This window comes from Mesorhizobium sp. P2_A12, assembly GCF_056405075.1.
Map to the genome: position 1 here is coordinate 57,672 of NZ_JBFUCU010000016.1, position 57,671 is coordinate 115,342.

At 59.4% G+C, this 57,671-nt stretch carries 49 protein-coding genes and 3 pseudogenes (2 of these 52 cut by a window edge); 25 read left to right on the plus strand and 27 right to left on the minus strand.

Annotated features, from left to right (window positions below; all coding sequences use genetic code 11):
- The 3 genes from AC1DZU_RS27465 to AC1DZU_RS27475 form a co-directional block, all read right to left on the minus strand.
- Positions 1-1,035: the 5' portion of an ABC transporter substrate-binding protein gene (locus AC1DZU_RS27465; RefSeq protein ID WP_172352469.1), read on the minus strand. Its footprint begins 528 nt before the window's first position; the window shows 1,035 of its 1,563 coding nt (coding positions 1-1,035); it begins with the start codon at positions 1,033-1,035; the stop codon falls past the left edge of the window.
- A gap of 190 nt (positions 1,036-1,225) precedes the next feature.
- Positions 1,226-2,017 (minus strand): DeoR/GlpR family DNA-binding transcription regulator, encoded by a 792-nt coding sequence (locus tag AC1DZU_RS27470; protein ID WP_109671378.1) that lies wholly within the window; start codon positions 2,015-2,017, stop codon positions 1,226-1,228.
- 54 nt (positions 2,018-2,071) lie between these two features.
- Positions 2,072-3,778, minus strand: a complete 1,707-nt coding sequence (locus tag AC1DZU_RS27475) for an aminotransferase class I/II-fold pyridoxal phosphate-dependent enzyme (RefSeq protein WP_477289774.1) — start codon at positions 3,776-3,778, stop codon at positions 2,072-2,074.
- A gap of 166 nt (positions 3,779-3,944) precedes the next feature.
- Here AC1DZU_RS27475 and AC1DZU_RS27480 point away from each other — a divergent pair, with 166 nt between their 5' ends.
- Complete coding sequence (locus AC1DZU_RS27480) at positions 3,945-5,252, plus strand: alkaline phosphatase family protein (RefSeq protein ID WP_477289775.1); 1,308 nt, start codon at positions 3,945-3,947, stop codon at positions 5,250-5,252.
- 38 nt (positions 5,253-5,290) lie between these two features.
- On the opposite strand, the gene asnB is transcribed toward AC1DZU_RS27480, so the two are convergent.
- The 12 genes from asnB to AC1DZU_RS27540 form a co-directional block, all read right to left on the minus strand.
- Positions 5,291-7,183 (minus strand): asparagine synthase (glutamine-hydrolyzing), encoded by a 1,893-nt coding sequence (asnB, locus tag AC1DZU_RS27485; RefSeq protein ID WP_477289776.1) that lies wholly within the window; start codon positions 7,181-7,183, stop codon positions 5,291-5,293.
- Between the two features lie 32 nt (positions 7,184-7,215).
- Positions 7,216-8,130: a class I SAM-dependent methyltransferase gene (locus AC1DZU_RS27490; RefSeq protein WP_477289777.1), complete on the minus strand. Its 915-nt coding sequence runs from the start codon at positions 8,128-8,130 to the stop codon at positions 7,216-7,218.
- 30 nt (positions 8,131-8,160) lie between these two features.
- Positions 8,161-8,760 (minus strand): CDP-alcohol phosphatidyltransferase family protein, encoded by a 600-nt coding sequence (locus AC1DZU_RS27495; protein ID WP_136617683.1) that lies wholly within the window; start codon positions 8,758-8,760, stop codon positions 8,161-8,163.
- Complete coding sequence (locus AC1DZU_RS27500) at positions 8,757-9,575, minus strand: phosphocholine cytidylyltransferase family protein (protein WP_477289778.1); 819 nt, start codon at positions 9,573-9,575, stop codon at positions 8,757-8,759. Before AC1DZU_RS27500 ends, AC1DZU_RS27495 begins: the two co-directional genes overlap by 4 nt.
- Before the next feature lie 30 nt (positions 9,576-9,605).
- A complete protein-coding gene (locus AC1DZU_RS27505) occupies positions 9,606-10,796 on the minus strand; it encodes an aminotransferase class I/II-fold pyridoxal phosphate-dependent enzyme (RefSeq protein ID WP_477289779.1) in 1,191 nt (396 codons plus the stop codon).
- Between the two features lie 47 nt (positions 10,797-10,843).
- Positions 10,844-11,752: a phosphoenolpyruvate mutase gene (aepX, locus tag AC1DZU_RS27510; RefSeq protein ID WP_477289780.1), complete on the minus strand. Its 909-nt coding sequence runs from the start codon at positions 11,750-11,752 to the stop codon at positions 10,844-10,846.
- A gap of 514 nt (positions 11,753-12,266) precedes the next feature.
- Positions 12,267-13,310: an LLM class flavin-dependent oxidoreductase gene (locus tag AC1DZU_RS27515; protein ID WP_477289781.1), complete on the minus strand. Its 1,044-nt coding sequence runs from the start codon at positions 13,308-13,310 to the stop codon at positions 12,267-12,269.
- A gap of 250 nt (positions 13,311-13,560) precedes the next feature.
- Positions 13,561-15,201 carry an SDR family oxidoreductase gene (locus AC1DZU_RS27520; protein ID WP_477289812.1) on the minus strand — a complete coding sequence of 547 codons (1,641 nt, stop codon included), beginning with the start codon at positions 15,199-15,201 and terminating at the stop codon, positions 13,561-13,563.
- Between the two features lie 183 nt (positions 15,202-15,384).
- Positions 15,385-15,924, minus strand: coding sequence for a nuclear transport factor 2 family protein (locus tag AC1DZU_RS27525; protein WP_006333835.1), 540 nt, complete (start codon positions 15,922-15,924; stop codon positions 15,385-15,387).
- A gap of 211 nt (positions 15,925-16,135) precedes the next feature.
- Positions 16,136-16,381, minus strand: a complete 246-nt coding sequence (locus AC1DZU_RS27530; protein WP_027056547.1) for a ferredoxin — start codon at positions 16,379-16,381, stop codon at positions 16,136-16,138.
- Positions 16,382-16,419: 38 nt separating this feature from the next.
- Positions 16,420-17,637, minus strand: coding sequence for a cytochrome P450 (locus tag AC1DZU_RS27535; protein ID WP_027033184.1), 1,218 nt, complete (start codon positions 17,635-17,637; stop codon positions 16,420-16,422).
- A 1,349-nt stretch (positions 17,638-18,986) separates the two neighbouring features.
- Positions 18,987-19,148 carry a hypothetical protein gene (locus AC1DZU_RS27540; protein WP_477289782.1) on the minus strand — a complete coding sequence of 54 codons (162 nt, stop codon included), beginning with the start codon at positions 19,146-19,148 and terminating at the stop codon, positions 18,987-18,989.
- On the opposite strand from AC1DZU_RS27540, the gene AC1DZU_RS27545 reads away from it, so the two are divergent.
- Positions 19,138-19,686 (plus strand): redoxin family protein, encoded by a 549-nt coding sequence (locus AC1DZU_RS27545; protein WP_477289783.1) that lies wholly within the window; start codon positions 19,138-19,140, stop codon positions 19,684-19,686. The genes AC1DZU_RS27540 and AC1DZU_RS27545 overlap by 11 nt on opposite strands.
- 74 nt (positions 19,687-19,760) lie before the next feature.
- Positions 19,761-21,206, plus strand: a complete 1,446-nt coding sequence (gene rpoN, locus AC1DZU_RS27550) for an RNA polymerase factor sigma-54 (RefSeq protein ID WP_477289784.1) — start codon at positions 19,761-19,763, stop codon at positions 21,204-21,206.
- On the opposite strand, the gene AC1DZU_RS27555 is transcribed toward rpoN, so the two are convergent.
- The 4 genes from AC1DZU_RS27555 to AC1DZU_RS27570 all read right to left on the minus strand — a co-directional run bounded on the left by AC1DZU_RS27555 (position 21,203) and on the right by AC1DZU_RS27570 (position 24,718).
- Positions 21,203-21,856, minus strand: coding sequence for a nitrogen fixation protein NifQ (locus AC1DZU_RS27555; RefSeq protein ID WP_477289785.1), 654 nt, complete (start codon positions 21,854-21,856; stop codon positions 21,203-21,205). The two genes, rpoN and AC1DZU_RS27555, sit on opposite strands and share 4 nt — an antisense overlap.
- A complete protein-coding gene (fdxB, locus tag AC1DZU_RS27560; protein ID WP_477289786.1) occupies positions 21,853-22,170 on the minus strand; it encodes a ferredoxin III, nif-specific in 318 nt (105 codons plus the stop codon). Before fdxB ends, AC1DZU_RS27555 begins: the two co-directional genes overlap by 4 nt.
- Positions 22,167-22,370, minus strand: coding sequence for a CCE_0567 family metalloprotein (locus tag AC1DZU_RS27565; protein WP_027033180.1), 204 nt, complete (start codon positions 22,368-22,370; stop codon positions 22,167-22,169). Before AC1DZU_RS27565 ends, fdxB begins: the two co-directional genes overlap by 4 nt.
- Positions 22,371-22,822: 452 nt before the next feature.
- Positions 22,823-24,718 (minus strand): ABC transporter ATP-binding protein, encoded by a 1,896-nt coding sequence (locus AC1DZU_RS27570; protein WP_477289813.1) that lies wholly within the window; start codon positions 24,716-24,718, stop codon positions 22,823-22,825.
- Positions 24,719-24,732: 14 nt separating this feature from the next.
- Between AC1DZU_RS27570 and AC1DZU_RS27575 the strand changes: the two genes are divergently transcribed.
- The 13 genes and pseudogenes from AC1DZU_RS27575 to AC1DZU_RS27635 all read left to right on the plus strand — a co-directional run bounded on the left by AC1DZU_RS27575 (position 24,733) and on the right by AC1DZU_RS27635 (position 36,260).
- Positions 24,733-24,903 (plus strand): hypothetical protein, encoded by a 171-nt coding sequence (locus AC1DZU_RS27575; protein WP_477289787.1) that lies wholly within the window; start codon positions 24,733-24,735, stop codon positions 24,901-24,903.
- A gap of 494 nt (positions 24,904-25,397) precedes the next feature.
- Positions 25,398-26,654, plus strand: a complete 1,257-nt coding sequence (gene nifS / locus AC1DZU_RS27580) for a cysteine desulfurase NifS (RefSeq protein WP_477289788.1) — start codon at positions 25,398-25,400, stop codon at positions 26,652-26,654.
- Entirely contained in the window at positions 26,635-27,018 is a 384-nt protein-coding gene (gene nifW, locus AC1DZU_RS27585) for a nitrogenase stabilizing/protective protein NifW (RefSeq protein WP_477289789.1), read from the plus strand. The genes nifS and nifW overlap by 20 nt, the downstream gene beginning before the upstream one ends.
- 185 nt (positions 27,019-27,203) lie before the next feature.
- On the plus strand, positions 27,204-28,055 hold the full coding sequence (locus AC1DZU_RS27590) for an electron transfer flavoprotein subunit beta/FixA family protein (RefSeq protein WP_477289790.1): 852 nt from the start codon (positions 27,204-27,206) through the stop codon (positions 28,053-28,055).
- A 20-nt stretch (positions 28,056-28,075) separates the two neighbouring features.
- A complete protein-coding gene (locus AC1DZU_RS27595) occupies positions 28,076-29,179 on the plus strand; it encodes an electron transfer flavoprotein subunit alpha/FixB family protein (protein ID WP_477289791.1) in 1,104 nt (367 codons plus the stop codon).
- 11 nt (positions 29,180-29,190) lie between these two features.
- Positions 29,191-30,498: an FAD-dependent oxidoreductase gene (locus AC1DZU_RS27600; protein WP_477289792.1), complete on the plus strand. Its 1,308-nt coding sequence runs from the start codon at positions 29,191-29,193 to the stop codon at positions 30,496-30,498.
- Positions 30,499-30,510: 12 nt separating this feature from the next.
- Complete coding sequence (locus AC1DZU_RS27605; protein WP_006333856.1) at positions 30,511-30,810, plus strand: ferredoxin family protein; 300 nt, start codon at positions 30,511-30,513, stop codon at positions 30,808-30,810.
- Positions 30,811-30,966: 156 nt separating this feature from the next.
- On the plus strand, positions 30,967-32,727 hold the full coding sequence (nifA, locus tag AC1DZU_RS27610) for a nif-specific transcriptional activator NifA (protein WP_477289793.1): 1,761 nt from the start codon (positions 30,967-30,969) through the stop codon (positions 32,725-32,727).
- 250 nt (positions 32,728-32,977) lie between these two features.
- Complete coding sequence (gene nifB / locus AC1DZU_RS27615; protein WP_477289794.1) at positions 32,978-34,459, plus strand: nitrogenase cofactor biosynthesis protein NifB; 1,482 nt, start codon at positions 32,978-32,980, stop codon at positions 34,457-34,459.
- A 32-nt stretch (positions 34,460-34,491) separates the two neighbouring features.
- Complete coding sequence (locus AC1DZU_RS27620; RefSeq protein ID WP_010913566.1) at positions 34,492-34,686, plus strand: 4Fe-4S binding protein; 195 nt, start codon at positions 34,492-34,494, stop codon at positions 34,684-34,686.
- 90 nt (positions 34,687-34,776) lie between these two features.
- Positions 34,777-35,103: a nitrogen fixation protein NifZ gene (locus tag AC1DZU_RS27625; RefSeq protein ID WP_477289795.1), complete on the plus strand. Its 327-nt coding sequence runs from the start codon at positions 34,777-34,779 to the stop codon at positions 35,101-35,103.
- The gene (gene nifT, locus AC1DZU_RS27630) at positions 35,100-35,312 is read left to right on the plus strand and encodes a putative nitrogen fixation protein NifT (RefSeq protein ID WP_027033171.1); all 213 of its coding nucleotides are present in this window, start codon (positions 35,100-35,102) and stop codon (positions 35,310-35,312) included. The genes AC1DZU_RS27625 and nifT overlap by 4 nt, the downstream gene beginning before the upstream one ends.
- A gap of 41 nt (positions 35,313-35,353) precedes the next feature.
- A pseudogene (locus AC1DZU_RS27635) lies at positions 35,354-36,260 on the plus strand (SIR2 family NAD-dependent protein deacylase).
- Between the two features lie 235 nt (positions 36,261-36,495).
- Here AC1DZU_RS27635 and AC1DZU_RS27640 read toward each other — a convergent pair.
- The 4 genes from AC1DZU_RS27640 to AC1DZU_RS27655 form a co-directional block, all read right to left on the minus strand.
- Positions 36,496-36,717 (minus strand): hypothetical protein, encoded by a 222-nt coding sequence (locus tag AC1DZU_RS27640; protein WP_477289796.1) that lies wholly within the window; start codon positions 36,715-36,717, stop codon positions 36,496-36,498.
- Between the two features lie 597 nt (positions 36,718-37,314).
- Positions 37,315-38,283, minus strand: a complete 969-nt coding sequence (locus tag AC1DZU_RS27645; protein ID WP_136617701.1) for a GDP-L-fucose synthase family protein — start codon at positions 38,281-38,283, stop codon at positions 37,315-37,317.
- Positions 38,284-38,355: 72 nt separating this feature from the next.
- The gene (gene gmd / locus AC1DZU_RS27650) at positions 38,356-39,456 is read right to left on the minus strand and encodes a GDP-mannose 4,6-dehydratase (RefSeq protein ID WP_477289797.1); all 1,101 of its coding nucleotides are present in this window, start codon (positions 39,454-39,456) and stop codon (positions 38,356-38,358) included.
- A 142-nt stretch (positions 39,457-39,598) separates the two neighbouring features.
- On the minus strand, positions 39,599-40,588 hold the full coding sequence (locus tag AC1DZU_RS27655) for a nodulation protein NodZ (RefSeq protein WP_477289798.1): 990 nt from the start codon (positions 40,586-40,588) through the stop codon (positions 39,599-39,601).
- A gap of 436 nt (positions 40,589-41,024) precedes the next feature.
- On the opposite strand from AC1DZU_RS27655, the pseudogene AC1DZU_RS27660 reads away from it, so the two are divergent.
- Positions 41,025-41,421: pseudogene (locus AC1DZU_RS27660) on the plus strand (transposase family protein); the annotation flags it as partial.
- Between the two features lie 73 nt (positions 41,422-41,494).
- On the opposite strand, the gene AC1DZU_RS27665 reads toward AC1DZU_RS27660, so the two are convergent.
- Positions 41,495-42,661 carry an NAD(P)/FAD-dependent oxidoreductase gene (locus AC1DZU_RS27665; RefSeq protein WP_477289799.1) on the minus strand — a complete coding sequence of 389 codons (1,167 nt, stop codon included), beginning with the start codon at positions 42,659-42,661 and terminating at the stop codon, positions 41,495-41,497.
- 326 nt (positions 42,662-42,987) lie between these two features.
- On the opposite strand from AC1DZU_RS27665, the gene AC1DZU_RS27670 reads away from it, so the two are divergent.
- Positions 42,988-43,257 (plus strand): hypothetical protein, encoded by a 270-nt coding sequence (locus AC1DZU_RS27670; RefSeq protein WP_168991845.1) that lies wholly within the window; start codon positions 42,988-42,990, stop codon positions 43,255-43,257.
- Positions 43,258-43,481: 224 nt separating this feature from the next.
- Here AC1DZU_RS27670 and AC1DZU_RS27675 read toward each other — a convergent pair.
- From AC1DZU_RS27675 to AC1DZU_RS27685, 3 genes and pseudogenes are all read right to left on the minus strand, one after another.
- Positions 43,482-44,003, minus strand: a pseudogene (locus AC1DZU_RS27675) (IS3 family transposase); the annotation flags it as partial.
- A gap of 77 nt (positions 44,004-44,080) precedes the next feature.
- Positions 44,081-45,448: a sigma-54-dependent transcriptional regulator gene (locus tag AC1DZU_RS27680; RefSeq protein ID WP_477289800.1), complete on the minus strand. Its 1,368-nt coding sequence runs from the start codon at positions 45,446-45,448 to the stop codon at positions 44,081-44,083.
- Positions 45,445-47,298: a sensor histidine kinase gene (locus AC1DZU_RS27685; protein ID WP_477289814.1), complete on the minus strand. Its 1,854-nt coding sequence runs from the start codon at positions 47,296-47,298 to the stop codon at positions 45,445-45,447. The genes AC1DZU_RS27680 and AC1DZU_RS27685 overlap by 4 nt, the downstream gene beginning before the upstream one ends.
- A 274-nt stretch (positions 47,299-47,572) precedes the next feature.
- On the opposite strand from AC1DZU_RS27685, the gene AC1DZU_RS27690 reads away from it, so the two are divergent.
- From AC1DZU_RS27690 to nadC, 7 genes are all read left to right on the plus strand, one after another.
- Positions 47,573-49,006, plus strand: a complete 1,434-nt coding sequence (locus AC1DZU_RS27690) for a dicarboxylate/amino acid:cation symporter (protein ID WP_027033161.1) — start codon at positions 47,573-47,575, stop codon at positions 49,004-49,006.
- A gap of 315 nt (positions 49,007-49,321) precedes the next feature.
- A complete protein-coding gene (locus tag AC1DZU_RS27695; protein ID WP_010913552.1) occupies positions 49,322-50,353 on the plus strand; it encodes a LacI family DNA-binding transcriptional regulator in 1,032 nt (343 codons plus the stop codon).
- 654 nt (positions 50,354-51,007) lie between these two features.
- Positions 51,008-52,723, plus strand: coding sequence for a nif-specific transcriptional activator NifA (nifA, locus tag AC1DZU_RS27700; RefSeq protein WP_477289815.1), 1,716 nt, complete (start codon positions 51,008-51,010; stop codon positions 52,721-52,723).
- Between the two features lie 572 nt (positions 52,724-53,295).
- On the plus strand, positions 53,296-54,255 hold the full coding sequence (locus AC1DZU_RS27705) for an NUDIX hydrolase (RefSeq protein WP_477289801.1): 960 nt from the start codon (positions 53,296-53,298) through the stop codon (positions 54,253-54,255).
- Between the two features lie 64 nt (positions 54,256-54,319).
- Entirely contained in the window at positions 54,320-55,294 is a 975-nt protein-coding gene (nadA, locus tag AC1DZU_RS27710) for a quinolinate synthase NadA (protein WP_477289802.1), read from the plus strand.
- Positions 55,291-56,832 carry an L-aspartate oxidase gene (locus AC1DZU_RS27715; RefSeq protein ID WP_477289803.1) on the plus strand — a complete coding sequence of 514 codons (1,542 nt, stop codon included), beginning with the start codon at positions 55,291-55,293 and terminating at the stop codon, positions 56,830-56,832. The genes nadA and AC1DZU_RS27715 overlap by 4 nt, the downstream gene beginning before the upstream one ends.
- 1 nt (position 56,833) lies before the next feature.
- A protein-coding gene (nadC, locus tag AC1DZU_RS27720) for a carboxylating nicotinate-nucleotide diphosphorylase (RefSeq protein WP_027033156.1) crosses the window boundary here: on the plus strand, positions 56,834-57,671 show its 5' portion. The gene runs 44 nt beyond the window's last position; the window shows 838 of its 882 coding nt (coding positions 1-838); its start codon is at positions 56,834-56,836; the stop codon falls past the right edge of the window.

Genomic DNA, 57,671 nt, shown 5'->3' on the forward strand with positions numbered 1-57,671 from the left:
ATAGGACACCCCCTTGCGGTTGGGGTCGTTGATCTCGCCGAAGATCGGTAGCTGCCAGCTGGTCAGCGCTTTCGCCCGGCCGTCCCAGAGGCCGTCCGCCAGCGCACCGCGATCGATAGCGAGAGCGAGCGCGCGACGCAGATCGACATCTTTCAGGATGGGAGTCCTGAGCGGAGCAAATGTGAGAAAGCGGAACCACATGGCTTCGCCACCAACGATCGAGAGGCCGTTGACACCCTCAATTTCGGCAATGTGGTCCGGAGTGATGTCTGTGACGATATCGTAATCGCCCGACTTCAGTCCGGCGATGCGCGCGGCGATTTCCGGCAGCCGCTTGAAGCGGATCGAGGCAAATGGCGGCTGGCCTCCCCAATATTCGTCGTGCGCCACCAGTGTGATCTCGTCCCCATTGCGGACCTCGCCGATCTTGTAAGGGCCGGTCCCGATCGGCTTCGCCGCCCAGGCGTCATAGCTGCTGGCGCCAGCCCGTGCTCTGGCGCTGATGATCTGCGTGCCCCACGCGCCGAGCCGCTGGGCAAAGACCGGATCCTCTGTCCTGGTGATCAAACGGACAGTGCGATCATTGATCTTCTGCACATCGGCAAGCGAGGAGAGGAAGTTGGCAAACACGGCCGCGCCCGGCGCATTTTCGCCGCGCAGTCGATCCGGCCCGAGCGAGAAGACAACGTCATCCGCCGTCATTGTGGAACCGTCATGAAACTTCACATTGTCGCGCAACCTGATCTCATGGATCGTGGCGTCAATTTGCTTCAATGATGTCGCGAGCGCGAAATTCAGGCGAAAATTGTCGTTGTAGTCGGTCCGTAAAAGCTGATCGAAAATGCTGTATTGCACCCGCCAGGAAACGTTGGCGATGGAGGAGCCGTCCACCGGTTCCAGAATTGTGCGCAGGTCCTGAACGGCAATATTGAGGTTCGGCCGCCGGCCGGTTGCCGCCATGATCGTGTTCGGCAATGCTATTGCGCCAGCCGCCATGGCGGTCATGCCGAGAAATCTGCGACGTGTCGTTTGCATATCAAAATCCCCTCTCTTTCAGTCGGGATGACAATCGGAGCGAATGAAATCCGCTCCCGAGACGGGCTGAGACATAGCGCGGTTATGTGACGGTTTTTTGCAGGTTTGAGACGGATTGTGTTGGTTATTGAAATCAAAAGGAAAAAAATGTTTCACAATTGGGGCAGCCGTGAGGGCTGAAAGAAGAGGATCAAGTAGAGACCAGTGCGGGGTTGTGACGGTTTTGCGGATATAGAACTTCAACACCGGCGGCTTCGATCTTGTCCAGCATGTCCGATGCAGGCCTCCGGTCGGTGATGATCGCGGTAATCGCCGAATGGGGCAGGATGCGGTAACGCGCCGACAAGCCGAATTTGCTGTGATCGGCGAGAATGACAATTTTCCGTGCTTGCTCGCAGAGCGTCGCAGCAAGCTCCTGTCCGACCTGTTCATGGTCGAAGACGCCATTCGGATGCACCGCATTGACGCCGATAAATGCGACGTCGATCTGCTGTTCGCGGAGTGTACGCAAGGCGGTGAATCCGGTTACGGTCCGGAAATCGACATTGAAATCGCCCCCCAGCATGACAACGCGATGCCGATAGCCTTCGGCCGCGGCGATGGCAGTATCGACCATGTTGGTGACGACGCGCATTTCCGGGAGGGCCGATATGCGGCTGGCCAACGACAGAATGGTGCTGCCGCCCCCGAAGAAGAGATTCTGACCGGGCTTCAGAAGACCCAGGGCGATCTCAGCGATGGTGCTTTTTTCCGCGCGCTCGGAAACAGCTCGCGATGAGATGGCCAGCAGCTTTGGCTGTTGCGTTGCGACCGCGCCACCATGGACCCGTGCGACCAAGCCATCCTGCTCGAGCCGTTTGATATCCCGCCGCGCAGTCTCTTCTGAAATATTGAACCGCTGCATCAAATCTCGGATGCGCACTTCGCCATTCGCCTGGATGATTTCAACGAGCCTTTTATGACGATTGTAACTTAGCGACATGCTTCTCTCTCTCGCGGCATTCGAAAAAAGACTATTCAGTTCGCTGCGCAAATGTCACGTCAGGGCGTCACTCTCAGAGGCCGTTGAGCGGCTTAAGGTGCGCCGCAGAGCTTTTGCCAGCCTTTCGTTTTCCGTCCGACTTCGAACCGTCAGGCGCAGATATCGATCTGCGTCGTTCATGGCTTGATATCCGCATTCTCTTACGAGGACGGATTCGAACAGAACGAGGCGGCGCTTGAGCTCGGCAGCGGATACCGCATTTTCAGGCAGCCGGCACAAGATGAAATTCGTTTGCGAAGGTACGACGTCGAGGCCCGGTACCGTCCGCAGCTCCTCGATGAACAGCTCTCTATCTTCTCGCAACATCTCTAGACTGTGTTTCAGTTCCTCTGCGAATTCGGGAAGCAGGAACAGTGTGTATTCCGCAATACCGTTAATGTTCCACAGCGGCAGTTTCCGGCGCACAGCGGCAACGAGCGCGGGATCGCCAGCCATGAGGTAGGCGAGCCGGATTCCTCCAAGTCCGAAGACCTTTCCAAGGCTCTTCACCACGATCAAATTGGCACAGGACGGCACCAGAGTCTCAACGCTGTTTGATCGGCCATCAGCGGGGAAATCAATGAACGATTCATCCACGATCAGCCGCCGCCCTCGAGATCCTAGGGCCTCCGCCAGCCATGCCACGTCAGCATGATCAACAAGTCGACCGGTCGGATTGTTTGGATTTACAACGATTGCCGTATCCGCGCCTGTCGCCAGTACGAATTCCAGGAAAGCTCGAACGTCGAGATCGAAATAGGGCGGGGTGAGGACGAAGTTGTTCTTTTGTTCGTCATCGAGTGGTGTTTGAAAGCCGGCGAACGTCGGCACGGGAATCGCGATTGTGGGGTTCAGCGTTGAATAGAGCGCCTGGATGAGATCGGTCACCCCGTTTCCGACTGCAATAAAGTCCGGCTGCTGCGAGGTCATCGTGCCAACAACTGAAGCGATATCGATCTGCTGAGAAGGATAGCATGTCAACACGCCTTCGAGCCTCGCCGCCAGCCGATCGTAAAAAGTCTTGGGAGGGAAGCGGGTATTGCAAAGAAGCATGTGCTCGGCGATTGGCTTGCGCCAATAACCTCCGACGCTCGTTTCCAGACGCCGCAGCACGTTCTCCTTGTCACACCGAAATTCCGCGATGGATGCGTCGACACCGTCGCAAATATCGAGCAGCTTGGAGCCAACATTCAGCACATTGTCAGGCAACGCTACGTCCAGCTGGGACAGGCCCGCGACCAACGTGCTCAAGGCCTGATGCAGAGATGCCGCGGCGCGGCTTTCGGCCAGAAGATTGCGTAGAACATCAGCACTCAATCGATAAATCCCGGTCGGCGCGTCGGGCCGCCAAGCGGAGCCGCGCAAACCTTTGTTGACATCGATACCGTCAAGAACCTCACTGTCGAAAAGCGGCGTTCCCCATATCAGGAGGGTATCGCCATCATGTTGGCGGAACTTCTCAATGAGATCGCCGTCATGCGCGTCGTGCCACGAAAGCGTATTTGTACTGTCCTGCAGGCGGAACCCATCGAATGTGCCGCTGCTCAAGTTTTCAACGACGGTGACATCTTCAATGCCGTTTTCGACACAGGCGTTGACGAGACGGTCCAAGAGCGGCTGACCGTTGATAGGAACCAACGGTGCATCGTAGCTGCCACTCCACAGATGTATTTTTGGCCCTGCGAAATCGAGGATAAAAATAGCACGGGTCGTATCGGCCACCTCGGACTCCTTTCTTCTGAAGGAAGCAAAAAGCGCGCGTAGAAGCGCCCATCCCCAAAATCAAAACGACTTACGGGCGCTCGAAGTATCCCGTGATGCGTTCATATCGGCGTCATCCGAAGCCTATAGGGGACTTCGGTTTCGATCGGTCTCTTCGAGGTGCAATATGACCCACACCAATCCATCCAAGCCTACCGCTCGTTTTCAGACGCCTGCCTCGATAAAGCCGCGCGCTCCTACGAAAGCGATTCTGATCCTCATGGACGGCGTAAGCGCGGACTATTTCGAAAAGCACAAACATCGGTTGCCGACGCTTCTTCGTTTGGCAGGAGACGGTCTTTCCATTACTCGCCTGCGCTCAACGGTGCCGGGAACGTCGATGCCGGGGCGCGCAAGCATGCTAACCGGCGCGGCGCCTCAAGCGAACGGGATCTACGGAAACCACATTGTGCGAGATGGCTCGTTTGTCTGCGCCGACGCGTCTGATCTGCGGGTTCCGACCATTGCAAAGCTTGCCAAAAATAGCGGGCTTGATGTCGCGTCCATCGGTGCTGGGTTGATCGACCCAGCCGATTGCGATGTCTTCGTGCCGGCCTGGTGGGAACGAGGGTTTCTCCAGGGAAGCCGGTCATTTAAGAGCCTGCCCGAAAACCGCATCGCTCGCTCGCGCATGATCAAAGATCCAAATGGGCGGTTGCGAGCCGCCGGCGTGTTCGATCTCTTCGGCTTCCCGTCCAGTAGTGACACCGTTGCGAGCACTGCTCTCGTTGCGGGCCTGGCCGCGGATCATCTCATGATGGGGGCTGCAGGAGCGCTGGCTTGCTCGGAGAACCCGCCTGATCTCATTTTGACCGAGATCGACATGACGGATTCGATTCAGCATCAGTTCGGATACGAAAGCGAGGCGGCACATTGGTCTATCGCCGCGGCCGACATGATGATTGGCGCTCTCATCGAAGGACTGAGGCGAGTCGGGCGGGAAGACGATTACGCGATCGTCGTCGCAAGTGACCATGGACATAGCGCCGTCCACACAACCATTTATCCGGATGCGATCATCCCTGACTTGCTTTGGGAAAGTGAAGGAGCGACGCTCCATGTCCTGGTTGACGGAGCTCATGACCGCAGAATCGCAGACGGACTGTTGGCGCGCTTCCAAGTGGAGCCGTGGTCGAGCGACCATGTTCCGGTAAATGAACGCGATTGCATTGCGACCTATCTCGCACCCCCTGGACACTCCTTCGAGGAGACCGTTGGAGACACGCAAGAAGCTGGCCCGACGGGCAGACCTCGATACTTGTCCACCCACGGTTTTCGACCGGGCAGCGCGGAGGACGATCGGATATGCCTGTTGAGCATCCCTGGAATGCAACCTTGCAATATTGCCTGGGGCTCCGCTGAAGAGTTCACGCCAACCATTGCTCAGATCTTGGGATTGTCCGACGCCCCGTTTTCGGCAAAGGGTCTTCTGTAAGATGCCCGCAAGCGACCGCCTGCGGGCTCGCATATTCGTCATGAGAATACCTCTTTGAAAAATATCCCAAGGTTGGCCAACAGCCAGAACTTCCGACCAAACGAGTCTGAAGGATTTCGTCGTCCGGCCTCGAACCAACGCCACAAAGCAGCAGGATCGAACAAATCTCCCAGTGGAGAGTCCTTATCAAACAGCAGCCTTCGATATTCCGTTGCTCCCTCGCCAACGGCCCACTGACCCAGTGGCAGCGGAAATCCCATCTTTTTGCGAGATAGAACAGATCTGGGCAAGACGCTCCGGTATTCCCTTCTTAAGGGGAATTTTGAGACATCGAGACGTTCGCTGAAGGAAGCAACCGGATGCCACAGTGCCTGGACCGAAGCGATTGGAGACCTCCGCCTCAACCGCTGTGAGCCGGGCATCGCCATTGCGGCGGTAACGAGCTGGTGATCGGTATAAGGAACGCGAGCTTCAAGCCCAGCCGCCATTGTGGTGTTGTCAACCATTTCCAGCAATGCGGGCAAATGCGTAGAGACGAGAACATATGAGATCTTGCTAAAGAAATCTCCGCCGGCCTCTGCAAATTGAGTCGAGAAGTGATCGAACAGAGCCATCTCGTGCTCCCTTCGTATCCGCCCATCGATGGCAAGCGAGCGGATTTCATCGGTCGGGAAGTAGCTGTAACGCGTCAGGAAGAACTGCAATTGAGAGCAATGGACGCCGAGTCCAAGGCGTCGGCGTGCGACCTGGGCAAGAGCACGTGGTAATGTGGCGATGATCTTGCTTCGATTGTAATCATACGGCGTACGGAACAATCGGCTGTAGCCAGCAAAAATCTCATCGGCACCCTCGCCCGTAAGTACGACTTTGTGCTCCTTCGAAATCGCCTTTGCGAGCGTAAACATGGCGGTTTCGTTATGCATTCCAAGCGGATGTCCGCGCAGGCGAACCAGCTCTGCTACAACGTTGATATCGGATGGTTCTCCAATCGGGACGACCCGGTGAGTGAGCCCGAATTCTGCTGCGACCTCCATCGCATAGGCCGTCTCGTCATAATCGGCGGGCTCGACCTTGCCGGTATAGCAGATCGGACGGATTTGTGAGCGAGCTGATGCCTCATAGGCCAGGATGCTCGAGTCAAGTCCACCGGACAACAATGCGGCGACCGGTTCGTCAGACACCAGCTGACGTTCGACGGCGCTTCCAAATAGTCTCCTTATGTCGGAATAGTCCGGCTTCGATCGCGAAATGCGCTCTGACAGATTCCACCAACGTTCGGACGTGTGTCGCCCATTTCTTATTTCGAGGAGATGGCCGGGCTCTAACTTGGAGATCCCGGCGAACAGCGTTCTGGCGCCGACAACCGCGCGATAGGATAGAAAGCTGAGCGCGCCGATCATGTCGGGTCCGCGCATGACGCCCGGCCAGCGAATGAGAGCGTTCGGCTGCGACGCAAACAGAAGCCCAACGTCGCAGATCGTGTAGTAAAGGGGTTTTACCCCCAAACGATCTCGGGCGATGAGAACAAGCGAGTTCCGCGGGTCGAAAAGCGCGAAGGCAAATATCCCGTCAAGACGATTTAAGAATGACTTTCCCCAAGCAATATAGCTAAGAATTAGAACCTCGGTGTCGGACACCGTCGAGAAGGAAAAACCCATATCCCTCAATTCAGCTCTAATTTCCCGATAGTTGAATATCTCGCCGTTGTACGTCACCACCACTCCGGTATTGTCATCGCGATAGGGCTGATTGGCGCGAGAATGAGCGTCGACAATCGATAGCCGTCGATGCGCGAATGCGACCGATTGATCAATGTATAGGCCGCTGGCATCAGGCCCGCGATGAGCGAGAGCCTCAGCGCAACGCTCAACGGCCTCAGCACAAACGGGTGTTCCCTCGTTTTTGAGGACTATCCCAAAGATTCCGCACATTGGGGTCGCTCTCTTGGCACGAAAAACGCCAACTACGTGCTCGGCTTTTCGCCGATCATCTGGATGCAGCCATCGCCGAACCAGAAGCGGGCCAGCGGGTGGTCATAATGACGGTACATCGGAGCGAGAAAGCGTCGAAGATTATGGAAATTTTTTGTATACCTTGAGATCCTGCGGATCTTCTCGAAGCCGCACTCGCCATACCAGCCTCGGATTTGCACCTCTGTGAATGCGAACCCGTGATAGGTCGGCGCCTGGAAACGATCCCGGATCGTCACGAACAAATCATCATCAAAAAGACTCCGAAAGAATTCGTTTTCGCCAGGTATATATTCTTTCCCTTCGCCGTCCTTTATTCGCAACAGCCAGTTGATGGCTTCGCGTGCGGTGGATGCATCCAGATTGTCAATGGAACTGCGGAATTGTTCGTCGCTTTGGTAGAGTTCTCGCAAGTGATTGATGCATCGGTAAATGACGCCGTTGGCGGTACCCATAATCGTCAAAAAGAAGCTGCCGCCGGGGCGGGTTACACGGGCAAGCTCTTCAAAGCCTTTTTTCGGATTGCTGGTGTGCGGCAAAACCCCTGCGCAATGGACAAAATCGAAACTGAAGTCGTCAAAAGGCAGATCGAGCACACTGCCAGCGACCAGTTCCGAGCGCGGCCCAAATCGGCTGAGCCGTTTGCGCGCGCAATCCATCCAATCATTGCTCAATTCAAGCGAAACAACGTTTCGTGCCCCCTTGTCGAGAAACGCATAGGACGCATTCGCGTTGGAGCCGCAGCCCGCGTCCAGGACATCAAGACCGCGGAAGCTACCGGTAGGCAGGCCGAAATATTCCTCCTCGATTAGAGAGACCAACCTGTCGAATATGTGGTCGTCATTCACCTGCTGGCGCTGGTAGCGATCAAAGACGGTGCGAGTTTCGGCCTCGAAGGAGTTTTCCATGTATTCTCTTCTCTATAGCTGCAAACTGATTCACTTTGTGAGTAAGGCGACAGATCCGGCTGCGGCGAGTGTAAGATTACCCAAGCGCAACGCACTGCCCGTACCTGGAAATTTGAAGTTTGAAAGATGCAGGACCGACAGCACAAATCCTGCACCGATCAATAGGTTGCCCAGGCCTTGCACCGGCAAGTGATGGTCGGCGACGAAGAGGAACGCCAACACGAAGAGATTATTGTTCAACGGCAATCCTCTGCCGAATCCGTCAGCGTCCAGTCCGAACGTCGAAAAATAGCTGAGGCGCAGAGCCCCTGACAGGATGAGGCAGTTGGCAGCCAACAATGCGGGAACGGAGAACGCGTTGAAGGACAAAATCAGAACCGCTGGAAAGACGGCTGCGTAGACCAAATCAAGCAGCCCGTCCAACGCGCCACCCAGCTGTGCCATCAAAGCGGACCGGTTCGGGGAACTCTTCGCGACCATGCCGTCGGCATCATCTGCCAAAAGAGCCCACAAGCCGAAACAGATGCCAATCTCGAAGCGCCCGATCAAAGCAAAGTAGATCGCCGTGGTGGCCAAGATCAGCCCAAGGGCCGTAATGGCATTTGCAGCGTCGAACAGATAGCGGATCATCCTCCTACCCCCGCCACGGCGGCCCGCGCGTCGGCACTATGTCTGTGAGGTCGCTCGAAGGCGAAAATCCTTTCCGCTACCCGCAGGTCCTGTTCACTGTCGATCTCGTACCATCGCAAATCGTCACATCGCGCCGCGGCGAGTTGCAGTCCGCGCTGCTCGATGAGATGCGCGAGCAGCTCCTCGGTATAGGCTTTGATTGCGCCCGAGCCGATCAGGTCGTGGAGGACCGGGACGATCACCGTTTGGAGTTCGGCGCCAGAGAACCGGGTGAGGTTCATCATCTTGAAGAGCACCGGGGTGCCTGATGCCAGATTTGCCGCCGTCTGCTTCAACCGGACTTCGGATATGAAGCCGTCGCTGGAAAGGACGGCCGCGGATCCTTCCATGGATGGATCGAAGGGCGCGACCGCAGCGGCATTGGGCGCCTCGACCCTGATCAAGTGGCGCAGTGCATCTTCTTCGAAGAAGACGTCACCTTCGAGGAGATAACAGTCGCCGGAAAGAAGCGTGTCGCGTGCCAGCCAGAGCGAGTACGCGCTCCCTGTCTTGCCGAAGACCGAGGACTCGACATAGTTGATGTCAAGTCTGCCGAAGCGTTCGCCACAGGCATGGCGAATGGCATCCTTGCGATAGCCGACAACAATCGTCACCTCTTCAACTCCCACCGACTGAAGGTTCCACAGTGCATTGTGAAGTATCGGTGTGCCGTTGACTTCGACGAGGGGCTTGGGACACAGATCGGTCAGCGGACGCAGGCGGGAGCCGAAGCCGGCAGCGAGAATGACGGCTTTCCTGGGAGCAGCGGGAGGCATCTCATTCACCTCTTTCGTTTTGTTGCGGTGTCATTTCCAGGCGTTGAGGAATTCGACGAGCCGGGCCAGGCCGGTCGCGAGTTTTTCAGGTGGAATTCCATAGGACAGGCGCAGGCCGGCGGGGTCACCGAACGCGGTGCCCGACACAGCTGCGACGCCAGCTTCGGCAAGCAGAGCCGTCACGATATCGTCGGCTGTCGTTGAGCTGCCGTCTTCCGATCCCGGTCGCAGCAGACGGGAAAGGTCGAGATAGAAATAGAAGCCGCCTTGCGCCCTGGCGACCGGGACACGCGTCAACGAAGCAAGCACGTCAAGACCCACCCGTCTGGCGCTTGTCAGGCGTGAACGCAGCTTGCCTTCATAGTCCGATCCATCCCTTTGCAAATGGGCGAGCACCGCGTGCTGGGCAATTACGTTTGGATTCGAAGTGGTGTGCGATTGCAGGGCCTTGACGGCATTGATCACCTCTTTTGGACCCGCCAGATAACCGATGCGCCAGCCGGTCAATGCCAGCGATTTGCTGAAGGAGCTGACGATCAGCGCGCGTGCTCGAATTTCGGGAGCGACCGAGACGATCGGATGGTGGGTATGATCCTCATGCACGAAGGCGCCATAGCACTCGTCGAAAATGATCCACAGGTTGTGGCTGACCGCTAGTTGAGCGATGGCCATCAGGGTCTCAACATCGTAGACCGCACCGGCCGGATTGCTGGGCGTGTTGACGACGATCGCCCGCGTTCGTTCGGTGACCGCCTCCTTGATGTGCTCGGGGCGCGGGACGTAACCGTTGGATCTGGTGTCGACGAAGACCGGTGTGCCGCCGGCGATTAGCACCTGGGCCGGAAACGTTGTCCAGTAAGGCGCCGGGATGATGATCTCGTCGCCCGGGTTCAGCAGCACCATTGCGGCATTGAACAAGGCCTGCTTCGCTCCGGACGTCACGGCAACTTCCTCGGCCTTCCAGATCTGTCCGGTATCGAGGGAGATCTTCCGCGCCAGTGCCTCGCGCAGCTCCACCATGCCAACCGTATCGGTATAGCGATTGACGCCCTTATTGATGGCGTCGATCGCGCCGTCGCGAATCGTGGGAGCAAGCTCGCTCCAGATCTCGCCGGCGGTCAGATCGATGATCTCCTTGCCAGCATCGGCCGCCGCTTTTGCGGCAGCGCGCGCCGCGGCGGTACCCGATGTGCCAAACAGGTTTGTCCGATGCGCAAGCATGTGCGCTCCCGTTTTCGTTTTGCTTTTCAAAAGACGGGCTGGGCCTGCTACCGGACGCCGGTCGCCGTCTGCGGCAGATATTTCTCTTCCGCCGCTGAGAGTTCCTGGTAATTGAGCAGATCGAAGAGTTCGTCGAGCGTCGCCACCTCGTCCTCGATACCGGCGGTACTTTCTTCGCGGAGGATGCGGTCGCAGACCTGGCGCATGGCCGATATCGCCGCGCGCATGTTGTGGTTCGCCCAGATGACCGTGGAGATTCCGGCCGCCCGATACGCGGAGACCGGTGTGCGGTAATATTTCGTAGGCACGATCACGACCGGAAGGCGGTCCTGCCAGGCGCGCGTGAAGGCGAAAATCTGCTCAGCGTTGGATTTGCGGGAATGAATCAGAATAGCATCGGCGCCGGCCTCAGCGTAGGCTTGTGCTCGCGCCAGCGCCTCATCCTCTCCGCGGCCGGCGATGAGCGCCTCGATCCGGGCGACCAGAACGAACTCCGCATCCGGCACTTGGTCCTTCACCGCCTTAAGCCGGCCGCAGAACTCGGGAATATCGGCCAACGGGTGCCGATCACCGATGAACGAGTTCATTTTCGGGAACGCCGTGTCCTCGAGACATATGCCGCTCGCGCCATGTTGGCTCAGCTTGCGGGCGACCAAACGGGCATTGTTGAAGTTCCCGAACCCGCTGTCCCCGTCGACGAGGACTGGAATGTCCACCGTGTCGGAAATTCGCTCAACGACGTCGACGAGTTGGGACCAGGAAGCTTCGTTAGCATCTCGATATCCGAGGCTGGATGAAATCGAGAGGCCGGACGCCCAGAGCGCCTTGAAGCCAGCGCGCTCGGCAATCGCCGCCGAAAGGCCGTCATGAGCCTCCATTGCGAAGGCGAGTTCACTGGACGCGATCATTCGGCGCAAGCTCTCGCGCGTCTGCGCACCAGACTGCCTCTCCACCATGCGGTCTCACCTCCACCAACGCTATCCAGCCGACAAGCCTGTCATCGCTGCCGCACGAAGTACTTTCAGTGACGCACGCTCTGCCCACCGATTGGCGATCCGCCACTGTCGTGCACCCATACAGAATCAATGAAGCAAGGCGCGTGCCGAATTGGCGAACCACCTGCGCCGCACCAGTTCTCCATACCGGCGGGCCAGGTCCCCTCTCGACCCTTGGTCGGGCTTGCGACATCCTCGTCCAACTTCGGACACAAGAGGGGCCGTGGGAGTGGCTATTCGTCTGCGCAGTGGCGGCCGTCCCGTCAGGCTGCCGATCAACGATCGCAAGCGAGATGGCCCAGAGAGCGGAAGACCGGTGGTCCGTGCAGGCAAGGTGACGGACGGCGTTGGTCTTCGATCCCGGCAATCATCAGGCGGCTTGACTATATATCCATGCCGCATGGACGAAGTGTCGGGCATCGGCATGCGAGATTTCAACACCCCCAGGGGCCCGCCCCGAGCTTCAGGCCTTGACCTAACCAAGCGACTTGTTGATCGCAGGAATGATCTTGTCTCCCCAGAGCTCAATCTGGCGTAGCATCGTCTTTTGGTCGAAATCTCCCAATTGGGTCTGAATTGCGATCTGGTCCGGCTTCAGGATACTTATCTCTTCCAGCAGGCGATCGATGACGCGACTTACGCTGCCGATCGGCAGGTTCTGGCGCATGGTCTCGAACGACAGATCCTGCTGCGTCGGTGTTTCCTGCAGCAGATAGCCGTCCCGGCTCTGCTGGCGGCGCTGATGAAGTGCTTCAGATAGCCGGCGCTGGAAGCGGGCGTTGTCGAGATAGCTGTCGATCTCCGCCTGATCGTCGCTGGCATAGCAGCAGCGCAGAAGCCCTATCTTGGCGGCGGTGACATCCTTACCCCGCGAGGCCGCTGCTGCCTCGATGGTCTCACGCAGCGTTCTCACGTTTTCCAAGCCGTTGTGGAACGCCGTGACGAAAAGATTGTGGCCCTCACGATAGGCCCGGCACATGCTTCGCGCGGACCCGCAGGCGATCCAGATCGGTGGGGCTGGCCTTTGGATGGTGCGCAGCGAAATCGCCGTTAAAGGTATCTTCTCATACTGGCCATTGTGCTCGAAGACCTTCTGGTTAAGGCCCTTGAGAAGGATATCCAGGTATTCCGCAAACACGGCCGGCGCCTGATCGACATCGACGCCGAAGCGCTCGAACTCGAACTGCTGGTATCCCGAGCCGACGCCGAGTTCGAGGCGGCCGTTCGAAACGATATCGGCAAAGCCGATCTCGGAGAGCAGGCGCTGCGGTTGATATAGCGGCAGCACACACACACCGGTGCCAAGGCGAATGGTGCTCGTAAGGCCAGCACAGTGCGCCACCATCATCAAGGGCGAGGGAACCAGGCTGTAATTGTTGAAGTGGTGCTCGGCGAACCAAGCGGTGTTGAAGCCAGCCTGCTCCGAAGCGATTGTCTGTTCTATGGAGTTACCGATGACGCTGTCGCACGATTGATGATAGCCTCGCTGGGCCGCCAAGCTGAACGTCGCGAATTCCATGGCGTGTCCCTCGTTTACACAAAGTGGCCAATCAAGCCTTCGACTTGTGCCGATTGCGGGTGGGCCGCGGTATCGATCCGGCCTGGCGGCGACGTAGTCGACGATCTTGCGCAAAGCCGCTTATCGTTCGGCGGCCGCAGGCAAGCGCCAAAACCTGGCTAGTGATTCGACCCTGATGACGAGTTTTCCGTCACCGATGAAGACGATCACTTGGCAAGCCGCGCTTGGCACGTGCCATGCAGCCGCAGTCTCAATCCTCGAACCTCGTCGGCTTCGACGAACCGCAACCCGTCGCCGGCGAACATCCCGTTGGATTTTCTTGATCGGTTGGCTGGGCGTTTCGCGCGTCAGCCAACGAGGTCAAGCCGCCGTCCACGTAGAGGGTCGAGCCGTTTACGTATGAGGCATCAGGCGAGGCCAGAAAGAACACTGCCTCGGCGACGTCTTCGGGCTCTCCCATCCGCCCCATCGGGATGCGCCGTTTGATCGCTGCGGAATCGATGCAGCCGGACTCGACCAGCTGAGCAATGTCAGGCGTACGGATATAGCCAAGAGCGACGGTGGCCGTTCGGATGCCGACCGACCCGAGTTCGGCCGCCATGCACCGGGTCAGAATGTTCATACCCGCCCTGGACGCCCCGTAGGCATGGCGCGGCACGAAGGGCAGGAAACTATTGATCGATCCAAGATTGAGGATTACGCCGCCGGCGTCCATCGACTTGATCGCCTCGCGCGCGCAGGTGAAGGTGCCGGTGAGATTGACGTCCAGTACTCGCTCGATCTGTCGCGGGATTTCGATCCCTCGCACAAACGTATCGGCAATAGCAGCACAGTTGACGAGGATCTCGATGCGACCGAAGCGCCCCCGTATTTCCTCGAACAGGGCCACCACCTCGCTCTCGACCGCCAAGTCGACGGATTTCGCCACGTGCCTGCCGCCCAGCAAACCAGCGAGTTCTGCCGCCCCAGCACCATCTTTATCAGCAATCACGACTGTGTCGGAGTTCGCGGCAAAGCGGCGAACGACGGCGGCGCCTATACTGTTCGCACCGCCCGTCACGACCACTGTGCGCGCGCCAGTTCGTTCGGCCGGCCGGAAGAGTTCGGCTCGAGGCGTCTCGTCGACCGGCGGGTGCGCGTCGCCCGGCTGGTTGAACGACATCCAACCGCCGTCGACCGTCAGCACCGATCCTGTGATGTAGCCCGTCTGTGCGCTGGCCAAAAAACGCACGGCCCGAGCGATCTCGTCGGGGCGCGCCATTCGCCCTATGGGCACGCGGCGGCGCACGGCCGCGAGGTCCATCTTGCCCGCACGTTCCAGTTCCGCCGCCATCGGCGTGCGCACGTATCCTGGCGCTACCGCCGTTACGCGGATGCCGCGCGAGGCCCACTCGCATGCAAGCGATCTCGTGAGAGCGATCAAGCCTGCCTTCGAGCTGGCATAGGCGTTGCGCTTGGGATTGCCCAGCACGCCCGCCAGCGAAGCGACGTTGACAATGGCAGCGCCGGGCTGCATGCGCCTCGCCGCTTCGCCGGCCATGATGAAAGGCCCGATCAGATTTGTTGCCAGCACGCGTCGGAAGGCCTCGAAACCGGTGTCGATAGTCGCAGCCATGGCGGGTCCTATCGCCGCGTTGTTGACGAGAACATCGATTTTCGCGAACTGCCCTTCGATGCGGCCGTATAGGGCGACAATGTCCTCTTCTCGTGAGACATCGCATTCGAGGCCCAGATGCGGATGGCCGAGACCGCCGGCCAGTTCAAGAACGCCGCTGCCAGGAAGGTCCACCGCAACGACGATGTCTCCATCGGCGGCAACGATCTCGACCAGCGCACGGCCGATTCCGCCTGCCGCTCCCGTTATGATGACGACCCGTCCTGCCTGCTTCATATGAACCTCTCCGCAGCCAGCGTCAGAGATATCGACGCGAGTCAGCCGCAAGACCGGTCGCGGACGTCCTGGTGACGGCGAGTTTCCATACCGGGTAGACGTGTTGCGTTCCGCGACCGCTCCCGCGACGCGGCTCCGCAATTGGGAGCCTTGGAAAGGATTGTGGTGACGTGCATGGCATTTTCATTTTGATGACGAGCTGCGGCGCTTCCTGAGCGCGTAAACCGGGTCATTGGGATGCGCTGCTCCGATCGGTTGCCGCAAGCCGAACCGTTCTGCCTCGGGGACCGCTGGTGGGGTCTGCTCTTCGATCCAATCGTAAACGACGGTCCGTTCGGCAATGCGCCACGCCCCTTCCCTCTTCTGAAAAAGATCGCAGTAACGGCCGCAGAGAAGCACCTGGCGTGCTTCTCCGTCATTGTCTGGTCCGCGTTGCAGCGCGGTGAAATAGCTTTCGACCACGGCCTCCGACGGGTCGATGAATTCGATCAAGACGTTCGTGATCTGGTGGATTAAGCGCGGTCCGGTTTTGAAGAGACCAAGCGCAAACTCAAAGAAGCCCTCGGCTGAGCCGCGATAGGCACCGTGATTGTCATGCGCATCGGGCCAATATGCACTGCGCAGCGCAGCCTCATCCGCGCGGTCTATGCCGCGGCAGTACCGATAAAGGCAGTCGCGGATCGCCTCGCGGTCGCGCAGTTCGGTGATTTTTGCCTGGCCCATCGCTCTGTCGCAAATTTGAGATTGGAAGAGGCGTTTCGTGCCTCTAGGTGCGTGCAAGGTCGAACCGATCGGCAACTGAAGAAGCCAGAACGGAGGCGAACTTCACGTGTCGCGTGCGTGTCATTGAGGTCTCGATGCCGGAGAGGAGGTAGGCAGGGAAGCGGCCGGACATCTTGCTTTGCGGTGTGGGGCCACCTCTCGTCGGTTCCACCTAAGCTTCCCCAGTTCTTGGTTGCATGGCGGCTGGTTCGAACCGCGCTGCCGATGTGCGATCGACTTCCAGCGCACGTTCGGGGCAGGATCGCGCGCCTTGTGACGCAAGCAGTTGCTCCCCCTCCGCAACCTGAATGTCACCGGGCAGGATGTAGCCATCGTCATCAAGCTTGAAGATGTCCGGCGCTTGCGCCCAGCATCGCGCGTGACCCTGGCATTTGGCATTGTGGACGATAATGCGCATAGCGCTGCCTCCATTGTCTTGGCATGGCTCGGCGATGGTCATGACCAGTCCAGGATCAGATTTTCGATCCCGAACACATGGCCGCCACAGGTGATGGGCGCTGTACCCTCCTTGATCCGGAAGGTCGGTATGCGCGCCAGCCACTCCTCCAGGCCAATGACAATCTCGCGCCGGGCAAGGTGTGAGCCAAGGCAACGGTGGGGACCATAGCCAAAGGCGGCGTGGCGGTTGTGCTCTCGCGCCAGATCGACCGTGTTGGGGGATTCGAATTCCTCCGGGTCGCGATTTGCAATCATCGTGGCGCACGAAACATAGTCCCCCTTTCGGATCGGCGCGCCTTCGAAGTCGATATCTTTCGTAGCCACGCGGATCAACTGAATGGGCGGATAGGCCCGCAGCAACTCTTCGGTTGCGAGCAGGATGCGATCCGGTTCGCTGCGCAGCAGTTCCTGATCCTTGAGGTTGCGCGCTAGATAAGCCAGGTCAAAGCCAATGGCTGCTGCGACAGTGTCAAGTCCCGCGACGAACACAAGCACGCCGATGCCACGAATCTCCCCGTCGGTTAGCCGGCGGCCCTCGATCTGTGCCTGCACGATGAAGGTCATCAGATCGTCGACCGGATCCTTGCGGCGATTGGTTGCAAGTTCATCGATGAAAGCCACAATCTTGCGGGCAGCCACAGGTCGTTCCACATCGTCGCCGTGGAGCAGATCTTTCGCCCAGCCGACAAATGTATCGAGTCCCTGATCCGGCAACCCCAGAAAGCGAAGGAAGATGCTGACAGTGAACGGAAAGGCAAAATCCTTCATGACGTCGCAGCTCGTGGCCGATGCGGTGATCCGGTCGATCAGGGCGATCGCTCGCTCACGGACAGCCGGTTCCAGTGCCGTCACCCGCTTGGGCGAAAGCAGCGGACTGAGCAGTGAGCGAAATGCGCCATGGGCCGGTGGATCGAGCTCAAGCGGGATCGTCGGCCAGGTTTCGCCCAGTATGGAGGAGAAGATGCTGCGATGGCTGGAAAAAGTTTCAGTGTCCTGCAGCACCTTACGCTGGTCTGCGGCGCGGGTGATGACCCAGGTGCCCCGGCCATCTTGCGTGTTGTAGGGGGAATAGAAGATCGGAGGCCCGTCATGGGCGCAAGCGACGGCTGCGTGTGGATCCCCGTTGGGCGTTGGTGGCATGCCTGGCGATGTGAACAGGCTGAAGTCTCTCACCATTTCGGGCGGGACATGATCTGGAACCGGGTTGATCGCCATTGCATTTCTCCTGCCGTCTAACCACTAACCAGGCCGCGCACCATGGCATCTTGGCCATCCAGCAAGCTTGTTGCCCTCTTGGCCAGACCGCTGCCTGCCCGCCAAAGAGCCGACGAGCGAAATCGTCGGAGACCCCGCATTTTCCAGCTTCGAACGGCGAACCGGAATGAAGCTCTTGCTCCACAGCGGTTCGGGGTCGATCATCTCTTCGAGGATATCCGCAGCGCGGCACGCGAAAGACCGGTTGGCCGCCGAAGTGCTCGCCGGTCTCCTCAAGCGCCGGCGAGAGGACAGGAGCAAGCACATTCTGGTCGAACCGTATCTGCAGGTCGATCGGTGGCCATTGGCCGGTGCCGGGCGGTTGTGACGGTGACGCCAGTCACGCCGGTCGATATTGCATTCCGCGGGCAATGCCCGTTTCGGATAGAATCTGAACTGACGCTGACCTGACATGTCGTCTTCCTTCATTGCATTGAGCACGATATCACTCACGAATGGACGCCAGTCGGTATCTCCTGCCGTCTCACATGAGAGCTTCAAAAGTCGTGCCAACGGCGCGGAAAGAGCCCTGCAGGAGATTTTCTACATATCATTCAACAGCTTGAACGAATGCGCAGCCGCAAGCCTGGCGGAGCAAAGCCGTGTCCCGGAAATGACAAACCCGACAGCAAAGTCGCGGCAGCTTCAAAATGCTCCGAGAGCACCAGGCGGCTTTTTTCCGTCACCTCGGGACCGTGCCCGGCTCACGCAAGCGCGGTTCAGAAAGATCACATGGCCAGCTTGCTGATGGACGTGCTGGCTTCTTGTACCCATTTCCGATTTCGAAGCTGTCTCGCGAGCGTCCGTAGGGCGAAGCGCGTAGGCCCTTCAGCCGTCTCAATCCTGAGAACGGAGGCCATAGGGACCTCGTCAGGTTAACCCCGATCGACTCCTGTGCCTCGTTCCGAGTTTGAGCCCAGATTTTCGCTTCGAATACGAGCCATCTGTTCTCCGCGCCGGCGACCTGGCGACCCTACGGTCCGACTTCCGACATTTTTGTCCAGCTTCGGACAAAGAGGGTCGCGGCTTGATACCCATAAAGGGGGATCCCCTCCTCCCAGAGCCCACGATCAGGTGATTATGGGCGCGCTCGCTCTCGGCGAAGGCATGGTTCTGGCCGCTCAAGGCAAAGAGTGTCGCTGCAAAAAACAGTGTGAACCCCAGCCTGAAAATCAAATGGCATGGCGCTTGCGTTGTACCCGGCAGAACCCATCACAAGGTGGCCAGGAGTAAGACCATTGCTGACATCGCGACGCCCCGTACAAGCGCGTACCGTTCTCGTTGCCGCCGCAAATCGAGACCTCGTTTCTTCAGACGCTCGTGCTTGCGAGCGGTTTTGCCATGGCTGATCCAAGGCCGACACAAAACGCGCGGCGCTCGGCCGAATTGCCGGCCGAGGTCGATGCCGTGTCAGTTTCAACCGAAAAAGCAGCGCACCAGTTTTCCTCAAGGAGCACATTGATGACGGTCAAAAAAAAGGTTCCTTTAGTCACCTTTCGCACGCGTGTTCGCGATGAGTCCATCGAGGGGCCAAACCCGTACCGCTGGGAAGACAAGACATCCGACGACTGTTTCAGCGGCAAGCGCATCATCCTGTTCTCGCTGCCCGGTGCCTTCACCCCGACCTGCTCGACCTTGCAGTTGCCCGATTTCGAAATGCTCTACGACGAGTTCGAGAAGGTGGGAATTGACGCGATCTACTGCGTTTCCGTCAACGATGCCTTCGTCATGAATGCCTGGGGCAAGGCCCTGGGGCTGCAGAAAGTCCAGCTCATCCCAGACGGCTCGGGCGAGTTCACCCGCAAGATGGGCATGCTGGTTGCCAAGGACAATCTCGGCTTCGGCATGCGCTCCTGGCGCTACGCTGCCGTGATCAACAATGGCGTAGTGGAGCAGTGCTTCGAGGAGAACGGTTTCTGCGACAACTGCGAGGCCGACCCCTATGGCGTATCGTCGCCGCAGAACGTCCTTGAAACGCTGAGAGCCGCCAAAGCCGTGACGGCTGCATGATCTAGACGAGTCAACGTCTCGAAAATCCCCTTGCACAAGGCGAAGGGTCGCTCGGTAGGAGTTTCACGCTAACGATGGAGTCCTCAGCAAGCCTGCTTCAGCGTCAGAAGCAATCGTTGGTTTTGACGCCGCAAATGATGGAATCCATTCGCCTGTTGCAACTGGCGCATCCCGAACTGCATCAGTTCGTCGAGCAGGAAATCGAGAAGAACCCCTTTCTGGAACGGGCCTCAAACCGGGCGCCGAAGGACACGATTTCGGCCGGGAGCCCGCGCATCGGGCCGACCACGGGCGGAATATCGGATCGGGCCTCGCAGTGGAAATCAATCCGCGGCAAAAACAATGTCCAACCGGGGGGAAACCATGCGTTCGAAGATTCCTGGACGTCCATCGAAACATTGCACGACCATGTCGCTCGTCAGATCGCTCTCAGCGCATTCGCGCCGCTGGAGCGGCGAATAGCTGGCGAGCTTGCCGGTCATCTGGAAGACACCGGATACCTTCCGGTGAACCTCTCGGAACTGGCCCGCAGCCTGAATGTCCGGGAGGCTGTTGTGGAACGGGTTCTCGGAACCTTGCAGCAGTTCGATCCACCGGGTATTTTTGCGCGAACTCTCAGCGAATGCCTTGAGATACAATTGCGGCAGCTAGACAGGTTCGACCCGGCAATGGCAGCGCTGGTCGCCAATCTTGAAGCGCTGGCGCGACGCGATTTTCAAACATTGAAGCGCCATTGCGGTGTCGATGAAGACGACCTTCTCGACATGTTGCACGAAATCCGCGCGCTCGATCCCAAGCCCGGAAACCGATTCCAATCCGGAGGGCCTGAATCGATCATTCCCGACGTCTTGGTCCAGCCCTCTCCCGGAGGTGGGTGGCAAATCGAACTCAATCCAGACACGCTGCCCAGGCTGCTGATGAACCAAAACTATTTTGCCCAGGTCTCCCGCCTAAGCGCTCAAAATTCGAAAGATCAGTCATTTCTCAACGAATGCCTCCAAAACGCGAACTGGCTAATCCGCAGCCTTGATCAGCGCGCCAAGACGATCCTCAAGGTAGCGGCTGAAATCATCCGCCAGCAGGACGCCTTTTTTGAACATGGGGTCGCCCACCTGCGGCCTCTCAATCTCAGGACTGTCGCGGATGCGATCAACGTGCACCAGTCGACGGTAAGCCGGGTAACGTCGAACAAGTACATGCTGACCCCGCGCGGCGTGTTCGAACTGAAGTATTTTTTCACTGTCGCGATCGGCTCCTCCGAAGGCGGCGACGCGTACTCCGCCGAAGCTGTCCGCCATCAAATCAAGGCGATGGTTGCCGTGGAATCGCCCAACGAAGTGCTTTCCGACGACGACATCGCCACCCGGCTCAAGGAAACCGGGATCGACATTGCTCGCCGCACCGTTGCGAAATATCGTGAGGCGCTGAACATCCCGTCCTCCGCGCGACGTCGCCGGGAAAAGCGCGTGCGTCTTCGATGCCAATCAAGCCCGGGCGGCGGCGACGAAAGCGGCTCTTAATCCAAAGCGAACCCGTTCTTGATCCGTGCCAAGTGGCTTTCGCCTTCCTCCGGGCCAAAACAGCTTTCGAAATGGCCGCATTCCTGACAACTGGGCGCGGTGCATAGCGAAAAGCCTTCAGCCTCGCAGAGCTTACGATAGAAATACTTCTTCCATTTCATGTTTTTGGTGTTGCCGGCCGCCAGCGCCGGGAAATGCCTGGCGATCAAGCGGCTGAGCTCGGCCCGATTAAAAAGGCCAAGGTCCTGCCACAGATGGTCATTGCGCAAACTACGCCTGGCGATGATCTTGGCGAAGAGGGTGCTGGCCGGATCGCCTGGCCTGGCATGCCCAATGAGCAGGCCGCGCAGAAGCCCTTCCTCCATATCCGGCTCGGGATCGGTCAGCTTTTCCAGCGCGAAGGCATTGACCGGCACAGCCGGGAAATAGCGTGTCATGACATCTCGCAGGTCGGCACGCGAAAGGCCGGTTGCTTCGGTCGCGGTCGCTTTGCCGGCCTCGACCTCCTCGAACGCGAGGTAGACAACACAGGCAAGCACATGCCGGTCGAACGCCGTCGCCAGATCGGTCGGCGACCATTGGCTGGTGCTGAAACAGCCATCGTGATGGGCGAATGTGGCGCCGTTCTCCTGGTCTTGTCCCAAGCTCATGCAGCAAGCTTGTCGGCCGCAAGGTGGGTCTGGCAGTTCTTCGGGCAGACGCGGCCGCAGGCGCCGCAGCCGATGCAGCGGCCGGCCTGGTCGACGATCATGACCATGCGGTTGAGCTCGCCGTCGAAGTCGTCATCCTCGCCCGCGCAGATGCCGAGGATTTCGCCTGCGTCATCGACGCCATGAAGGTGCATGACCTCGCGCGAGCAGACCTTGAAGCAGCGGCCGCAGCCAATGCAGGTCGCGCCATCGATCGCCGTCAGATAGTGCGGCGTCCAGGGAGAGCCGTCGCGGGTGACAAAAGCGCCCGTCATTGTGAATTCTCCAACGCCGCGAGTTCTTCCTTTGCCGCATCCAACTCGGCAAAAACCTCGAAGGCTTTCCAGGCGACCGCCTCGATCTCGGTCCAGTTGACCGGAAGGTCCTCGGCAAGGTCGTGCAATTCCATCTTGGCGGCTCCCGCGCGCGACTGCAGCTTGCGGACCTTCTTCTGCAACAGCGCAAGGTCTGACATGATCAGGTCCGTATCCTGCACCATCGAGTTCGGCATAAGAGCGGTTTGGAGCACCCGACAATCAAGATCTTGTTCCCGACGTCGACGCGGGCGGTGAGCGCATATTGTGAGGGTGTCGATTTGGCGACATCTCTATGCCAGAGAAGGCGGATCTCGCGTGGACCCGGCGTGTTGCTTTCCTTCGCTCCATTGATCGCATCAACCAGGATCTAAATGATCGCGCGGCGGCCGCCGCCTCAGGATGAAGCCTCAAGCGCCGTCCCGCAAACGCAGGACGCAGCTCATAAAAAGTTGTCTGCATCCCATTCATCGGTTTACCGGCGAGCGCGACAGGAAGACAGGCCGGCACCAGGCGTGTCGTGGATTGGACAAGCCCGACGACAGGTTGCGGCCGCCTTTTCAGGAACGGCCCGACAGGATTGCTGGGGAGGCAAGCTGAATTCAAGCCGCGTTCAACCGTGTTGCACATTGGTCTCATCCCATCCCTTTGTCAGTTCCAAGGCCTGCCGCTCGAACAGGCGGCGGTACATGCCGTCGCGACGGATCAGCGCGGCATGGTCGCCCTGCTCGGTGATGCAACCACGGTCGAAGACAAGCAGCCGGTCGAGTGCCCGCACCGTCGAGAGCCGGTGCGCAATGACGAGCGTGGTGCGCCCGACCATGAGCCGCTCCATCGCCTTCTGGATCAGCACCTCCGATTCCGAATCGAGGCTCGATGTCGCCTCGTCCAGAATGAGGATCGGGGCATCGGCGAGGAAGGCGCGCGCAATCGCCACACGCTGGCGCTCGCCGCCTGAAAGCTTCACGCCGCGTTCGCCGACCAGCGTACCATAGCCGTTCGGCAGGCGCGCAATGAAGTCATGCGCGCTGGCGAGCCGCGCCGCCTGCTCAATGTCGGACCGAGAAGCACCCGGCCGCCCATAGGCTATGTTCTCGGCCAGCGAGCGGTGGAACAGGAGGGGCTCCTGCTGTACGATCGCGATCTGCGAGCGCAGCGAGCCCTGCGTCACCCGCGAAATGTCCTGCCCATCGATCAAGATTCGTCCAGCATCCAGGTCGTAAAGCCGCTGGATGAGCTTGACGAAGGTGGTCTTGCCGGAGCCAGAGGGGCCGACCAGACCGACCCGTGCGCCGGCCTCAATCGAAATCGACAAGTCGCTGTAAAAGGGCGACCAATGATTGCCGTAGTGGAAATGGACGCTCTCAAAATCGATGTGACCCTTCGTGATCCGGATCGGCTTGGCGCCCGGAACATCCGCCACGTCGGGCGGCTGGCTGTAGGTTTTGACCAGTTCCTCCATCTCATTTACAGAGCGCTGGATGTCGCGCACGTGCATGGAAACATCACGCAAGTAGCCATACAGGACGGTGAAAGACGCGAGCACCAAGGCGATGTCGCCTGGGGTAGCCTGGCCGCGCGACCACGAAAATAAAGCATAGCCGATCAAAGCCGCTCTCATCGCAAGAAGCATGATCCCCTGGAATGCAGCACTGACCGTCCCGCGCACCCAGGTCCGACGGGTGCGGTGCCGCCACTTGGAGATGACTTTCGCGAGGCGATAATCTTCCCGCGCCTCGGCGCCGAAGCCTTTGACAACCGCGTTACAGCTGATCGCGTCCGCAAGCGAGCCGCCAAGCCTCGTATCCCAGTTGTTGGCAAGGCTTGCCGCTGGCGCCACATAGCCGAGCGACAGGATAATGATCAGCGCCACATAGCCAACCGAGCCGCAGGCGATGATCAGCCCCATCATCGGCCAATACCAGCCGAGCAGAACGCTCGACCCGACGAGCATGATGAGCGACGGGAACAACGCGAAAAGGATCGTGTCGTTGAGGAGGCAGAGCGCCCACATGCCGCGCGTGATCTTGCGCACCGTCGAGCCGGCGAAGGTTTTCGCATGCCAATCGGTCGAAAAGCGCTGGACGCGATGGAACGCGTCGCTGGCGATGTCCGACATCATCTTCAGAATGAAGTCATTGTAGGCAACGAAGGCGATGTTGCGCAGGACGACGGCGCCGAGTGCGAGCGCAATCAACATTGAAAAGGCCGCAAGTGCTGCATCCCACACGACGGCGTCGGCTGTCGCTGCCTGGGCGACCGCGTCCACGAGCCGTCCGGAATAAAACGGAGTCAGGACGTCAAGGAGCGTGGCGACAAGCATCGCGATCATGATGATCGCGAGCCGGACCGGCTGCCTGCTCCAGTGGCGTGTGGTGAAGTTGAAAACGTCGCGAAAGGCGGCGCCGCGCAGATCGATGTGAAAACGATGCCTGGCTTTGTACGAGCGCAGCAGGCCGCTCGGTCTCAAGAAACCCGAAATGGAAGGTCTGCGTGAGGACGAAAACATCGCTCGGAATGCGGGTGGCTGATCTGGACCTGACATGCTCTTTCCTTCGTTCCATCGATCGCGATGTCACCCGCGAGATGAATATCGGCTGCGGGCACGCGCTGCCCTACGAGGAGAGAACCGCAAAAGCCGCGCCAAAGGCTCAGAAAGAAGCTCAGAAGAATTTTCTGCATATTCTACAATGACAAACGAGATCTCAGCAGGGCAAACGGGGGCGTAACAGTGCCGTGTCGCGCACTCGACAAACCCGACAGGACGCCTCGGTCGCGCGGGCATCCTTGGCGAACGGCCCGACAGGATTGCTCCTCACGCGAAGCGGAATTCACGCCGATTTAACGGCGTTCCGCGTTGAACAATTCCCTCCGATGTCGGACATGCTTCATAGCCGTGTTGGAGCCATCATGTTGTTTTGAAATGATCCCCTCCTTTGGCACGGTCCATGCGTAGCTGTTCGAGAACGCGTCCCGGCCTGAAGGAGAAACAGTCCATGATCCAGCACACCGAAACGCCCTGGCCTAAAGACGGCGCTTTCCCGAGCCGGCGCAAGGCTGGCGCATCAAGTCGAGGCGAGCGGCCGCGCCGGCTCCAAGAAGCGCGCGGCAACTCCTTCGGCTAGCCATCATCATGACAGACCGGAAGTGCGCTTTGCGTGATTGCGCTCAGGAGAAGGATCACATCCATGAGACCTGTTTATCTGGACAACAACGCAACGACACGGGTCGATCCTGAAGTCGTTCAAGCGATGCTGCCGTTTTTTACCGACCAATTCGGCAACCCTTCGTCGAGCCACGATTTTGGCACTTTCGCCGGGGCGGCGGTGAGAAAGACGCGCCTGCAGGTGCAAACGCTCATCGGGGCGGAGTTCGACGACGAGATTACCTTCAACTCGGGCGGGACGGAAAGCGACAACGCCGCGATCCTTTCTGCGCTCGAGGTGATGCCTGAGCGCACAGAGATCGTGACTTCCGCAGTCGAGCATTCGGCCGTGCTGACGCTTTGCGCCCACCTGGAGAAGACGCGCGCCATCAAGGTGCATAGGATCCCGGTGGATCGCCACGGCCGGCTCGACCTCGACACTTATAAGGCCGCCCTCACCCCGCGCGTGGCGATCGTCTCGATCATGTCGGCGAACAACGAGACCGGAACGATCTTCCCGGTGGTCGAGCTTGCTGAGTTGGCCAAGGAAGTCGGCGCCCTTTTTCATACCGACGCGGTGCAAGCGGTCGGCAAGCTTGCGATCGACTTGAAATCGACGGCAATCGATATGCTGTCTCTCTCTGGTCACAAATTACACGGACCGAAAGGGGTCGGCGCACTTTATGTAAAGCGCGGCGTGCGCTTCTGTCCGCTGATCAAGGGGGGAGGCCAGGAGGGCAACCGCCGCGCCGGCACGGAAAATACGCCAGGCATCGTCGGTCTCGGCGTGGCAGCCGATCTTGCCTTGAAATTCATGGACGACGCGAACATACGGGTAAAGGCGTTGCGCGACCGCCTGGAGAAGGAACTTCTCCAGCGCATCCCACACGCCTTCGTCGCCGGCGATTTGCTAAAGCGGTTGCCGAACACCGCAAACATCGCCTTTGGAGATATCGAAGGTGAGGGCATACTGCATTTCCTCAATCGCGAGGGCATTGCCTGCTCCTCCGGCTCTGCTTGCGCCTGCGGCTCGCTGGAGCCGAGCCACGTCTTGGTGGCGATGAATATCCCCAATAACGCGGCACACGGCGCAATCCGTTTCTCCTTTTCGCGCAACAACGGCGAGGAGGACGTCGACCGGGTGCTCGAGGTCATGCCCGGGATCGTTAAGAAGCTGCGTGAGCTTTCCCCATCTGCCAGCCAGGCGAGAGGACTTCAATCGACTCCAGGCCTGGGCGACAAGGCGAACCCGACAACCGTTTCCGGCCCAGGAGAATGCAATGCGCAGTTGTTTCGCTGAAAGCCGCGCCATCAATGTCACCGACATCCTCGCCCGGCTGAAGAGCCTGTCGGCTGCGGAGGAGTTCTTCGCAGTCCTTGGCATCTCTTATGATCCGAAGGTGCTCAATGTCTCACGGCTGCATATCCTGAAGCGCATGGGCCAATATCTCGCTGAAGAGGATTTCGCCGGTCTTCCCGACGGGGTGATCGCCGCGCGGGCGCGTGCGACGTTGGAACGCGCCTATGAGGATTTCGCGACATCCTCGCCACTCACCCACCGGGTCTTCAAGGTGCTCAAAGAGCACGATCCGGACAAACCGGCCACTCGGGACCACACCTTTGTCCCGTTCGAGTCGATCCTGAGGCGGTTCGGGACAGAATGAACGCGACACTAGGTGCGACGCGACAATGTCGAAAAGCCGACAAACCCGGTCATCACGACGGCACCTTCGGAAGAAAACAACCCCATCTCAAAGGGAACAGAGCAACGCAAAATGGTTGGCACGAATGATGCTGCGAAGGAGATGAACGCCAGGGCCGCTTGCGGATTGGAGCAGAGAAAGACGCAATGCACATTGTAATCTGTATCAAGCAGGTGCCGGACTCCGCGCAGATACGTGTCCACCCGGTAACGAACACGATTATGCGCCAGGGCGTGCCGACCATCATCAACCCTTACGACCTGTTCGCCCTCGAAGAGGCACTGAGATTGCGCGGCGCCCATGGCGGCGAGGTCACCGTGCTTACGATGGGTCCGCCGATGGCAGAAGATGCGCTGCGCAAGGCGCTCACCTATGGCGCCGACCGCGCGGTACTCTTGACCGACCGCTGTTTTGCCGGCTCTGACACGCTGGCGACCTCCTTCGCGCTTTCTCGGGCAATCGTGAGAATTGGCGAGACCTTCGGCGCGCCGGACATCGTCTTCGCCGGCAAGCAGACGATTGACGGCGATACCGCCCAGGTCGGGCCCGGCATCGCCAAGCGCCTCGGCCTCCTGCAGTTCACCTATGTGGCGAAGATCGACTCTATCGATCTCGATGCGCGCGAGATCACCGTCAAGCGCCGTTCGGAAGGCGGTACGCAGATGCTGAAAAGCAGGCTGCCTTGCCTCATCACAATGCTGGAAGGCACCAACGAAATCCGCAGGGGCTCGCTCGACGACGCCATGCGCGCCGCGCGCAGCCAGATCGTGAAATGGAGCGCGGCCGAAGCTGGCATTGAGGACCTCAACAAATGCGGCCTGCGCGGCTCGCCGACGGTCGTCAAGCGCGTTTTCGCCCCAACCACGAGGGCGGAAAAGGCGACGCGGATCGACATGACCGACAAGACGCAGCACGACCTCGCTGACGAACTGATCGGCGCAATCTTTACCCGCCAGCCAGCGCTGGAACACGAACTCGCCTTCGACGGCGGCCAGTGACGGGACGGCAAGGAGAGATGATGTCGAACGCGAACCGCGAAGCCCCTCCTTCCGCCGGCCGTGCCGGCATCAAGAGGGAATTGCCTGAGCACTTTAGGGACTATCGGCACGTCTGGGTTTTCATCGAACTGGAACGCGGCGAGGTCCATCCCGTGTCCTTCGAACTGCTTGGCGAAGGCCGCAAGCTAGCCGACAAGCTAGGCATCCAGCTTGCGGGGATCGTGCTCGGACCGCCAGCTGAGGCCACGCAGCATGCCGTTGCCGAGGCCTTCGCTTACGGCGCCGAGCTTGTCTACCTGGTCGAGGCACCGCTGCTTGCCGACTATCGCAACGAGCCTTTCACCAAGGCGATGACGGATCTGGTCAATACCCACAAACCGGAGATCCTGCTTCTTGGTGCCACCACGCTCGGCAGGGATCTCGCTGGCTCGGTAGCGACGACCTTGCTGACAGGGCTCACTGCCGACTGTACCGAACTCGATGTGGTCGACGGTTCGCTCGCCGCGACCCGTCCGACTTTCGGCGGTTCCTTGCTATGCACGATCTATACGCTCAACTACCGGCCGCAGATGGCCACCGTACGACCGAGGGTTATGGCCATGCCACCGCGGACGGATAAGCCGGTCGGGCGTGTCATCCGGCATAAGCTGTCAATGTCCGAGGAAGAGATCATCACTAAAGTCCTTGGCTTCAACCTCGATCGCCAATCGGCAAAGGCAAATCTCGCCTACGCCGACATCGTGGTTGCCGGAGGCCTCGGTCTCGGCTCAGCGGAGAATTTGCAGCTTGTGAAGAATCTAGCGCGGGCAATCGGCGCCGAATATGGCTGTTCGCGCCCGTTGGTCCAGAAGGGCTGGATGCCGGCCGATCGGCAGGTTGGCCAAACCGGCAAGACCATCCGGCCAAAGCTTTACATAGCGGCCGGGATTTCCGGCGCCATTCAGCATCGGGTTGGCGTGGAGGGGGCTGATTTGATCGTGGCAATCAACACCGACCCGAACGCCCCGATCTTCGACTTTGCCCACCTCGGCATCGTCACCGATGCAATCCGTTTCCTGCCGGCATTGACGGAAGCTTTCACCCGGCGGCTGTCGCCGCACAGCCACGACAAGCTTGCGAGCTAAGGGAGAGGGCCATGATCGAGGAAGAATTCGACGCCATCGTCGTCGGGGCCGGTATGTCCGGAAACGCGGCCGCCTACACCATGGCAAGCCAGGGCCTGACGGTGCTGCAGTTGGAGCGCGGCGAGTATCCGGGCTCCAAGAATGTCCAGGGCGCCATCATGTACGCCGACATGTTGGAGCAAATCATTCCGGATTTCCGGGATGATGCGCCTCTCGAGCGGCATCTGGTCGAGCAGCGATTCTGGGTGATGGACGACACCTCCCACACCGGGATGCAGTATCGATCGGACGATTTCAACGAGGCGAAGCCCAATCGCTACACGATCATCCGCGCCCAATTCGACAAGTGGTTTTCGCGCAAGGTGCGCCAGGCCGGCGCGACGGTGCTGTGCGAGACGACGGTGACCGAACTTGTCCGCAGTGCCAGCGGCAAGGTGATCGGCGTGCGCACCGACCGGGCTGGCGGGCCGATCTACGCGGACGTCGTCGTGCTCGCAGAAGGTGTCAACGGGCTGCTCGGTACACGGGCCGGCCTGCGCAAGATGCCGAAGCCAGAAAGCGTGGCCCTCGCTGTCAAGGAAATGCATTTCCTACCCGATGAGGTCATTGAGCAGCGGTTCGGCCTCCAGGGCGACGAAGGCTGCGTGATCGAAGCGGCGGGCACGATTTCCCGCAGCATGGCCGGACTGGCCTTCCTCTACACCAACAAGGAGTCGATCTCTCTCGGCATCGGCTGCCTCGTCTCCGATTTCGCCCAGACAATGGAGAGCCCTTACGTCCTCCTCGACAACTTCAAAAACCATCCTTCGATCCGGCCGCTGATCGCGGGCTCGGAAGTCAAGGAGTATTCCGCGCATCTCATTCCCGAAGGTGGCTACAAGGCAATTCCGCAACTCTTCGGCGACGGCTGGGTGGCGGTCGGTGATGCCGCCCAACTGAACAACGCTATCCACCGCGAGGGTTCGAACCTCGCCATGACTTCCGGCCGCATCGCGGGCGAGGCAATCATTGAGATCAAGGGCCGCAACCAGCCGATGATCAGGAGGAACCTCGCCCTCTACAAGACCATGCTGGACAAGTCCTTCGTAGTCAAAGACCTGATGAAATATAAGGACATGCCGGCCCTGATACACACCAATTCCCGCAATTTCTTCATGACTTACCCGCAGTTGATGTCGCAGGCCGCGCAGAACTTCATGCGGGTCGACGGCACCCCAAAAATCGAGAAGGAAAAGGCGACCACTGCTGCCTTCATCAGGGCGCGTTCGCGCTGGGGGCTGATCAGCGATGTGGTCCGCCTGGCACTCGCGTGGCGCTGAAGGAGAAACAGGATGACGATGGCCGTGACGAAGTTACGTGTCGAGGAGAAGCTTTATCAGAACCGCTATCTGGTCGATCCGGGCCGCCCGCATATCAAAGTGCGACCGCACGAGAGGCCGAGCGCGAACCTGCTCGCGCTGACACACATCTGCCCGGCTAAGTGCTATGAGTTGAACGACAAGGGACAGGTGGAGACCACTTCCGACGGCTGCATGGAATGCGGCACCTGTCGCGTGCTGTGCGAGGCCAGCGGTGAGATCGTGTGGAATTATCCGCGCGGCGGCTTCGGCGTTCTCTTCAAGTTCGGATGACTGGCGCAAAGAGCGGGAAACGAGAGGCGCGCAATGCGGTCAAGACCGCCAATATTGTTCACAATTGCCGAAAGGCTGAAAATACTATGTTTCTGGAACTCAAAATACAAAAAAGGGCCTGGGAGGAGCACCTTGGACAACCCTTGAGGTGTTTGCATGGCTCACATGCTTCCAGATCAGGTCGGTGAAATTGTATCTCGGAACACCCCGCCTGAACCTGCGGTCGGAGCGGCGCGCAATGCGGACAGCTTGCTCGGGGGAATCTACGAGATATCGAAGATTCTGACTGCCCCGACCCGGCTGGAGATTACGCTTGCCAATGTCGCGAATATCCTCTCCTCGTTTGTGCAAATGCGTCATGGCGCAATTGTCGTCCTGGACGCTGAAGGAGAGCCGCAGATTAGCGCAACTACCGCCGGCGCTGTGCCTCAGTCAGCCATCGGCAGTGTCATACCCCAGGCCGTAATAGACAAAATCGTCGCTACTGGAGTGCCGATCGTCATACAAGACACAAGCACGTCGGAGCTGTTTCAGGCTGATCCTCAATCGACCAGCGGCACGATCGCAACTGCGTTTATCGGTGTCCCGCTAAAGGCTGAGGAAAAGATCTTCGGGACGCTGTCGATCGACCGGGTCAGGAACGGTACCACCAGGTTCCGTTACGAGGAGGACTTACGTTTCCTGGCCATGGTCGCCAATCTGGTCGGCCGGACCATCCGCCTGCATCGCACTTTGAGCACGGCTGGTCAGCGACTTATCGAGAAGCAACCGAGACCAGAGCAATCGCTCGACGAGGACAGGACCCATCCGGCCCGACATCCGCATGTCAAGATCGACGGAATCATCGGAGAAAGTCCCGCACTCAAGCAAGTGCTGGAGATCGTCTCGGTCGTGGCCAGGACCAATTCCACCGTGCTTCTGCGAGGCGAAAGCGGTACCGGCAAGGAGTTCTTTGCACAGGCCATCCATAAGCTTTCGCATCGGAGGGAGAAATCCTTCGTCAAATTGAACTGCGCCGCATTGCCCGAAAGCGTCTTGGAATCGGAGCTCTTTGGCCACGAGAAGGGCGCCTTCACCGGGGCTATCCTGCAGCGCGCCGGCCGGTTCGAATTGGCGAATGGCGGAACCCTGCTGCTTGATGAAATCGGCGAGATTTCGCCTGCCTTTCAAGCCAAGCTGTTGCGCGTCTTGCAGGAAGGAGAACTGGAGCGAGTGGGCGGCACCAGGACCCTAAAAGTTGACGTGCGGCTCATATGCGCCACCAACAAGGACCTCGAGACGGCTGTCCGGAATGGAGAGTTCAGGGCCGACCTTTATTACCGCATCAATGTGGTGCCAATAGTCCTGCCTCCCCTGAGAGAACGACCGGGCGATATTCCACGCCTTGCGAACGCTCTCCTCGACCGATTCAACAAGGAGAACCATCGCGATCTTGGCTTCACGCCGTCGGCGCTTGACCTGATGTCGCAATGCTATTTCCCTGGCAACGTGCGTGAGTTGGAGAATTGTGTGAGACGGACGGCCACACTTGCGCGTTCAACGACAATAACTGCGTCGGATTTCGCCTGCAAGAACAGCCAGTGCCTGTCTTCGCTTCTGTGGAAAGGAGTCGGCCGTTCGCACGGCGCCTATGCCGTCGACGAGTTCGCGCGTGGCAATATGATGCCGGTTGGATCGCCGCTGCCTGCCATGCGAGTCGGCCCCTCACAGAATGAGGCATCGCCCGGCGAGACCTGCGACCCCCACCATCCCGTTTGCCCTGCAATGAACCCGCGTCTGACGGAACGCGACCGGCTGATTGATGCGATGGAGAAAGCCGGCTGGGTTCAGGCCAAGGCGGCTCGTGTTCTTGGTCTCACGCCGCGGCAGGTCGGCTATGCTTTGCGCCGGCATCGTATCGGAGTGAAGAAGTTCTAAACGTCCCTGATGACATCAAACGTGGGGGCGCGGTTGCTGCCCGCACCGGGCGTAACTGAGACAAGACGTCACTTTTCGCGTTGCTTTTGACCGTTGTCGGCGACCTGACAAAACCGTGTCGCAGGAAACGGACACAATTGGACACAAAAGGCCGACGTAAAAGCCAACATGACGGATAAGACCGCTTTTGGGGTTGGCATATCTCTTGCGCTCTGAAGTGCGATGTTCACACCACGCACGGAGCCGCTCCATGTCCGCACCGATGATTTCGCTACAGGGCCTTTCCGGCACGACAGTCTTCTCTCAGTCGCCGGCGAGAGCGAAACCCGGTGGCTGCGCATCTTCATCCTGCGGCTCCTCCGCGAAGCCGCACGAGATGGACCCGGCCGTCTGGGAGAAGATCAAGGATCATCCCTGCTTTTCAGAGGAAGCGCACCACTATTTCGCGCGCATGCATGTGGCGGTCGCCCCAGCCTGCAATATTCAATGCAACTACTGCAATCGCAAATATGACTGCGCCAACGAAAGCCGGCCTGGGGTCGTTTCGGAAAGGCTGACGCCCGACCAGGCGCTGCGCAAGGTGATCGGGGTTGCCAACGAAGTGCCGCAGCTTTCCGTGCTTGGCATCGCCGGACCGGGCGATGCCTGTTACGACTGGAAGAACACAAAGGCGACATTCCAACGGGTCGCCAAGGAAATCGCCGACATCAAGCTGTGCATCTCAACCAACGGGCTCGCGCTGCCAGACCGCGTCGCCGAGCTTGCTGAAATGAATGTCGATCACGTGACGATCACCATCAACATGGTCGACCCGCGGATCGGTGCCAAGATCTATCCGTGGATCTTCTATGACAACCGCCGTTATACCGGCGTTGAGGCAGCCACGATCCTGCACGAACGACAGATGTCGGGGCTGGAGATGCTGACGGCGCGCGGCATCCTCACCAAGATCAATTCGGTAATGATCCCCGGCGTAAACGATGAGCACCTGATCGAGGTGAATAAATGGGTCAAGGAGCGCGGCGCGTTCCTGCACAATGTCATGCCGCTGATTTCCGACCCGGCGCACGGTACGCATTACGGCCTGAGTGGGCAGCGCGGCCCCAAGGCAATGGAGCTGAAGGCCCTTCAGGATCGTCTCGAAGGCGGCGCCAAGTTGATGCGCCACTGCCGGCAGTGCCGGGCCGATGCTGTCGGCCTGCTCGGCGAGGATCGTGGCCAGGAATTCACGCTCGACCGGCTTCCCGACAAGGTCACGTACGACGCCAGCAAGCGCGAGACATATCGGGCAGTGGTCGCGCGCGAGCGGGGCGATCGCCTGGCGGCCAAGAGCGAGGCGCTCGGGATGGTCAAGACCGCAGGCTCCGGCAAATCGCTTCTGGTAGCGGTGGCGACCAAGGGTGGCGGCCGCATCAACGAGCATTTCGGCCATGCGAAGGAATTCCAGGTTTATGAGGCCTCTCCGAAAGGGATCAGTTTCGTCGGTCATCGCAAGGTCGAACAGTATTGCCTCGGCGGCCGGGCCGAGGACAAGAGCCTCGACGGCGTCATCTCTACGCTCGAAGGCGTAGACATCGTGCTGTGCGCGAGAATTGGAAATTGCCCCGAGGATCGTCTCAAGGAAGGTGGGATCCGAGCAACGGAGGCTTACGGGTATGACTACATCGAGACCGCGATCGGCGCGCTTTACGCCGCCGAGTTTGGGAGTGAGCCACTGGCTGCGACGGCCTGAGCCGCCTCATTCTAACCGAACCGGAGTTGAAAATGGCCTTTAAGATCATCGCTTCCCAATGCACCCAGTGCGGTGCCTGTGAGTTTGAATGCCCTTCGGGCGCGATTAAGTTCAAGGGCGAGACCTACGTGATCGATCCGAAAAAGTGCACCGAATGCGAGGGGACCTTCGAAACGCAGCAATGCGCCTCGGTATGTCCGGTGTCGAAGACTTGCGTCCCCGCCTGAGCTCCATTTCGGCTACCGACACGGTCGAGGCGCCTCCGCAGGACCATTGACCTCCTGTTGGAAAGCTGCAGCCGAGAGAAAGGAACGGCCATGAGCCTCGGACGCGAACAGGACATCGAAATCCGTACACCCCCGCGATTCATGCCGGGTGAGCGGGTCCGCGCCACACGCCACATAAAAAATGACGGCACCTATCCGGGCAAGGAGATCGGTGAAAATCTGGTGCGCAAAGGCGACGAGGGCTATGTGCGCGACATCGGCACCTTTCTCCAGCAGTTCTACATCTATGCGGTCGAATGGGTCGATCGCGGCACCGTCGTCGGCATGCGTGCGCGTGAACTCATGAGCCTTGAGACGGCCCGGACTCCTTCCAGTGCCGAAATCGGTGCTGGCTTTAGCAAAGGAACGGCCCGATGAGGGTGATGATCCGCAGGACCGGTGCTGGCTTGTCGGCATATATTCCCAAAAAGGATCTCGAAGAGCCGATCATCAAGGTCGACAACGAACACTTATGGGGCGGGGCTGTGACGCTGAAGAACGGCTGGCGGTTAGTTCTGCCCGACCTTCCGTGGGACACGCCTTTGCCGATTACCGTCGAGGCAAGGAAGATTTCCGGCGAGGACTGACCTTCGGGTTGACACAAAGAGAGCGGCAAAGGGATACGAGCATGAACACAATGACCTCGGGCCATCTCGTCGTCATTCGGGACAGTTTTGCCGAAAGGCAGCTTGACCTTTTGAAGAAAGCGCTCGCGGCCGATCAGGTCATTCCCTATCTCGGCCCGGGCTTGCTTGAGATCCGCTCCGCGGGACCGCCCGTACCGCATACCCCCGAAGCCGTTGCCGCAGCGCAAGCGCACGCCAGCCCCTTCGAAGATCCGCACCAACATGTGGTCGGTAGCGCAGTATATCGAACAGCGCCGGCACCGCCGGACGCTTCAAGTTTGGATGGCCGAAATATTCGCGGCCCCGGTGGTGCCGACCATCTTGCATGCCTGGCTTGCAACGCTGCCGCTCTCCGTGATCGTCGACAGCTGGTACGACGGTGCCATGCGCGCGGCTCTAATACAGACCCGGCGAACGGACGTCGTCGAAATACAGGGCGTAACACGGGCGCACGAGATCGGTGACATTTGGACGAAAGCCTACGATCTGTCCGGGATATTACTCGAATCCGCACCAGCGGCGAAGACGGTTCTCTACGCCCCTCACGGCGGTGCCAGGCCGGCCGCAAACTTCCTCGTCGCAGATTCCGACTACGTTGAAGTGCTGAGCGAAATCGACATCCAGACGCCGATCCCTGACCTGGTGAAGGAACGGCGAGCTAGCCGTGGTCTTTTCTTCATCGGCTGCCGCTTCAACGATCAGATGCTGCGCACCTATGCCCGGCAGATCATGAAGCGCTCCAATGGCCCACATTTTGCGGCAATCGATACAGCGACGCTGACCAAGAACGAGCGTCGTTTCCTTGCGGCAAGCGCAATCACGGTCATTGACATGCCGACGGGTCAGGCTGCAGCCCGTCTCGTCGGACTGGGCGAGACATTGCATGAAGCCAAACGGGGTATCGTTTGAGCCATTCTCAGACGCCTCAACATTGCCGAAAAGGTAAAACGGGCAATTGACTTCCGGGTTTTTCAACAACTCCGAGAGGCGCTCTGAAAAGCTACGACGGTTATTGCATTCGAGGCTGCAGCGGATATGGCATTCGATGCTGCGGATGAACACAGCCGCGACGGGCTCGAACCAGCCGAGCAGAGCATAGTCTGGCGCCAGGGTTGTCGCGGCGAGCGGTCGCAGCTGATCGGCTTCACTTGGCGGTAAAAGCTGTGGCACGGCGCGATGACCAGGGCCGGTTGGGGTCGAGGCCAATCGAGCTAAGGCCAAGCGTGCTCACCGCATAGGCGGTCACCTGCCACTGCCATCCCAGAGCGTCAGGATGATCGCGTTGCGCGGCAGCTTGGCGCGCCGCAGACGCGAGCGATTGGTTCAGGGCAGCCCGCTTCGCCATCAACGAGACCCGCTGCTGCATGAGTTGTAAACGCCCGCACCACGGCGCCGCGAATCCGCGCTTGTGGCGCCATGACCTTGAGGCGGAGTCCGGCGCTAACAACGCAGACTGAACCAATCCGATCAGCCCGGCCCATGCCGGAGAGCACGGCGACCAATGCCGCCAGCTCCACCACGCAGGGGGACACGATCCCGCCTGCGGCTAAGCGCGAGTTGAAAAGCAAACGTCGACGCCCGCCATTTCCGCATGCACCGCCTTGGATAAGGCCTGCCTCGAGGCATGATGCGGGCCTGGTTGGCTTTCCTGTCGATGCCAGCTTCGTAAGCAGCGGCTCCCGCGAGGTCGAGCAGTTCTAACTGGCGGCTTGAGTTGACGGCGCTCACGCACAGCCGTTCCAGGTGCGGCCCGTTATGCGGCCTTCCCCTTCCCATTTGGCTTGGGCAAGCTTTAGGGTGATCCTCTGCATCGCCGGTCGCAGAGAGGTCCGGTCTGCAACGTCAGCACAGGCCACTATTGCGGCCGCCTCGGGATGTATGCGTCCCTCTCATCTGTTTGGCCGGTCTGGGCGAGCTTGCACCCGGTCGGACATGCAGTCCAACCTGGATGCGCGCTTCCACATCAAGCCGCATGAAGGCGAAGAAAATCGTCATACGTCGCTTGCAACCCGGCACCAAGAGACGTTTTGGCTTTCCAGCCAAGGTTACGCAAGCGCGTTACGTCCAGTAGCTTGCGCGGAGTACCGTCTGGCTTCGTCGTGTCGAACACCAAATTGCCCTCCCAGCAGACCGCCGCCTTGACGAGTTCCGCCACCTCGCGAATTGTGACGTCCTCACCAACGCCAACATTAATCAGGGGCGCAGTGTCGGGGGCTGTCAAGGCGTCAAAATCCGAATCTGGCAGGCCAAGCAGGAACGCAATGGCATCGCCTACATCCGACGAATACATAAACTCTCGCCGAGGATTTCCGGATCCCCAGACCCCCACCGAGGAGTCGCCGTTCATTTTAGCTTGATGAAAGCGGCGTATCAGAGCAGGCAGAACGTGACAATTTTCGGGGTGATAATTATCGCCGGGACCATATAAATTGGTCGGCATCAACGCGAGATAGCGCGCCTTGTACTGCCGGTTGAAAGACCAGCACGATTCGACACCTGCGATTTTTGCCAAAGCGTAGGGACGATTCGTCGCTTCAAGCGGACCGGTGAGAAGGTATTCCTCCCGTATCGGCTGCGGACAGTCGCGTGGATAGATACACGAGGAGCCAAGAAAAATCATCCGTTCGACGCCGGAAGCGTAAGCGGCATCAAAAACACTGACTTGAATCGCGAGGTTGTTATGAAGGAAATCGACAGGGGAGCTAGCGTTCGCCAGTATACCACCAACCTTTGCGGCGCACATAACGACGTAATCTGGCCGCTGCGACATGAAGAACCTGCGCGTCTCGCTCCGGTCAAATAGATCCAGTTCGTCGTGAGTACGTGTTATTATCTCATAGGATCCTAACGCCTCGAGGGCTCTCATTGTGGCGGATCCAACAAGGCCGCGATGGCCTGCCACATAGACTTTCTTCATCTTTTTGTTTTCCATTGTTAACGCTCTGGGCGCTCCTTAAGAAGGCCACCATAGCACTGACAACAACCCAGCATGGCGCCGCCGTTGTCAGCATAACTCTCGTGGACTGTGTGAATAAAAACCCTGCTTCATCAGCACTGCCTCACGCTCTGCCATGCGCAAATCTTCCAGAACCATCTCCCTAACCAATTCGATGAAGGAGATTTTGGGCTCCCACCCAAGTTTTTCTTTCGCCTTGCGGGCATCGCCGAGAAGTGTCTCGACTTCTGCAGGACGAAAATAACGGGGATCTACCTTTACGATCAGAGCTCCCGTCTTTGCATCGTATCCCTCTTCGTCGACCCCTTCCCCCACCCAACGAACATCGATGCCGAGTTCAGCGGCCGCGACGGTGACGAATTCGCGCACCGAATGTTGCTCACCGCTAGCGATCACAAAGTCTTCAGGTTGCTCCTGCTGCAGCATCAACCACTGCATCTGGACGTAGTCTCGAGCGTGCCCCCAATCGCGACGCGCATTAAGGTTGCCCAGGAATAGAGTCCGCTGCATTCCAAGCTTAATCCGAGTCAAGGCGCGCGTGATTTTGCGAGTTACAAATGTTTCTCCGCGCGCAGGTGACTCATGATTAAATAAAATGCCGTTACATGCATACAAATTGTAAGATTCTCGATAATTTACGGTGATCCAGTGAGCATACAATTTGGCAACAGCGTAGGGGGACCGGGGGTAGAACGGTGTCGTCTCGGTCTGTGGCGTTTCCCGCACCAGCCCGTAGAGCTCAGACGTCGAGGCTTGGTAGTAGCGCGTATGCTTGACGAGCCCCAGGATCCGAATTGCCTCGAGGATACGCAGCGCACCCAAGGCATCGGAGTTCGCGGTGTATTCTGGTTCTTCAAAGGAGACTGCAACGTGGCTCTGAGCTGCCAAATTGTAAATTTCGTCCGGCTGAACCAGTTGGATGACGCGCGTAAGGCTCGACGAGTCTGTCAAGTCCCCGTGGTGAAGTGTAAGATCAACGCCACTTTCATGAGGGTCATGATAGAGATGGTCTATTCGGCCCGTATTAAAAAGAGACGATCGTCTCTTTATCCCATGCACAGAATAGCCCTTTTCTAAAAGCAATTCTGCGAGGTAGGAACCGTCTTGCCCCGTAACCCCGGTGATTAAAGCTACTTTTCTCTTTGACAAGCTTGAATCCTTTTGATTTTGACGCGCCCATGAAAACGCTCGCCTGCGGCGGGATTGCGTGGCGAGAAAGGGGCGTATTGGGCAGGGCGAACGGGGGCCTCTGCGCGAAGGCAAGGGAGAGTTCGAGCGGGATGCCAGCCTTTCATGGAGCCGGGGAACGTTCGAAAGAGTTGTCGATCAAGATCAAACGACGCGGGTCATTCAAATCGAATTCGACAATTCGTGGCACGAAGAGGCGGGCATAGCGGGTGAAGGCGCTAGTCGGAGGAAAGCGAATAACAGTGTCGCATCGACCGAGGAGATACATCTCAACGAGCGCGGAAAACCCCCCGTCGGTGCCCAGTGCTGCACTGTGTAAGGGGCCGGCCTGATCCGCCTGGAAGCGTTTTGGAACGGTGAAAAGTTCGGGAAATACGCCCGACAGGTGATCAACAACCTTGGCGCTGTCTGTACACAAGAACACCCTTACAGGTCTTGAATGCGGTTGCGCCTTGGCCATACGAATGGCAGTGCATACCTGCTCTAAGGCAACCTTCGGATCAGCCCAGTAAGGTGCGTGATCCATAATATCTTCGCCGTTGCCGTGGCGGACATGGACTCCAATTATGCTGTGCCCGTCAAAATATTCCTGGTAGAGCGCTTCAATGCGATCCTCAATTTCGACCCTCGGTGTGATGCTCCTAAATATGGTTCGCTCGGCCTTTTCATCGCAGCGCCACATCAAGCAAGCATCACACACTACCGTGTTGGCTTCACAATCATCTTGGGCCTGGAAAAGATCGTTAAGCTCGTCACGTTCATGGAAAATCTGTTCATCCGGACGGTACACGCAGTCGATGGATGGCTTGTTCCACCACGACGGGAAGAACGGACCAGGGAATGAGACGTGGTTGATCTGGTCATCGCAAATGACCCGTACACCACCGATATCCTCAATTGGCTTGAAGAAAGCTGGAAAGGCATTCGCAAACGGGTTGTCAAGGTAACAAGAGCCGCGCCAATCTATTGCTAAAGCTCGTCCCGTCCGATGTGCGTAGTCCCAAGCCGACGCGAGAGACCACAGGCAATCACCGAGACCCGTGCGCCGTCGAGAAACAACGAACCGATCGTTCCTTGAGCGATCAACAAGCATCTAAATTGCCTCTCTCCAGAACACCACAAGCCTCAGCTTTGCTGCTGCCTTTGAGGCAAGCGCTTGCGCAATTCGGGATGTAGCTCGCGTCTATCGCGGAAGTGCCTGGCCGCGATGGACTCGCGCCTGGGCTGGTCTTCCGCGCAGACCAGAAAATGCTCTTCGGAGCCAACGCAAACATCAACCACTTTCCTTAAGGCTGCTACATTCTTGAATTCTTTCTATGCCTCGTGCCGTAACATCGGTAAAATCGTCTGTTTCGATGAAACGCATCCACGCCATGGATGGCTAGCGACATGGGTTCCAGAGCGTTGGCTGTGAACCCGCTCGCTGTGCTCGACGCACCGCTAACCCCAGCGGAACCTCACGGTGACAGCACGCAGCATCGACCTAAGTGAGCCGGCCATGAGCGCGGGCCGCTGCCACGAAGCTTCGACTGGGCCAGGTTCTGCATGGGAGCGCCACAAAGAAAGAGGCGATGCGTCGAGCTGTAAGCGAGCCTGAGCTCGCTTTCGAAGCGCTATGCCATCAACCCCAAGACGGTCGCGAAGTGGAGGAGCGGAGTTCGACCGCCGATCTGCCCACCGGCCCCAGGGAGCCGAGATCGAAGGTTCTGTCTGCCGTAGAAGAGGACCGTGTGTTGTGGCCTTCCGCCGCAACACACTGCTGCCGCTGGACGATTGCCTCTACGGCCTTGCAGCCGACGATCCCGCATCTGACGCGCTCTTCATTGCACCGATGTCTGCAGCGCAAGCATCGGCTTCTTCCACATTGATATTGCGGAGATCCCAACCGAACAGGGCAAGCTAAACATCAAGGCCTTTGTACCGCGGCACCGCCTGTCGCGAACCTTCGCGCCCCTCTGTCCCGCCGGCACCAAAGGAGACCGTCGCGGCGCCGTTGTTGCTAGATCACATTCAATTCCCTAAACGCCCGCCCTTCGGCGACACGGATGTACCCAAACGCGGAGCAATCGACCGTGCGGTAGCCGCCATGCACGAGAAGCTCGGCCAGCGCCTTGCCGACCGCCGGGGCCTGCTGCAGACCGTGGCCTGAAAATCCGTTGGCGAAGAGGAAATTTTTCACCTTGGGGTGCGGCCCGATCACCGCGTTCTGGTCGAGCGTGTTGTAGTCGTAATGGCCGGCCCAGGCGCGGGTCGCCTTGATCGCCTCGAAGGCCGGAATGCGGGTTGCCAGCAACGGCCAAATCACCTCTTCGAACAGCGGCCAGTCGACCTCGAAATCCTGGGGATCGGCCGGGCCGTCGCCCTCTTCCGGCTCGGCGCCGCCGGTGAGATAGACCGAGCCTTCCGGCCTGACATAGATGCCGGAGGGATCGACCAGCAGCGGCATGTCGGCATATTTTTCGCGCGCCTCGAAGACGAAGACATTGCGCTTGCGCGGCTCGACCGGCAGCGCCAGCCCGGCGAGAGCGGCGACCTTGCCGGCATTCGGCCCGGCGGCATTGAGGACGGTGCCGGCTTCGATCGTCTCGCCATTGTCGAGCCTGACGCTGGTGACACGGTGGCCCTGCCGCTCGATGCCGATGACCGAGGCGGTCATAAAGTCCACGTTCTTGCCGCGCAGCGCCTTGCGGAACAGCGTCAGCATCGCATGCGCGTCGAACCAGCCTTCGCCGCTGCGGCCATAGGCGCCGGCGGATATACCTTCGGTCGACAGCCAAGGGAAGCGGCGCGTCAGCTGATCCGCGTCCTCGAGCACGATGTCGGCCCCCTCGGCGACCTGCGCTTCGTGATTGGCATTCAGGATCGGCAGCCCGTTCTCGCTAGCGAGAATGAGAAAGCCGCCCTCGCGAAAACCGATGTCGGCGTCCGCGCCGAATTCTTCCTTCAGCCGCCGGAACAGTTTCATGGTGAACTGCGACAGGCGGATGTTCTGCGGGATCGAGAATTGCTGGCGAATGGAGGCGCAGGACAACGTCGTTGCCGCGTGCGCGAACTGCGGATCGCGCTCGATCAGCGCGATCGAGCCGGAAAACCCTTCCTCGCGCAGATAGTAGGCGATCGAGGAGCCGACGATGGCTCCTCCGATGATAACGATGTCGTAACGCACTTTTTTGTCGCCTTTCCGGTAACCGCCCGTGTCGATCACACAGCCGTCAGCATGATGTCGAAGCGCGTGCCGCGGCGGGCGCGGGCTAGCGAGTTGAAAAGGGTTGCCGCATGCGCTTGATCCAGCGGCGCTCACGCAGCTGCCGGTCCTGCCTCACGCAGCAAGTCGTCGGCTCTGTCCGTCTTCTCCCAGGTGAACTCAGGCTCTTCACGGCCGAAGTGTCCGTATTGCGGTATATCGGGCGTACGAGATCAAGCATCTTGATGATGCCTTTCGGTCGGAGATCGAAAACATGCGAATCCAAACATGAGGCCCTGATCCCGCCCTTGCTCGAGATCCTGCCATCGTCCTTCATCAACGCCCTGGCTGATGTCGGGCGACTGCCCGGTGAGAGCCAGAACGACGGCGCAATTTCGACCATCAAAGCCGATGGCATCGTCGTAGCCAATATCGAGTATCGTATCGCGGGCGACTTGGGTGTAATCGATGTGCGCATGGCTGGTACCCTCGTCCTGCTGGCTTTGTCATTTCGCGCTCTTCGCAAATGCTGTTTGGCGGCGGAACATAAAACGACACCAGATTTCTGCCGCCACTGATCTCGAAAGTTGTGATGAGCGTACCATTGACAGCGATTTGCGCTCGCAACGATTCCATGAATTTCTTTGAAGGATCTGTTGCAACGCTAAACAACAACGCAACGAGATTGGCGGGGGCCTGGGTAAGACGGCAAGCTGGAACTGGTTGGCCAAGAGAGAGGCGATCGGCGCACCTTTCCCCAGGCGACGTGCTAACTTGCATCGTGCACCTCATCCGCCATTTGCTAAATGTTTAGTCCCGGCATTTGCTGGAGCGGATTGAAAGTGAACGCTCGGGCTGGGAAGCCCATGCCTTCCAGATGAACTCGCAGGGCGTGAGGCCCTTGAGGGTCTTCAGCTTGCGGCCGAAATTGTAGGCCGCGACGAAGTCGGCAAGATGCCGACGCAGTTGGTCGCGATCGTCGTAGTGGAAGCGCTTGACGGTTGCGTCTTGATGGTCCGGTTCATTCTCTCGACTCTTCTCGCCGGCCTGTCGCCGTCGACATCTGGCAATCGGCCGATGCTTGCCTGCAGACAGCGGTGGGAGTGCGTCAGATGCGGGACGTCGGCTGCAACGCGTAGAGGCAATCGTCGAGCGGCAGCAGCCTGTTGCGGCGGAAGGCCACAACAACGGTTTTCCTCGACAGACAGAACTGTCGACTCCCTGGAGCCGGTGGACAGATCGGCGGTCGAATTCCGCTTCTCCACTTCGCGACCGTCTTGGGGTTGATGCCATAGCGCTCCGAAAGCGACCTCAGGCTCGCTTCACCTAGCCCATAGTGCATCCTTTGAGTCGGACGAGAATGGCGAAATTTCTTTTCCGCGACATGCAAGCAAGAAGGCTTCAGCCAATGGCGGTTTTTCGATAATCGGCCGTGTCTATCCCATGTCGTTTCAGCTTGTCGTAGAAGGTCTTGCGGGGAACTCCCAGGACTTCGATCGTGCGCCTCACGTCGCCGCCGCATTCCTGCAAGGCATCGCGGATGACAGTCGCCTCATAAAGGCTGACCTTCTCGGACAAGGGGAGGCTTGATACCGCTTGTTCCTTTCGACCTGATGCAATGGGCGTGCCTATCCTTTCAAGTCCCAATGCAACGCGATCGGCGAAATGCACGAGTTCACGGACATTGCCGGGCCAATTGTGGCTCACGAGGCGATCGCGCACGCCAGCGCTTATGTCCGGAACTGGCCTGCTGAAGCGTTTGGAGGCGCGTTCCAGGAAATGCCCAAAGAGCATCGGGATGTCTTCGCGCCTTTCGCGAAGCGGCGGGATGCGGAGCGTCACCACATTCAGCCGGAAATAAAGGTCTTCCCGGAAATCTCCGCGGGCGGCCGGATCGCCGAGATCGGCCTTGGTAGCCGACACGACACGAAGGTCGATGCTGCGGGTTTCGTTCGTGCCAAGCGGCGTGATCTGCCGGGTCTCAAGCACCCTCAGAAGCTTCACCTGGAGTGCTGGCGGCATCGATTCGATTTCGTCGAGGAAGAGCGTCCCTCCGTTCGAATGCTCGATGCGACCGGTCCTGCGCCTCTGCGCGCCAGTAAAGGCGCCCGCCTCGTGCCCGAAAAGTTCGCTATCGATGACGCTTTCGGGCAGCGCTCCACAATTCAGGGCAACGAAGGGCTTCGTGCGTCGTCTGCTCCAGCGGTGAAGCAGATCCGCGACCACCTCCTTGCCCGTGCCCGTCTCGCCTTCCACAAGGACATCCACATCGGTATCGGCGATCTGGCGGAGAGTTTCGCGCAATCGAATCATGGTCGGGGCCTCCCCGATCAGCGGGATATCGCCCGCAGATCGGACAACCGCATCCCTAAGACGTCTGTTTTCCAGGACCAGGCGCCGTTTTTCCGAAGCGCGATGCAGCGTCACGAGAAGCCGGTCGTTCGCATATGGCTTCGAGATGAAATCGTAGGCGCCATCCTTGATGGCGGCAACGGCCAGCTCGACGTCGGCATGCCCGGTGATCAGGACAACCGGAATTTCCGGGTCGATCGCCTTCACTCGCTCGAAGAGCTGAAGTCCGTTCAGCCCGGGCATACGGATGTCACTCACGACAGGGCCATCGAAGTTCCCGTCGATTCTGGCGAGTGCGGCCTCGGCCGAACCGAACACGCTCGGTGAGAACGAGGCAAGCTTCAGCATCTGCGTGGCTGCGCGAAGCACATCCTCGTCATCGTCGATAAAAATGACCGGTCCTGATTCAGCACTCATGCCGCTCGCCTCAGCTCGACCGTGAAGGAAGTCCCTCTCCCGTGGCCGGCATCATCATGCCGCAACGAGCCGCCGAGCTCACGTGCGATCTCTTGCGAAATGACCAGGCCAAGACCGAGACCCTTTTCCTTGTTAGTAACGAACGGCATGAAGAGGCTCCTGCGAATGTCGGGGGCAAGGCCGGGGCCGTTGTCCCGAAGGGAAATAGCGACCATTTCCCCGTTTTCGGCGAGCGCTATCTCGACGCGGGGCTCCGGTTGATCCTTCAGAGCGTCAAGCGCGTTCTGGAGAAGGTTGACGAGTATCTGCTCCAGTCGCATGCGGCTTGCCATGACAATTGGAGACGGATCGATCCGCTTCCGTCCAATCGTCACCCCGGAATCGCGAATTCGGCCTGAAAGAAGCGACAGAGCGCCGTCGATCGCGTCGTCCGCCAGTATCGGTCCCATCGATCCGCTGGCGCGGCGGGAAAAGGACCTTAGCGTTTCAGTGATCGTGCCGATCCTGCCGGTCATGGCGACGATCGAGGTCAGATTCTCGGCGGTGTCTTGCGACCGGCCGATCCCTAGAAGACGCGCGGCATTTTCAGCATAGGTGCGGATTGCGGCGACCGGCTGGTTGATCTCGTGGGCGACCCCGGCAGTTATCTGTCCCAGGATTGACAAGCGGTTCGCCTGGGCGAGTTCGTCGCGCAGGCGACGCACTCTTGCTTCAGCGTTCTCTCGCTCGGCGATCTCACCGGCGAGCGCTGCGTTCGAGCTCTGGAGCTCCGCCGTCCGCAGTTCGACGCGATGCTCCAGTTCCGCATTCAGCAACACAAGCACTTCTTGCCGCTGCCGGGCCGCCCGCCGCCGTCGAACAATGATGAAAATGACGAATCCAACGAGAACGAGGGCAAGCAGCGTTGTCACGCGGGCTGTCATGACCGCCGAGGAGATCTCGGTGTCGGCGGGGATGAGCAACGACATGCGCCAGCCCGGAACTGCTTTGCCGAGATCCTGCGAAACCGCGACGAAACCGGCTGATCGACTCTCAGGAGTTGCGGTGACCAGGTTGCCGCCGCGGCGGGAAAGCGGCACCGGCTCGAAAGTCACGCCCGGTAGCTGCAGACGATCGCGAGCGGTTTGCTTCTCCTTTACGGAAAGCGGTGAGAGAGCGCCAAAACGCCATTGGGGCACGCTCGTGGCAAGAACCACGCCTCGCTCATCGGTCGTGAAGACCACGAAGCCGCTCTCCAGCCAACGCGACTCGACGCGGTCGAGCTCCACCTTCACCACAACCACACCGAGCGGTCCCTCCGGCCCATCGACCCGGCTCGACAGATAGAGACCAGGGCGCGCGCTAACCGTGCCGAGCGCATATTGCATAGCCGCGCCATCCGCCATCGCCTCGGTGAAGTAGTGGCGAAAGCGGTAATCGCTGCCGACGAAACTGGTCGGCTCGCCGGCGTTGCTCGCAGCGACCGCAACGCCCTCAGGATTAATGATGTAGAGTATAGAAGAGCCGGCGTCGCGCGCGATGGCGCGAAGCTTCTCATCAAGCGCGGCTTCGTTGGCAGTGCTCGGACTGCGAAGCATCTCCTGAACGGCACCGTCGCGTGCCAGAACCAGCGGAATCATTCGCTGCTTCTCGATCTCTCCTTTCAAACTGTCGGCTGCAAGCGGGAACGCGGCAAGAGCACGGTCGCGTAGGGCATACTCTGCTCTGGTGCCGGCGATGCGTCCCGTTGCAAAGACGACGAAACAGAGCGCCGCACCAAGAATTGCAAGCAAAACCACAAGCCAGAGAGATCGACCGCCGGATCTACCAGGGAAGACCAATGGGGCGCGCTGGAAGGCGCCATTACCCATGTCTTCTTCTTCTGCCATCGTATTCTTAAAACCGATCATTGACGAACCATAGTGCGGGGTTCCGCCAAAAGGGAAGGCGATCCGTGCGGAAAACCGCACAATCTTGCTGCGCGATTTGTTGAAGATACCTGAGGCTCCGGCGATTTCCGCGCTCTCTTGGCTTGGCACGGCTATTGCGGTCAACAACGCAGCAGCGTTCGACCGGGGCGCCGCGATGGGAGAAGCCGCGGGGAGGAACAGCCCGCCCCAAACCGGTCAGGGAGAGAAAACTTACATGTTGACCCCACTGGCTCCAAGCGTAAAGCGCGCACCCCGCAAGACCCTTTTTGCCAAGCCTTACGTGCAGGTGCTTGTCGCAATCCTGCTCGGAGTCGCGGTTGGCCATTTTTATCCGCAAATCGGAGAAAACCTGAAGCCGCTCGGCGATGCCTTCATCAAGCTCGTCAAGATGATTATCGCGCCCGTTATCTTTCTGACCGTGTCGACTGGAATTGCCGGCATGAGCGATCTTCAGAAGGTCGGCCGTGTTGCCGGCAAGGCGATGGTCTATTTCTTCACCTTCTCGACGCTCGCGCTTATCGTCGGCCTCATCGTCGGCAATGTCATTCAGCCTGGCGCCGGCCTCAACATCGATCTGACCTCGCTCGACGTCCAAGCCGTCAATGGCTATGCCTCAAAGGCCCATGAGCAGTCCGTGACCGGCTTCCTCATGAACATGATCCCGACCACGATTGTCGGCGCCTTTGTGGAAGGCGACATTCTACAGGTGTTGTTCTTCTCCGTCCTCTTCGGCATCGCGCTGGCGATGGTCGGAGAATCGGGCAAATCGGTTCTTTCCTTCCTTCAGGACCTCACTGCACCCGTTTTCAAATTGGTCGGCATCCTGATGAAAGCCGCGCCGATCGGTGCTTTCGGAGCAATGGCCTTCACGATTGGCAAATATGGCATCGGTTCGGTAGCCAACCTTGCCATGCTGGTCGGGACCTTCTATCTCACGGCCTTCCTCTTCGTATTCGGGGTTCTCGGTGCAGTCTGTCGCTACAATGGCTTCTCGATCTTTTCTCTTATCCGCTACATAAAGGAAGAGCTGCTGCTGGTCCTCGGAACGTCCTCCTCCGAGGCTGCGCTGCCCTCTCTCATGGAGAAAATGGAAAAGGCCGGCGCCAAGCGCTCGGTCGTGGGCCTGGTTATCCCGACCGGATATTCCTTCAATCTGGATGGCACCAATATCTACATGACCCTCGCGGCCCTTTTCATCGCGCAGGCGACGAATACGGATTTGTCAGTTGGCGATCAGGTCCTGCTGCTGCTCGTCGCGATGCTTTCCTCCAAGGGTGCAGCAGGTGTCACAGGTGCCGGCTTCGTCACGTTGGCCGCTACGCTCTCCGTAGTGCCGGCAGTTCCTGTTGCTGGAATGGCGCTGATCCTTGGCGTCGATCGCTTCATGTCGGAATGCAGGGCACTGACGAATTTGGTCGGTAACGCGGTGGCATCGCTCGTCGTCGCCCGCTGGGAAGGCGAACTGGATCAGGCGCAATTGAAAGCTGCATTCTGCGGCCACCAGCCTGCCGAGACATCAACCGGCCAGCCACTGAGAACGCCCGCGCCGAGCAACTCGGCAGCATCGCTGCCAGTTGAATCGCCTGGCTGGTCCCAAACGCCGGACGATCGGGCCGCGGGTTCCAAACAAACTCTCGCGGGCCGATGAAATCAAGAATCCCGAAATGCAGTGGGTGCAAAATCATCTGCGCCTTGCGAAGGTCTTGCACCGGTCACGACACACAAGCCATCGATGATGCGCTTAATGCCTCCGAAGTTTGCGACGGTTCGTGGAACCGGGCGTGGAGCTCGATCGGAGCCGTCGGCACGGCTGAACAATTCGCCCACGCTCTACGTCTCGGCTTCTACCTCGCACCATGCCACGACAAGAATTCGGTAGCGAACAGGATCAATGCACGAATGACAGATTTTACTGAATCGACCTTTGCCGGGACCCTTGATGTCGTTTAATCAGACTCGAACAATGGCGAAGCGACCCATAATTGCTGATATCGCCCGGGAAGCCGGGGTTAGTGTTGCCACCGTTGACCGAGTTCTGAATGCCCGTCATCCGGTGCGGAAGGAGACTGCGCAGCGGGTCTTAGCGGCGGCACAGGCCATCGGATATCACGCCGCAGGTCTTATCAAGCAGCGCCTGCAGCCGGACTTGCCGCAATATCGGCTTGGCTTCATCTTGAGAAAACCGACTCACCACTTCTACCAGGGCTTCGCGCGTGAGGTCGAAGCGGCGGTCAACGCGGCGAAGTGCTTCCATGGCACTTCGCTCATCGAATTCGCGCCGTCGCACATGCCATGCGACCTTATCCCATTGCTCAAGGAATTCGGAGCGCGCTGCCACGCGATCGCCATGGTGGCGCCGGACCATCCGGCGATCACGGCAGCCGTCCAAGAACTCAAGGCAAAAGGCATCCCCGTTTTCTCGCTGCTTTCCGATTTCGCCGAAGGTGTTCGTGAGGGTTATATCGGCCTCGACAACCGCAAAGTCGGGAGGACGACAGCGTGGATGCTTTCAAAGGTCGCAAGACGGCCGGGCAAGGTGGCGGTTTTTGTCGGCAGCCACCGTTTTCAGGGGCAGGAGCTGCGGGAGGTCGGCTTTCGCTCCTATTTCCGTGAGAATGCACCGGCATTCGAGCTGCTCGATCCGCTCGTGAACCTTGAGGCACGGCAGATTACCTACGAGGCCACGCTGGATCTCATGCAACGGGAACCCGAACTCACCGGCTTCTATGTGGCCGGCGGAGGTATGGAGGGAGCGATCTCCGCGCTCCGTGAAGAAGGCGAAAGCCGGGGTCTCGTCGCGATCGTTAACGAGATCACGCCGGAGTCACGGGCTGCACTCGCAGATGGCATGATCACGATGTCGGTCGCCACGCCCCAGCGCCTGCTTTGCCAGGAACTGATGACGCTGATGGCCCAGGCCATCAAGGTCGGCACTTCGGAGACGCTTGGGCAGACTTTTCTGCCGTTTGAGATCTATCTGCCGGAAAACATCTGAAAAACTGATAAAATACTATCATGAGAGCCTAATTTCCTTTCATTCATGAAAGAAAAACAGCGGGAGTTTGATTGACTCACCTGCCTCATTCCGGTCTCGTTTAACAACGAATGATTGCTGCGCGGCGGAAGCCAGTCAGCCGAGAACGACGACCCGCACTTCATGAAGAGAGAGGAAAGCTATGCGTCAAGCATCGCTCCGCTTTGCGATCGACCGCATGACGCCGCCCCATCTTGCCAGGGCCGCACTTGCTCGCGGCCCGGGCCTGACTGGCATCGACATTAGCTATCATCTCAATGGCAATTTCATTGCGCGCGAAAAGCCGGCTGCAGACGCCCGTCTTGCTGACGGATCAATCGTCACGACTATCTTCATCAACGCCTTTTCGTGTTTCAATGAATCCCCGCGTGCAAGGGCGAGGCGAGCAAACTCGTCGATTGTGCAGCGGCCTGTTGAGCGAAGACGCCGACGAATGCGATTCGCCAAGGACATCCACGCGCTGGACAATAGGCGCACTTGCCTCGGGCAGCGATTTCATGGCGCGAGATGGATGATCACATGCAAGATACTCGCAACTCCGAGCAAAGTGCCAGGCAGATCTCGTCACGCTGCATATCGCTTCCAAAAATGAAAAGCCCTAATTCAAAGTCCGAGATGAATAACGTGGTCCCTATTGTGCCGTTGCACGAGAGGGCGCCGGACATCTTTGAAACGTCGACAGCGCTCACCGCTCCCTCTGGGCTGGAAGCCACGTTGGCCAACGTCGTCGACCTCCTGCCATCGTTGGTGCAGGTGCGGCACGGCATCATCTCGCTCTGCGACGGTGCCGGCATACCGGACATGACCGTCGGCGCCGGCTGGAGCGAAGGCAGCGATGAGCGCTACCGCAAGCATCTGCCACGGGCGGCGATCGACCAGATCATAACGACGGGCATGGCGCTCGTCGCCGAGAACATAGCGCTGGATCCGGCTTTCAACGCCGCCGACAAGGAGGTGCTCGGGGCGTCCGACAACATGAAAGTGTCGTTCATCGGCGTACCCATTCGCGTCGATGCGAACGTCGTGGGCACGCTGACCATCGACCGCATCCTGGACAACAAATCAGGCTCCCTCCTCGATTACGACCTGCGCCTCCTTACCACAATCGCTAATCTGGTTGGACAGACAGTGAAGCTGCATCGCCTGTTCGCGTCCGACCGCGAGCGACTGATGGCCGAAAAAATCCGGATGCAAAAGCAATTCGGCGAACTCAAGCAGCCTGGGCATGAGGGCAAAAGGGCTCATGTCAAGGGGATCATTGGCGACAGCCCGGCGCTGCGCGGGCTGCTTGAGAAGGTCGCGTTAGTAGCCAGGTCCAACAGCACCGTGTTGCTGCGCGGGGAATCGGGGACCGGCAAGGAGCTGGTCGCCAAGGCCGTTCACGAGATGTCGGGACGCGCCAAGCGGCCGTTCATCAAGCTCAATTGCGCAGCGCTCCCTGAGACAGTCCTGGAATCCGAACTGTTCGGTCACGAAAAGGGTGCCTTTACCAGTGCATTCAACTCGCGCAAGGGGCGCTTTGAGCTCGCCGACAAGGGAACGTTGTTTCTGGACGAGATCGGTGAGATTTCGGCCTCGTTCCAGGCAAAGCTGCTGCGCGTGCTGCAGGAGCAGGAGTTCGAGCGCGTCGGCAGCAACCAGACGATTAAGGTCGACGTTCGCGTGATTGCCGCCACGAACAGGAACCTGGAAGACGCGGTTGCAAGGAATGAGTTTCGCGCCGACCTTTATTATCGCATCAGCGTTGTTCCCTTGCTGGTGCCGCCATTGCGCGAAAGGCGCGGTGATATTCCGCTCCTTGCCGCTGAGTTTCTCAAGAATTTCAACAGCGAGAACGGCCGTACGATGGTCTTCGATGCGAGTGCGACTGAAGTGCTGATGAACTGTGCTTTTCCCGGAAATGTCCGCGAGCTTGAAAATTGCGTGCAGCGCACAGCGACCCTGGCAGCGGGAGCGTCAATCGGCAGAAACGACTTTGACTGCTGCCACGGCCGATGCCTTTCCGCGATGCTATGGAAGCACGCATCGAAGGAGACTGCGCCGAAATCGGAGCCGATCGCACCATCGTCACTGAACCCGGCCATGCAATCGTCTGGTGCTTTTGCTTCGGCCGCCTTTGGGGGCCCGCCCGCTGACAGCGAGCGGGCACTGCCAGCGCCTGTTCGGCTAGGCCTCGTAAGCGACGCGAAGATGACCGATCGCGAGCGTCTCATCGCGGCCATGGAAAGATCCGGCTGGGTACAGGCAAAGGCAGCGCGCCTGCTTGGACTGACGCCGCGCCAGATTGGCTACGCGCTGAGGAAATACGGTATCGAGATCAAGAATCTCTGAACCGGCTCGCGGACTTCAAGCAGGGCCGCGAGATAGCGCGCGAGGAGAATAGCTGGACAATCAGCGTTGATTGGTACGGCTCGGACCTCCGTCGGTGAGACGTTGCAGCCGTCCTGTTGGCGCCGGCCGCAATCCACGGCCCGCTCGACCGCACGGCGCTTGGTATCCCAATCAAGTTGGCGAGAACGCAGCGCCGTCATGGTCGGTCCGATGGCCATGTCGCTCCGCCGGCCCCGTGCCGGATGTCTCGCGATTGAAACGGAGAACAGTACGCCGTCAACCAGCCTAACCGGAGTGGTGTAGGTCGTCAGGCAGATAAGCGCCGTACTGCCTTTCGCGCACGGATATCCGGCGGCGTGATCGCCTTTCACGAACCAGCGACGCTCAATCGACGTCTCTCCTCACCCAGCGTCACCCACGGCGAGTGTCGCGTTTGGCATATTTTTGTGCAGGCGCGAAGAGGTAAAGTCGCCACAGCGCGTGGTGTTGACGCGACGATTGGTATGATACAGAACAGAACTAAATCGGTTTAGACAGTTCGCGCGGAGGCCTACCCAAGTGGGTCAGGAACCATGGATCAGGCCAAAGGACCAAGGAAAGGCAGAACCATAGGCAAAACCAACGATGTCAACGCCGACCTGATCGCAGTCGTGGTCGCCGTGAACGACGCTGGACCATGTGTTCTGACCATCGAACAGGGGGCCGCTCTTCCCTCGGGCCCGTTTGAGCTCGCTCATCGTTCGCTCCAGTCGGGGCTCAGGGCATGGGTAGAACTGCAGACCGGTCAGCCTCTCGGTTATATCGAGCAGCTCTACACCTTTGCCGATCGCGATCGGGTCGGCGCCAACCAGCGCGTGATCTCGATCAGCTATCTCGCACTCACCCGCGAAGAAAATGCGGGCGCCTCGGGCAGGCGCAGTTGGGCCAGCTGGTACGACTATTTTCCGTGGGAGGATCATCGCTCCGGCAGGCCCCCGATAGTGCTGGAAGAATTGCGGCCGCGCCTTATCGAATGGGCGGACGGCGCGGACGACGGCGCGACGCGCTTCGATCGCCGACGGCGAGCGGCGGTTGCCTTTGCCTTGGACGGCCGGGCATGGAACGAAGAGCTTGCGCTGCAGCGCTACGAGCTGCTCTACGAAGCCGCCCTGGTGGAGGAAGCAAAGCGCGGCGGAGTTTTGGCCATCCTCGCTTCGGTGCCGGGCAGATCGATGATCGCCGATCACCGCCGCATTCTGGCAACGGCTATTGCGCGACTGCGCTCCAAAATCAAATACCGGCCTGTTGTGTTCGAACTGATGCCGCCGCTCTTCACGCTTTTGCAGCTACAGCGAACTGTGGAGGCGCTCTCCGGCAGGCTCATCAACAAGCCGAACTTTCGCCGGCTCATAGAGCAGCAGGAACTGGTTGAGAAGACCGGGGCGACGACCGCCGAGACCGGCGGCCGGCCGGCGCAGCTCTACCGCTTCCACCATACTATTCTCGACGAGAGGCCTGTGGCCGGCACAAAATTGCCGATCGCACGGGCTTGACACCGCTTATAGTCACAACGATTATATACGCCTTATAATCAGGTAGACTATAACTGGAGGCTCGATGAGCGCCGTCCTGCCTTCGAGCGCCTCACTGTACGACCGCGTTCGGCGCGTTATCCCACCGATCGAGTGGCCGGTCTTCGTCGAGGATATCGATGCAATCCTGAAACTGAAGCGACAGCGCAATGCCGTCATCCTGGCGCATAACTACCAGACGCCGGAGATTTTTCACTGCGTGGCTGACATCGTTGGCGACAGCCTGGCGCTGGCCCGCAAGGCCATGACGGTCGATGCGGACGTCATCGTGCTCGCGGGCGTGCATTTTATGGCCGAGACCGTCAAGCTGCTCAATCCGGACAAGACCGTGCTCATCCCGGATCTCGGCGCCGGCTGCTCGCTGGCGGACTCGATCACTGCCGAAGACGTGCGCATGATGCGGCAGCGCTATCCGTCCGTTCCGGTCGTCACCTACGTCAACACCTCCGCCGCGGTGAAAGCCGAGTCAGACATTTGCTGTACCTCAGGCAACGCGCTTGCAGTCGTAAAGTCGCTCGGCGCGCCGCGTGTGATCATGCTGCCCGATGAATATCTGGCGAAGAACATCGCGGCGCAGACCAAGGTCGAGATCATTGCCTGGAAGGGGCGCTGCGAAGTGCATGAGCGTTTCTCGGCGGCCGACATCCGCGAGCTGCGTGAGGCCCATCCCGGCATCAGTGTACTTGCCCATCCCGAATGTCCGCCGGAAGTGGTCGCGGAAGCCGATTTCGCCGGCTCGACGGCGGCGATGTCCGACTATGTCGCGCGGCACAAGCCGGCGCGTGTGGCGCTGATGACGGAATGTTCAATGAGCGACAATGTCGCGGTCGAGCATCCGGACGTGGATTTCGTGCGTCCCTGCAATCTGTGCCCACATATGAAGCGCATCACACTTCGTAACATCCGCACCGCGATCGAGGAGAACCGCCACGTCGTCACGATCGATCCTCATGTCGCTGAACGGGCCCGCTGGGCTGTGGAACGCATGCTCTTTGTATGACGGCGGACATTCATCACATTGGCGGAGCGCCGGTCATCATCGGGGCTGGTATCGCCGGGCTCATGACGGCGCTTCACCTGGCGCCGCAACCAGTCGTTCTGCTCTCCAGAAGCCCACTCGGGACGGAGGCCTCGAGCACCCTCGCGCAGGGCGGCCTCGCAGCGAGTCTTGGGGAGGACGACAGCCCCGACCTGCACCTCGCCGATACGCTTGCTGCCGGCGATGGGCTTTGCGACGAACAAATGGCCAGGCGGGTGGTAGAGGCCGCACCTCAAGCCGTCGAGAACCTTATTCGTCTTGGTGCTCCTTTCGACCGGTCGCTGGACGGGAGGCTGCAGCTGGGCCTGGAAGCGGCGCATTCGCGTCGCCGCATCGTGCACGCCGCCGGCGACGCAACCGGCCGCGAGTTGTTTCGGGCGCTACTCGGCGTGGCGCGGCGAACCCGTTCGATCACGATCATGGAAGGCATGACAGCGCTTCGCTTGGTTGTCGCGGAAGGGAGCATTGTAGGGGTGGTGGCTGCCCTGCACGGCGGCGTGTTCGCATTGCCCACACGCCGCGTGGTGCTGGCCACCGGTGGGATGGGCGGCCTGTTTTGCGACACAACCAATCCGCTCTCCACATTCGGGCATGGCCTGGCGCTGGCCGCCTGCGCGGGCGCGGAACTAGCCGATCTCGAATTCGTGCAATTCCACCCAACGGCCCTCGACATTGCGCGCCGGCCAATGCCGCTTGTCAGCGAAGCAGTGCGTGGCGAAGGCGCGGTGCTGATCGATGAGCACGGCCATCGCTTCCTGGCAGATACGCCCGGGACAGAACTCGCATCGCGCGATGTGGTCGCGCGCGCGATCTCGGATCAGCTCGCAGCCGGGCATGGCGTCTATCTCGATGCCCGACATTGTCTCGGGCAGAAATTCGCAAGACGCTTTCCGGCAATCGACGCTATTTGCAAGCATGCCGGCATCGATCCGGCGGTGGAACCCATTCCCGTGCGGCCCGCTGCTCACTATCACATGGGCGGCGTGGCCGTTGACGCCGATGGGCGAACTTCCGTTAGCGGCCTGTGGGCCTGCGGCGAAGTCGCATGCACGGGACTGCATGGCGCCAACCGGCTTGCCAGCAACTCGCTGACCGAAGCGGTTGCAACCGCCGCCTGGGTGGCTGAAAGCGTCGCGGCTACCGCTGCGGGTTGGCAGTGGCCTAGGCTTCCCGCAACTGTTCCCATTCGGCCCGACCCTTCACCTATTCGCCCGATTGTGTCCAATGCGCTTGGCATTGTTCGGAATGGGAAATCACTGCGCGACACGGTCGCGACACTGCTGCCGATATCTGTTTGCGAGACGGCCGCGGCCGATCCGGCCCTGGTGGCATTGTTGATGGCGATCGCCGCGCTTCGGCGCGAGGAGAGCCGCGGCTCCCACTATCGATCCGATTTCCCTGGCCGCGATGCCGCCGCCCTCCCCTCACGACTGACGCTCTGCACAGCTTTTGAGAATGCCGTCACGCTCAGATGGCAAGCATCCGAACGGAGCCGTTGACATGACTTCACTTGCACCACTTCCCCAGATCATCATGGAGCCCATCGTGCGTTGTGCCCTACTTGAAGACCTGGGCAGAGCCGGCGACATCACGAGCGATGCGATCATTCCCGCCGATTGCAAAGCGACGCTGGCGTTGAATGCCCGGCAGGGAGGCGTTGTTGCCGGGCTCGACTTGGTCATGTTTGCCTTCCTGCTGGTCGATCCCGGGATCAGCATCCAGCTGCGTTGTCCTGAGGGCGGCAAGGTTTCGGCCGGCCAGACCATCGCGATCGTAAACGGGCCGGCGCGCAGCCTGCTGACGGCGGAGCGGACGGCGCTCAATTTCTTATGCAAACTCAGCGGCATCGCGACGGCAACGGCTACGCTCGTAAACGCGGTGAGGGGCCATCACGCAAAAATCGTGTGCACGCGAAAGACGACGCCGGGCCTGCGCGTTCTGGAAAAATATGCGGTACGAGCGGGCGGCGGTGCCAATCACCGGTTCGCGCTCGACGACGCCGTGCTCATCAAGGACAACCACATCGCCATTGCCGGCGACATTCGCACTGCAATCGAGCGCGCGCGCAGCGCCATAGGTCACATGGTCAAGATCGAGGTCGAGGTGGACAGGCTGGACCAGTTGGAGATCGCGCTTACAGCGGGCGTCGACGCCGTGCTCCTCGACAACATGTCGGTCGAGGACCTTGCGCAGGCTGTGGCTATGGTCGGGGGCCGTGCGATCACCGAGGCTTCAGGCCGGGTGACGCGGGCGAGTGCCGCGGCAATTGCGGCGACCGGCGTCGACCTCATATCGGTCGGCTGGCTTACCCACAGCGCGCCCATTCTAGACATCGGTC

Coding starts and splice junctions, on each gene's coding strand:
- AC1DZU_RS27470 (WP_109671378.1), bottom strand. CDS start 2,017: ATGTCGCTAAGTTACAATCGTCATAAAAGGCTCGTTGAAATCATCCAG.
- AC1DZU_RS27480 (WP_477289775.1), top strand. CDS start 3,945: ATGACCCACACCAATCCATCCAAGCCTACCGCTCGTTTTCAGACGCCT.
- asnB (WP_477289776.1), bottom strand. CDS start 7,183: ATGTGCGGAATCTTTGGGATAGTCCTCAAAAACGAGGGAACACCCGTT.
- AC1DZU_RS27490 (WP_477289777.1), bottom strand. CDS start 8,130: ATGGAAAACTCCTTCGAGGCCGAAACTCGCACCGTCTTTGATCGCTAC.
- AC1DZU_RS27495 (WP_136617683.1), bottom strand. CDS start 8,760: ATGATCCGCTATCTGTTCGACGCTGCAAATGCCATTACGGCCCTTGGG.
- AC1DZU_RS27500 (WP_477289778.1), bottom strand. CDS start 9,575: ATGCCTCCCGCTGCTCCCAGGAAAGCCGTCATTCTCGCTGCCGGCTTC.
- AC1DZU_RS27505 (WP_477289779.1), bottom strand. CDS start 10,796: ATGCTTGCGCATCGGACAAACCTGTTTGGCACATCGGGTACCGCCGCG.
- aepX (WP_477289780.1), bottom strand. CDS start 11,752: ATGGTGGAGAGGCAGTCTGGTGCGCAGACGCGCGAGAGCTTGCGCCGA.
- AC1DZU_RS27515 (WP_477289781.1), bottom strand. CDS start 13,310: ATGGAATTCGCGACGTTCAGCTTGGCGGCCCAGCGAGGCTATCATCAA.
- AC1DZU_RS27520 (WP_477289812.1), bottom strand. CDS start 15,201: ATGAAGCAGGCAGGACGGGTCGTCATCATAACGGGAGCGGCAGGCGGA.
- AC1DZU_RS27525 (WP_006333835.1), bottom strand. CDS start 15,924: ATGGGCCAGGCAAAAATCACCGAACTGCGCGACCGCGAGGCGATCCGC.
- AC1DZU_RS27530 (WP_027056547.1), bottom strand. CDS start 16,381: ATGCGCATTATCGTCCACAATGCCAAATGCCAGGGTCACGCGCGATGC.
- AC1DZU_RS27535 (WP_027033184.1), bottom strand. CDS start 17,637: ATGGCGATCAACCCGGTTCCAGATCATGTCCCGCCCGAAATGGTGAGA.
- AC1DZU_RS27545 (WP_477289783.1), top strand. CDS start 19,138: ATGACGGTCAAAAAAAAGGTTCCTTTAGTCACCTTTCGCACGCGTGTT.
- rpoN (WP_477289784.1), top strand. CDS start 19,761: ATGGAGTCCTCAGCAAGCCTGCTTCAGCGTCAGAAGCAATCGTTGGTT.
- AC1DZU_RS27555 (WP_477289785.1), bottom strand. CDS start 21,856: ATGAGCTTGGGACAAGACCAGGAGAACGGCGCCACATTCGCCCATCAC.
- fdxB (WP_477289786.1), bottom strand. CDS start 22,170: ATGACGGGCGCTTTTGTCACCCGCGACGGCTCTCCCTGGACGCCGCAC.
- AC1DZU_RS27565 (WP_027033180.1), bottom strand. CDS start 22,370: ATGTCAGACCTTGCGCTGTTGCAGAAGAAGGTCCGCAAGCTGCAGTCG.
- AC1DZU_RS27570 (WP_477289813.1), bottom strand. CDS start 24,718: ATGTTTTCGTCCTCACGCAGACCTTCCATTTCGGGTTTCTTGAGACCG.
- nifS (WP_477289788.1), top strand. CDS start 25,398: ATGAGACCTGTTTATCTGGACAACAACGCAACGACACGGGTCGATCCT.
- nifW (WP_477289789.1), top strand. CDS start 26,635: ATGCGCAGTTGTTTCGCTGAAAGCCGCGCCATCAATGTCACCGACATC.
- AC1DZU_RS27590 (WP_477289790.1), top strand. CDS start 27,204: ATGCACATTGTAATCTGTATCAAGCAGGTGCCGGACTCCGCGCAGATA.
- AC1DZU_RS27595 (WP_477289791.1), top strand. CDS start 28,076: ATGTCGAACGCGAACCGCGAAGCCCCTCCTTCCGCCGGCCGTGCCGGC.
- AC1DZU_RS27600 (WP_477289792.1), top strand. CDS start 29,191: ATGATCGAGGAAGAATTCGACGCCATCGTCGTCGGGGCCGGTATGTCC.
- AC1DZU_RS27605 (WP_006333856.1), top strand. CDS start 30,511: ATGACGATGGCCGTGACGAAGTTACGTGTCGAGGAGAAGCTTTATCAG.
- nifA (WP_477289793.1), top strand. CDS start 30,967: ATGGCTCACATGCTTCCAGATCAGGTCGGTGAAATTGTATCTCGGAAC.
- nifB (WP_477289794.1), top strand. CDS start 32,978: ATGTCCGCACCGATGATTTCGCTACAGGGCCTTTCCGGCACGACAGTC.
- AC1DZU_RS27620 (WP_010913566.1), top strand. CDS start 34,492: ATGGCCTTTAAGATCATCGCTTCCCAATGCACCCAGTGCGGTGCCTGT.
- AC1DZU_RS27625 (WP_477289795.1), top strand. CDS start 34,777: ATGAGCCTCGGACGCGAACAGGACATCGAAATCCGTACACCCCCGCGA.
- nifT (WP_027033171.1), top strand. CDS start 35,100: ATGAGGGTGATGATCCGCAGGACCGGTGCTGGCTTGTCGGCATATATT.
- AC1DZU_RS27640 (WP_477289796.1), bottom strand. CDS start 36,717: ATGCAGCAGCGGGTCTCGTTGATGGCGAAGCGGGCTGCCCTGAACCAA.
- AC1DZU_RS27645 (WP_136617701.1), bottom strand. CDS start 38,283: ATGGAAAACAAAAAGATGAAGAAAGTCTATGTGGCAGGCCATCGCGGC.
- AC1DZU_RS27655 (WP_477289798.1), bottom strand. CDS start 40,588: ATGCTTGTTGATCGCTCAAGGAACGATCGGTTCGTTGTTTCTCGACGG.
- AC1DZU_RS27680 (WP_477289800.1), bottom strand. CDS start 45,448: ATGAGTGCTGAATCAGGACCGGTCATTTTTATCGACGATGACGAGGAT.
- AC1DZU_RS27685 (WP_477289814.1), bottom strand. CDS start 47,298: ATGGGTAATGGCGCCTTCCAGCGCGCCCCATTGGTCTTCCCTGGTAGA.
- AC1DZU_RS27690 (WP_027033161.1), top strand. CDS start 47,573: ATGTTGACCCCACTGGCTCCAAGCGTAAAGCGCGCACCCCGCAAGACC.
- AC1DZU_RS27695 (WP_010913552.1), top strand. CDS start 49,322: ATGGCGAAGCGACCCATAATTGCTGATATCGCCCGGGAAGCCGGGGTT.
- nifA (WP_477289815.1), top strand. CDS start 51,008: ATGAATAACGTGGTCCCTATTGTGCCGTTGCACGAGAGGGCGCCGGAC.
- AC1DZU_RS27705 (WP_477289801.1), top strand. CDS start 53,296: ATGGATCAGGCCAAAGGACCAAGGAAAGGCAGAACCATAGGCAAAACC.
- nadA (WP_477289802.1), top strand. CDS start 54,320: ATGAGCGCCGTCCTGCCTTCGAGCGCCTCACTGTACGACCGCGTTCGG.
- AC1DZU_RS27715 (WP_477289803.1), top strand. CDS start 55,291: ATGACGGCGGACATTCATCACATTGGCGGAGCGCCGGTCATCATCGGG.